Origin of the sequence: Aurantiacibacter zhengii, assembly GCF_003584125.1 — a bacterium.
GTDB lineage: Bacteria > Pseudomonadota > Alphaproteobacteria > Sphingomonadales > Sphingomonadaceae > Alteraurantiacibacter > Alteraurantiacibacter zhengii.
Window position 1 is genome coordinate 1 of the sequence record NZ_QXFL01000003.1, and the last position, 54832, is coordinate 54832.

56 protein-coding genes and 8 pseudogenes (1 of these 64 cut by a window edge) are annotated in these 54832 nt (G+C 63.3%); 33 read left to right on the forward strand and 31 right to left on the reverse strand.

Annotation, left to right across the window (positions count from 1 at the left end):
- Positions 1–152: 152 nt before the first annotated feature.
- Positions 153–1449 (forward strand): annotated as a pseudogene (locus D2V07_RS07015) (IS110 family RNA-guided transposase).
- A gap of 209 nt (positions 1450–1658) precedes the next feature.
- Here the strand turns inward: D2V07_RS07015 and D2V07_RS07020 are convergent.
- The 7 genes and pseudogenes from D2V07_RS07020 to D2V07_RS07050 all read right to left on the reverse strand — a co-directional run.
- Positions 1659–2329: pseudogene (locus D2V07_RS07020) on the reverse strand (DDE-type integrase/transposase/recombinase); the annotation flags it as partial.
- 46 nt (positions 2330–2375) lie between these two features.
- Positions 2376–3547 (reverse strand): IS3 family transposase gene (locus D2V07_RS07025; protein WP_119586170.1). Its coding sequence is split into 2 segments (ribosomal slippage): positions 2376–3283 and positions 3283–3547, totalling 1173 coding nucleotides; the frame shifts between segments, so codons are not numbered across the junction.
- A gap of 59 nt (positions 3548–3606) precedes the next feature.
- Positions 3607–3762 (reverse strand): annotated as a pseudogene (locus D2V07_RS07030) (transposase); the annotation flags it as partial.
- 64 nt (positions 3763–3826) lie between these two features.
- Positions 3827–4474, reverse strand: a pseudogene (locus D2V07_RS07035) (IS66 family transposase zinc-finger binding domain-containing protein); the annotation flags it as partial.
- Positions 4475–4549: 75 nt separating this feature from the next.
- Positions 4550–4897, reverse strand: coding sequence for an IS66 family insertion sequence element accessory protein TnpB (gene tnpB, locus D2V07_RS07040; RefSeq protein WP_119586174.1), 348 nt, complete (start codon positions 4895–4897; stop codon positions 4550–4552).
- Complete coding sequence (tnpA, locus tag D2V07_RS07045) at positions 4894–5253, reverse strand: IS66-like element accessory protein TnpA (protein WP_119586176.1); 360 nt, start codon at positions 5251–5253, stop codon at positions 4894–4896. The genes tnpB and tnpA overlap by 4 nt, the downstream gene beginning before the upstream one ends.
- A gap of 112 nt (positions 5254–5365) precedes the next feature.
- Positions 5366–6076 (reverse strand): annotated as a pseudogene (locus D2V07_RS07050) (IS110 family RNA-guided transposase); the annotation flags it as partial.
- A gap of 72 nt (positions 6077–6148) precedes the next feature.
- Here D2V07_RS07050 and D2V07_RS07055 point away from each other — a divergent pair.
- From D2V07_RS07055 to D2V07_RS07070, 4 genes and pseudogenes are all read left to right on the forward strand, one after another.
- Positions 6149–7502 (forward strand): annotated as a pseudogene (locus D2V07_RS07055) (IS3 family transposase); the annotation flags it as partial.
- Positions 7503–8010: 508 nt separating this feature from the next.
- A complete protein-coding gene (locus D2V07_RS07060) occupies positions 8011–10392 on the forward strand; it encodes a TonB-dependent receptor (protein ID WP_119586178.1) in 2382 nt (793 codons plus the stop codon).
- A gap of 176 nt (positions 10393–10568) precedes the next feature.
- On the forward strand, positions 10569–10910 hold the full coding sequence (locus D2V07_RS07065; protein ID WP_098106029.1) for a non-heme iron oxygenase ferredoxin subunit: 342 nt from the start codon (positions 10569–10571) through the stop codon (positions 10908–10910).
- A gap of 247 nt (positions 10911–11157) precedes the next feature.
- Positions 11158–11286, forward strand: a pseudogene (locus D2V07_RS07070) (transposase); the annotation flags it as partial.
- 7 nt (positions 11287–11293) lie between these two features.
- Here D2V07_RS07070 and D2V07_RS07075 read toward each other — a convergent pair.
- On the reverse strand, positions 11294–12436 hold the full coding sequence (locus tag D2V07_RS07075) for a tyrosine-type recombinase/integrase (protein WP_119586180.1): 1143 nt from the start codon (positions 12434–12436) through the stop codon (positions 11294–11296).
- 234 nt (positions 12437–12670) lie between these two features.
- Between D2V07_RS07075 and D2V07_RS07080 the strand changes: the two genes are divergently transcribed.
- From D2V07_RS07080 to D2V07_RS07145, 14 genes are all read left to right on the forward strand, one after another.
- Complete coding sequence (locus D2V07_RS07080; RefSeq protein ID WP_233548282.1) at positions 12671–13084, forward strand: hypothetical protein; 414 nt, start codon at positions 12671–12673, stop codon at positions 13082–13084.
- Positions 13085–13162: 78 nt separating this feature from the next.
- Positions 13163–13693 (forward strand): MmcB family DNA repair protein, encoded by a 531-nt coding sequence (locus D2V07_RS07085; protein ID WP_119586182.1) that lies wholly within the window; start codon positions 13163–13165, stop codon positions 13691–13693.
- A gap of 70 nt (positions 13694–13763) precedes the next feature.
- Positions 13764–14480, forward strand: coding sequence for a sterol desaturase family protein (locus tag D2V07_RS07090; RefSeq protein ID WP_119586184.1), 717 nt, complete (start codon positions 13764–13766; stop codon positions 14478–14480).
- A gap of 17 nt (positions 14481–14497) precedes the next feature.
- Entirely contained in the window at positions 14498–14914 is a 417-nt protein-coding gene (locus tag D2V07_RS07095; RefSeq protein WP_233548283.1) for a DUF2141 domain-containing protein, read from the forward strand.
- Between the two features lie 139 nt (positions 14915–15053).
- The gene (locus D2V07_RS07100; RefSeq protein WP_119586186.1) at positions 15054–16418 is read left to right on the forward strand and encodes a PAS domain-containing protein; all 1365 of its coding nucleotides are present in this window, start codon (positions 15054–15056) and stop codon (positions 16416–16418) included.
- A 71-nt stretch (positions 16419–16489) separates the two neighbouring features.
- On the forward strand, positions 16490–17635 hold the full coding sequence (locus tag D2V07_RS07105; RefSeq protein WP_119586705.1) for a phosphatase domain-containing protein: 1146 nt from the start codon (positions 16490–16492) through the stop codon (positions 17633–17635).
- Positions 17636–17685: 50 nt separating this feature from the next.
- Complete coding sequence (locus D2V07_RS07110) at positions 17686–19149, forward strand: M48 family metalloprotease (protein ID WP_119586188.1); 1464 nt, start codon at positions 17686–17688, stop codon at positions 19147–19149.
- An 11-nt stretch (positions 19150–19160) separates the two neighbouring features.
- Positions 19161–19853, forward strand: a complete 693-nt coding sequence (locus D2V07_RS07115) for a DsbA family protein (RefSeq protein WP_119586190.1) — start codon at positions 19161–19163, stop codon at positions 19851–19853.
- Between the two features lie 79 nt (positions 19854–19932).
- Positions 19933–21168 carry a sensor histidine kinase gene (locus D2V07_RS07120; RefSeq protein ID WP_119586192.1) on the forward strand — a complete coding sequence of 412 codons (1236 nt, stop codon included), beginning with the start codon at positions 19933–19935 and terminating at the stop codon, positions 21166–21168.
- Positions 21165–21959, forward strand: a complete 795-nt coding sequence (locus tag D2V07_RS07125) for a LytR/AlgR family response regulator transcription factor (RefSeq protein WP_119586194.1) — start codon at positions 21165–21167, stop codon at positions 21957–21959. The genes D2V07_RS07120 and D2V07_RS07125 overlap by 4 nt, the downstream gene beginning before the upstream one ends.
- 117 nt (positions 21960–22076) lie before the next feature.
- Positions 22077–22940, forward strand: a complete 864-nt coding sequence (gene nadC / locus D2V07_RS07130; protein ID WP_119586196.1) for a carboxylating nicotinate-nucleotide diphosphorylase — start codon at positions 22077–22079, stop codon at positions 22938–22940.
- Entirely contained in the window at positions 22937–23383 is a 447-nt protein-coding gene (locus D2V07_RS07135) for a hypothetical protein (protein WP_119586198.1), read from the forward strand. Before nadC ends, D2V07_RS07135 begins: the two co-directional genes overlap by 4 nt.
- Positions 23364–24092, forward strand: coding sequence for a ribonuclease T2 family protein (locus D2V07_RS07140; protein ID WP_119586200.1), 729 nt, complete (start codon positions 23364–23366; stop codon positions 24090–24092). The genes D2V07_RS07135 and D2V07_RS07140 overlap by 20 nt, the downstream gene beginning before the upstream one ends.
- A gap of 59 nt (positions 24093–24151) precedes the next feature.
- Positions 24152–24451, forward strand: a complete 300-nt coding sequence (locus D2V07_RS07145; protein WP_119586202.1) for a GIY-YIG nuclease family protein — start codon at positions 24152–24154, stop codon at positions 24449–24451.
- A gap of 44 nt (positions 24452–24495) precedes the next feature.
- Here D2V07_RS07145 and D2V07_RS07150 read toward each other — a convergent pair whose 3' ends face one another.
- Entirely contained in the window at positions 24496–24951 is a 456-nt protein-coding gene (locus tag D2V07_RS07150; RefSeq protein ID WP_119586204.1) for a nucleoside deaminase, read from the reverse strand.
- Between the two features lie 108 nt (positions 24952–25059).
- Between D2V07_RS07150 and rpmB the strand changes: the two genes are divergently transcribed.
- Positions 25060–25356 (forward strand): 50S ribosomal protein L28, encoded by a 297-nt coding sequence (gene rpmB / locus D2V07_RS07155; RefSeq protein WP_119586206.1) that lies wholly within the window; start codon positions 25060–25062, stop codon positions 25354–25356.
- Between the two features lie 41 nt (positions 25357–25397).
- Here the strand turns inward: rpmB and D2V07_RS07160 are convergent, their stop codons facing one another.
- From D2V07_RS07160 to xseA, 4 genes are all read right to left on the reverse strand, one after another.
- On the reverse strand, positions 25398–26399 hold the full coding sequence (locus D2V07_RS07160; protein WP_119586208.1) for an esterase-like activity of phytase family protein: 1002 nt from the start codon (positions 26397–26399) through the stop codon (positions 25398–25400).
- 19 nt (positions 26400–26418) lie between these two features.
- Positions 26419–27366, reverse strand: coding sequence for a M23 family metallopeptidase (locus D2V07_RS07165; RefSeq protein WP_233548284.1), 948 nt, complete (start codon positions 27364–27366; stop codon positions 26419–26421).
- Positions 27363–27566, reverse strand: a complete 204-nt coding sequence (locus D2V07_RS07170; RefSeq protein WP_119586209.1) for a DUF2093 domain-containing protein — start codon at positions 27564–27566, stop codon at positions 27363–27365. The genes D2V07_RS07165 and D2V07_RS07170 overlap by 4 nt, the downstream gene beginning before the upstream one ends.
- Before the next feature lie 62 nt (positions 27567–27628).
- The gene (gene xseA, locus D2V07_RS07175) at positions 27629–29080 is read right to left on the reverse strand and encodes an exodeoxyribonuclease VII large subunit (RefSeq protein ID WP_119586211.1); all 1452 of its coding nucleotides are present in this window, start codon (positions 29078–29080) and stop codon (positions 27629–27631) included.
- Here xseA and purD point away from each other — a divergent pair.
- Together purD and D2V07_RS07185 are read left to right on the forward strand one after the other, a co-directional pair.
- Positions 29079–30359, forward strand: a complete 1281-nt coding sequence (gene purD, locus D2V07_RS07180; RefSeq protein WP_119586213.1) for a phosphoribosylamine--glycine ligase — start codon at positions 29079–29081, stop codon at positions 30357–30359. The genes xseA and purD overlap by 2 nt on opposite strands.
- A gap of 155 nt (positions 30360–30514) precedes the next feature.
- Positions 30515–31987 carry a DUF1593 domain-containing protein gene (locus D2V07_RS07185; protein WP_233548285.1) on the forward strand — a complete coding sequence of 491 codons (1473 nt, stop codon included), beginning with the start codon at positions 30515–30517 and terminating at the stop codon, positions 31985–31987.
- 254 nt (positions 31988–32241) lie between these two features.
- Here D2V07_RS07185 and D2V07_RS07190 read toward each other — a convergent pair whose 3' ends face one another.
- Positions 32242–33237 carry an adenosine kinase gene (locus tag D2V07_RS07190; protein WP_119586215.1) on the reverse strand — a complete coding sequence of 332 codons (996 nt, stop codon included), beginning with the start codon at positions 33235–33237 and terminating at the stop codon, positions 32242–32244.
- 92 nt (positions 33238–33329) lie between these two features.
- On the opposite strand from D2V07_RS07190, the gene D2V07_RS07195 reads away from it, so the two are divergent.
- The 4 genes from D2V07_RS07195 (at position 33330) to D2V07_RS07210 (ending at position 35734) form a co-directional block, all read left to right on the forward strand.
- Positions 33330–34037, forward strand: coding sequence for an EI24 domain-containing protein (locus tag D2V07_RS07195; protein ID WP_119586217.1), 708 nt, complete (start codon positions 33330–33332; stop codon positions 34035–34037).
- A 13-nt stretch (positions 34038–34050) separates the two neighbouring features.
- Positions 34051–34488: a hypothetical protein gene (locus D2V07_RS07200; protein ID WP_119586219.1), complete on the forward strand. Its 438-nt coding sequence runs from the start codon at positions 34051–34053 to the stop codon at positions 34486–34488.
- Between the two features lie 78 nt (positions 34489–34566).
- Positions 34567–35508 carry a hypothetical protein gene (locus D2V07_RS07205; protein ID WP_119586221.1) on the forward strand — a complete coding sequence of 314 codons (942 nt, stop codon included), beginning with the start codon at positions 34567–34569 and terminating at the stop codon, positions 35506–35508.
- A gap of 7 nt (positions 35509–35515) precedes the next feature.
- Positions 35516–35734, forward strand: coding sequence for a hypothetical protein (locus D2V07_RS07210; RefSeq protein WP_119586223.1), 219 nt, complete (start codon positions 35516–35518; stop codon positions 35732–35734).
- On the opposite strand, the gene D2V07_RS07215 is transcribed toward D2V07_RS07210, so the two are convergent.
- The 11 genes from D2V07_RS07215 to D2V07_RS07265 form a co-directional block, all read right to left on the reverse strand.
- Positions 35724–36083, reverse strand: a complete 360-nt coding sequence (locus tag D2V07_RS07215) for a HesB/IscA family protein (RefSeq protein ID WP_119586225.1) — start codon at positions 36081–36083, stop codon at positions 35724–35726. The genes D2V07_RS07210 and D2V07_RS07215 overlap by 11 nt on opposite strands.
- Positions 36080–36580 (reverse strand): GNAT family N-acetyltransferase, encoded by a 501-nt coding sequence (locus D2V07_RS07220; RefSeq protein WP_233548286.1) that lies wholly within the window; start codon positions 36578–36580, stop codon positions 36080–36082. The genes D2V07_RS07215 and D2V07_RS07220 overlap by 4 nt, the downstream gene beginning before the upstream one ends.
- On the reverse strand, positions 36577–37080 hold the full coding sequence (locus D2V07_RS07225) for an SUF system Fe-S cluster assembly protein (RefSeq protein WP_119586708.1): 504 nt from the start codon (positions 37078–37080) through the stop codon (positions 36577–36579). The genes D2V07_RS07220 and D2V07_RS07225 overlap by 4 nt, the downstream gene beginning before the upstream one ends.
- A 17-nt stretch (positions 37081–37097) precedes the next feature.
- Positions 37098–38291, reverse strand: coding sequence for an aminotransferase class V-fold PLP-dependent enzyme (locus D2V07_RS07230; RefSeq protein WP_199698747.1), 1194 nt, complete (start codon positions 38289–38291; stop codon positions 37098–37100).
- Entirely contained in the window at positions 38288–39049 is a 762-nt protein-coding gene (locus D2V07_RS07235; protein ID WP_119586229.1) for a SufD family Fe-S cluster assembly protein, read from the reverse strand. The genes D2V07_RS07230 and D2V07_RS07235 overlap by 4 nt, the downstream gene beginning before the upstream one ends.
- Positions 39046–39792, reverse strand: coding sequence for a Fe-S cluster assembly ATPase SufC (sufC, locus tag D2V07_RS07240; RefSeq protein ID WP_119586710.1), 747 nt, complete (start codon positions 39790–39792; stop codon positions 39046–39048). Before sufC ends, D2V07_RS07235 begins: the two co-directional genes overlap by 4 nt.
- A 22-nt stretch (positions 39793–39814) precedes the next feature.
- Positions 39815–40045 carry a hypothetical protein gene (locus tag D2V07_RS07245; RefSeq protein ID WP_119586231.1) on the reverse strand — a complete coding sequence of 77 codons (231 nt, stop codon included), beginning with the start codon at positions 40043–40045 and terminating at the stop codon, positions 39815–39817.
- 3 nt (positions 40046–40048) lie between these two features.
- On the reverse strand, positions 40049–40597 hold the full coding sequence (locus D2V07_RS07250) for a DUF559 domain-containing protein (protein ID WP_119586233.1): 549 nt from the start codon (positions 40595–40597) through the stop codon (positions 40049–40051).
- Entirely contained in the window at positions 40594–42075 is a 1482-nt protein-coding gene (sufB, locus tag D2V07_RS07255) for a Fe-S cluster assembly protein SufB (protein ID WP_119586235.1), read from the reverse strand. The genes D2V07_RS07250 and sufB overlap by 4 nt, the downstream gene beginning before the upstream one ends.
- The gene (locus tag D2V07_RS07260; RefSeq protein ID WP_119586237.1) at positions 42072–42488 is read right to left on the reverse strand and encodes an SUF system Fe-S cluster assembly regulator; all 417 of its coding nucleotides are present in this window, start codon (positions 42486–42488) and stop codon (positions 42072–42074) included. Before D2V07_RS07260 ends, sufB begins: the two co-directional genes overlap by 4 nt.
- Before the next feature lie 106 nt (positions 42489–42594).
- Positions 42595–43482 carry a helix-turn-helix domain-containing protein gene (locus D2V07_RS07265; RefSeq protein ID WP_119586239.1) on the reverse strand — a complete coding sequence of 296 codons (888 nt, stop codon included), beginning with the start codon at positions 43480–43482 and terminating at the stop codon, positions 42595–42597.
- A gap of 325 nt (positions 43483–43807) precedes the next feature.
- On the opposite strand from D2V07_RS07265, the gene D2V07_RS07270 reads away from it, so the two are divergent.
- A complete protein-coding gene (locus D2V07_RS07270) occupies positions 43808–44845 on the forward strand; it encodes a quinone-dependent dihydroorotate dehydrogenase (protein WP_119586241.1) in 1038 nt (345 codons plus the stop codon).
- Here the strand turns inward: D2V07_RS07270 and D2V07_RS07275 are convergent.
- The gene (locus D2V07_RS07275; protein WP_119586243.1) at positions 44842–46566 is read right to left on the reverse strand and encodes a gamma-glutamyltransferase family protein; all 1725 of its coding nucleotides are present in this window, start codon (positions 46564–46566) and stop codon (positions 44842–44844) included. The two genes, D2V07_RS07270 and D2V07_RS07275, sit on opposite strands and share 4 nt — an antisense overlap.
- A 142-nt stretch (positions 46567–46708) precedes the next feature.
- Between D2V07_RS07275 and D2V07_RS07280 the strand changes: the two genes are divergently transcribed.
- The gene (locus D2V07_RS07280) at positions 46709–48505 is read left to right on the forward strand and encodes an AMP-dependent synthetase/ligase (RefSeq protein WP_119586245.1); all 1797 of its coding nucleotides are present in this window, start codon (positions 46709–46711) and stop codon (positions 48503–48505) included.
- 14 nt (positions 48506–48519) lie between these two features.
- On the opposite strand, the gene D2V07_RS07285 is transcribed toward D2V07_RS07280, so the two are convergent.
- The 3 genes from D2V07_RS07285 to D2V07_RS07295 form a co-directional block, all read right to left on the reverse strand.
- Positions 48520–49050, reverse strand: coding sequence for a hypothetical protein (locus D2V07_RS07285; protein WP_119586247.1), 531 nt, complete (start codon positions 49048–49050; stop codon positions 48520–48522).
- A 122-nt stretch (positions 49051–49172) separates the two neighbouring features.
- Entirely contained in the window at positions 49173–50159 is a 987-nt protein-coding gene (gene thiS / locus D2V07_RS07290) for a sulfur carrier protein ThiS (RefSeq protein ID WP_119586249.1), read from the reverse strand.
- A 22-nt stretch (positions 50160–50181) separates the two neighbouring features.
- Entirely contained in the window at positions 50182–50550 is a 369-nt protein-coding gene (locus tag D2V07_RS07295; RefSeq protein WP_233548287.1) for a MerC domain-containing protein, read from the reverse strand.
- 136 nt (positions 50551–50686) lie between these two features.
- Between D2V07_RS07295 and D2V07_RS07300 the strand changes: the two genes are divergently transcribed.
- From D2V07_RS07300 to rpsI, 5 genes are all read left to right on the forward strand, one after another.
- Entirely contained in the window at positions 50687–51745 is a 1059-nt protein-coding gene (locus D2V07_RS07300) for a COX15/CtaA family protein (protein WP_119586253.1), read from the forward strand.
- Complete coding sequence (gene cutA / locus D2V07_RS07305) at positions 51742–52089, forward strand: divalent-cation tolerance protein CutA (protein WP_119586255.1); 348 nt, start codon at positions 51742–51744, stop codon at positions 52087–52089. The genes D2V07_RS07300 and cutA overlap by 4 nt, the downstream gene beginning before the upstream one ends.
- Positions 52086–52817 carry a hypothetical protein gene (locus tag D2V07_RS07310; RefSeq protein WP_119586257.1) on the forward strand — a complete coding sequence of 244 codons (732 nt, stop codon included), beginning with the start codon at positions 52086–52088 and terminating at the stop codon, positions 52815–52817. The genes cutA and D2V07_RS07310 overlap by 4 nt, the downstream gene beginning before the upstream one ends.
- 176 nt (positions 52818–52993) lie before the next feature.
- Positions 52994–53473, forward strand: a complete 480-nt coding sequence (gene rplM, locus D2V07_RS07315) for a 50S ribosomal protein L13 (RefSeq protein ID WP_119586259.1) — start codon at positions 52994–52996, stop codon at positions 53471–53473.
- Entirely contained in the window at positions 53473–54003 is a 531-nt protein-coding gene (gene rpsI, locus D2V07_RS07320) for a 30S ribosomal protein S9 (protein WP_119586260.1), read from the forward strand. Before rplM ends, rpsI begins: the two co-directional genes overlap by 1 nt.
- 110 nt (positions 54004–54113) lie before the next feature.
- Here the strand turns inward: rpsI and D2V07_RS07325 are convergent, their stop codons facing one another.
- Both D2V07_RS07325 and D2V07_RS07330 read right to left on the reverse strand, forming a co-directional pair.
- Positions 54114–54494, reverse strand: coding sequence for a response regulator (locus D2V07_RS07325; protein ID WP_119586262.1), 381 nt, complete (start codon positions 54492–54494; stop codon positions 54114–54116).
- An 88-nt stretch (positions 54495–54582) separates the two neighbouring features.
- Positions 54583–54832: pseudogene (locus tag D2V07_RS07330) on the reverse strand (isoaspartyl peptidase/L-asparaginase family protein) (it continues 633 nt past the right edge of the window).

The window sequence follows — 54832 nt, forward strand, 5'->3', positions numbered from 1 at the left end:
TAGCACATTGGGAAGCTGCCTCTCGAAGGCAGCGCTCGCCTTGATGGAGACAAGGGCGCGTAGCGCCCGCAGGCTTCATCAAGGCGGTCATGACCGGTCATCAGGTCTCTAAAGTGAAGTTGTCGACTCAACACTTTGGAGACAGACCGACCATGACCAAGCTCAGTTCTACACCCGCCGATGCCGTGCTGGTAGCCATCGATATGTCCAAGCACCGCCAGGAGGTCCTCATCGAACGCCCGGAGGGCGGGCGGCGACGGCGTATGACAGTGATGGCGACGAAGACCGATTACGATCGCCTTGCGTCCGATCTGGCTGATATTGGCAGACCGATTGTGGTCGGCTTCGAGGCGACCGGTAACTATCACCGCACCTTGGCGCACCGCATGCTCACAGCAGGTTTCGAACTGCGCCTGATCTCGTCCGTAGCCCTGGCCCGGACCCGAGAGGCTCTACATAATGGCTGGGACAAGAACGACTCCAAGGACGCGCAGGTGATCTTGCATATGCTGCGGATTGGCGCCACCCAGCGCTACGTCGATCCGCTTGCCGCCGGGATTAACGATCTGCAGGAGATGTCGAAGACACACGAGGCCATCTCCAAAGCCAAGACCCAGACCTGGCACCGGATCCTGACCCATTACCTGCCCCTCTACTTCCCAGAGATCGAGCGCTTCGCCGGCAACAGCAGGTCTGATTGGTTTCTTGCCTTGCTCGAGCGGTTTCCGACGCCCGGGAGCATGACAGCGCTTGGCCAGGAAGCATTCACGCGCGAGGCGTGGTCACTGGTCGGTCGCAAGGTCTCCAAGGCTCGATTAATCAACGATATTTACGAGACCGCCTGCGCATCCGTCGCACTGCCGGTCGATGAGGATTCTGTGGCGATTGCCATGTTTCGCATGGTCATCGCGCAAGCGCGCAGTCTGATCCGCCAACGCGACGAGATCGAGCGAACCGCCCATGCCATGCTCAGCGAGAACCGTGACTACCAGCTGCTTCGTATGATCCCTGGCATCGGCCCGATCAACGCGCTGACCATCCTTGCCGAGGCCGGGGACCTTCGACGGTTTGCCCACCATCGCCAGTTCCTCAAGTTCTGCGGACTCGATCTGGCCACCTGCCAGTCCGGCACATTCCGCGGTCGGACCAAGCTTTCCAAATATGGTAATGCTCGGTTGCGCCGCACTTTCTGGATGGCCGCACAAGTCGCCGCTCGCCAACGCGACAACAGCTTTCGCGATAAGCTGGGTCGATACATGGAAGGACACGCCAGCGACCCTGATCGCCGCCGCAAGGCAATGACTGCACTCACCGCCAAGATGGCGCGCGTCGCGCACGCCGTCATCAAGACGGGAACCGAGTACCGCCCGTTCCTCGAACGGGCGGACACCAGATGGAAGGACCCCTCTCTGCTGTGCCGTGAGGGCGCAACTGCGACCCTGTAGATAATGTTCGGGCCTTCCATCTGGCATCCGCATCTCATTTTAAGGACGGTTAGGACCACGACCGATGCGGCCGCTGGATCCTGTGTTTGCTATGGCCGAGAGCGCATTCCTTGACGATGGAAGCCATCTGGATCAAAAAGACATTTGCGCCGGTCATGATCGGCGCAACGAGACCTGCTGGCCTTGTCCCACAGCTGCTTCCCGACCTAGGACGTTGTCGCTGACCACTGTGTACGGCTTGCCGCGCAGCCCGATCAGGCTGCTCAGCTCGCGGGCGACCCGCGCACCGGAGAGCGACGTATCGGCCACCAGCGCCAGGCACTCCCGCGTGTAGTCATCGACCACGCACAGGATGCGGAAGCGCCGACCACAGATCAGGCTGTCGGATACGAAGTCGAGGCTCCACCGCTGGTTCGGACCATCTGGCAGCACCATTGGCCTGCGCGTGCCCAGTGCCCGTTTGCGACCGCCACGCCGGCGCACCCGGAGCCCTTCCTCGCGATAGATGCGCAGCAGCTTCTTGTGGTTGGGCCGCATGCCTTCCCTCGCCAACAGGTAGCCCAGGCGGCGATAACCGAACCGGCGACGTTCCGCCGCCAGCTCGCGCAACCGTTGCCGCAGCGCCCCGTCATCCGGCCTCGTCGGCTCGTAACGGATCACCCTGCGGCTCACACCGACCAGACTGCACGCCCGACGCTCGCTCAGCCCGTGCTGCTCACGGGCGTGGGCGACGGCTTCCCGCTTGGCGCCGGGCGTTACCATTTTTTTGATGCCAGATCCTTCAGCACCACGTTATCGAGCATCGCCTCGGCCAGCAGTTTCTTCAGCCGACTGTTCTCCTGCTCGAGCGTCCGCAGCCGCCGGGCATCGGACTGAGGTGGTCCCGCCTATTTGGACAGGTTTGCGGCTAAGATAAGCTCATCCGTGTTGTCATGCCGCCATTGTGGTGATCAGATCATGGGGGGCATGCCCCCCATGATCTGAAGCGTCGATTTGCCCATATGCCTCGGCCGGGGTTTTGCCCGCAAGGCGTGAATGAGGCCGATGATGGTTGTAATAGGCAAACCACCGGCCCAGACCGGCGCGCAGTTCGGAACCCGTCTCGAAAGCGTGCAGGTAGACGCACTCGTACTTCACGGATCGCCACAGGCGTTCGATGAAGATGTTGTCCATCCAGCGCCCCTTGCCATCCATGCTGATTTTCACTTCGGCCGCCCGCAGCATGCCAGTGAAGGCCTGGCTGGTGAACTGGCTGCCCTGATCAGTGTTGAAGATGTCCGGCTTACCGTATCGGACCATAGCCTCTTCCAGCGCTTCGACGCAAAAGGCAGCATCCATGGTGTTGGACAATCGCCAGGCGAGCACCTTGCGGGTCGCCCAATCCATGATCGCGACCAGGTAGAGGAAGCCCCGACGCATCGGCAGGTACGTCACATCCGCGCACCACGCCTGGTTCGGCCGCGTGATCTCTAGATCGCGCAGTAGATAGGGATAAATCCGATGCTCCGGGTGCGGATCGCTGGTGCGCGGGCGCTGGTAGATCGCCACCAGCCCCATCTTCGCCATCAACCGCCGCACCCGGCGGCGTCCCACCGCGTGCCCGAGCCGTTGCAGGTGCCGCGCCATCTGCCGGCTGCCGTACCACGGGCAGTCCATGAACACCGCGTCGATCACCCGCATCAGCGCCAGCATCTCCTCGCTCTGGGGCACAGGGGTGTAGTAATACGACGACCGGCTGATCGACAGCAGGCGGCATTGCCTCGTGATCGACAGGCGTGGGTGAGCAGGCTCGATCATTGATCGCCTCTGGCCCGCGCTCATCGACCGGAGGCTTTCGCTAAAAAATCGCGTTCCACCAGCAACTGCCCGATCTTGGCGTGCAACTTCTCGATTTCCGCTTCGGCCTCCGCCTTCGACGCTTGCTCCCCACCGTCGAACAGGCCGGCCATTCCCTCCATCGCCTGGCGCTTCCACGCCCCGATCATCGTATGGTGGACCCCGTGCTTGGCGGCCAGTTCCGCCAGCGTCAATTCGCCACGGATCGCCTCCATCGCTACCTTCGCCTTGAACTCCGCGCTGTAGCGCTTTCTCGTCTTCTTCATTCCCGTCCGTTCCTCACGTCGCGATGAGCTTAGCACCCTGTCCAGATTTCCGGCACCACCTCAGACACCTCCAACCCGCCAAACTTCGACTTCCACTTGTAGAACGTGGCTGAGCTGATCCCGTGACGGCGACACACCTCCGCCGTCGGCATGCCAGCCTCCTGCTCCTTCAAAACCGCGATGATCTGCTCTTCGCTGAACCTGCTTCGCTTCATTCTCGTCCGACTCCTTCGCGTCGGACTCTACCAAAAACCGGTCACATTTCAGGGGAGCACGTCAAACGCCTTCGAGCGCGTAGCGATCGCGCTGCCGGTTCAATGGCTTATGCGAGCCGAACTTCTCGAACAGGAGCATGGCAAGAAAGCCCGGCCCGAACATACCGCGCGGCGTGACATGGAATGGTGCTGGAGGCTGGGAGATCTTCTCGCAGGCACGGCAGGCGAACTTCTCGCGAACCGTCTGGATCACCTTCCACTGACGCGGGATAACTTCGAGCGTCTCGGTGATGTCTTCGCCGAGCTTCGCCAAATGATCCGAGCCGCAACACGGGCAGCTTACAGGAGAGGGAATGACGACACGCTCGCGCGGCAGGTGCTCAGGGAGGCGACGCTGCGCCGGGCGCTTGCGGGTGAAGGCGCGGACTGTAGTTGAACGCGCGGCAAGCTCAGCCAGTGCTTCGTCTTCGCTGGCGCTCATCTCGGCTTCCTCGAAGCCCATCTCGAGTTGGCCAGCGAGCCGGATACTGCGCTCGGAGCGCTGGCCGAACAGCTCACGCCGCATCTTGGCGTTCTGCAGTTCGAGGAACGCATTGCGTGCTTCGAGATCGGAGTTGATCGCATTCACCCGGGCCGCTTCCGCCTCAGCTTGAGCGAGACGCAAAAGCGCTTCTTCAAGACTGGAAATCCGAGGCTGTTCGGGCGTCTCCATCGTGCTGAAATGACTAGCACAAATGGCTGGAATCGCGAAGCAATATTACCCCGCTTTGAGAGAATTTTGTACCCCTTATCCGGCCATCCGCGGACGCCAGGTGGCCTGCGGATTACGCCAGTCGATGCCCTCTAACAAACACGACAGGGCCGATGCCGAAATCGACACAACACCGTCCTTTGCCGAGGGCCAGATGAAGCGGCCACGCTCGAGCCGTTTGGCGTAAAGCGACATGCCGATCCCGTCGTGCCACAGGATCTTGCACAGCGATCCGGTCCGTCCCCGAAACAGGAATAGATCGCCGGCGACTACGTCCCTATGCAGACCATGCTGGACCTGCCGGGCAAGGCCCGGCATCCCCTTCCTCATATCCGTATGGTCCATCGCGATCCAGATCCGCGCATGGCCCGGTACCGGGATCATCCGCGCAATCCCTCCAGCGTCACCGAGACGAGCGAAGGCGGTGCATCGGCTGTGATACGCAAGTGACTACCGCCAATATCGATCTCGATCACCGCGGCGAGCGCGTCCGAATACGGCCGTGCCGGCGTGTCGTCGATGACCACCGAAGCGAAACCCTCTTCGGGCTCGAGCGCTGGAGCGGGATCGAGCAGTTCCTTGCGCCACCGGTAGAGCTGCGCCGGCGCAATGTCCGCCTCCCGCGCGATCTCCGAGACATTGGCACCGGGCTCCATCGTCGCTTCGATCAGATCCAGCTTCTCATCGTCGCTCCAGCGTCGACGACGTTCGACACCCGTAAGTACTGTCACTTCGTTCATCGCGCCTTACTGACCCCGGTACAAATAACGTTACTAATACCAGGCAGATATCTCAATCGTCCTACCGATCAGCGCAAGGTGGCTCTCTTCGGAGGGTTACGCAGAGAGGGCTCCGGATTGATTTGAAGTGTCGGCCATCGTCAATCGCGGCCACCAAGGAGGTCGCGACGATCGGTCCTACGCCAGGTAGCGTGGTCAGACGTTTGCAACGTTCGTCGGTGCGGCAGATCTTGACCAGCATGTCATCCAGAGCCGACACTCTGGCATCAAGGTCGCGATACTCCTCAACGAGTTGTCGAAACAGGGGCTCGGCCAAGTCCGAGAGTTCGGCGGTCTCAATGATTCTCTCGATCTGCAAGCGGAACCGGGACGCACCAGCGGGCATGACTATGCCATACTCAGCCAAAAGCCCACGCGTGTGGTTGATCAAAGCGGTCCGCTGGACGACCAGCCTGTCGCGCGTTCGATGCAGTGACTGAAGATCCTGCTGCTCGACACTCTTCAGTGGCACGAACCGCATGGTTGGTCTGGCAGCTGCTTCGAAAATGGCTTCGGCATCGACTGCGTCGTTCTTCGATCCCTTCACGAACGGCTTTGCAAAACGCGGATGGATGAGACGCACACCGTGCCCCAAAGACTCGAAGGTGCGACCCCAATGGTGCGAGCTAGCGCAAGCTTCCATCGCGACCAATTGTGGTCGTAATCTGGTCACCGCGCCGACAAGCTTGGCCCGTCCAACCTTGCGCGAAACCACTTCGCCATCGTCAGTTAGCCCATAGATGTGGAAGGACTGCTTGCCCAAATCGATCGCCAGCATGTGCATGTGACGAACTCCTCTGCCCAATTGTTGCTGCAATCTTCTTGGCCCGATTGCGGGAGGCGTCCATCCCATAAGATGAGACCCAAACCCTCCAATACAAAATCGCGCGCCAAGGCTCCTGCGGAAGCGGTGGTGAAGGACATCCGCCGTGCCACTCGGCGCCATTTCTCGGCCGAGGACAAGATCCGGATCGTGCTGGATGGGCTGCGCGGTGAAGACAGCATCGCCGAGTTGTGCCGCGAGGAAGGCATTGCCGAGAGCCTATATTACATCTGGTCGAAGAAGTTCATGGAAGCTGGCAAGCGCCGCCTGGCTGGCGACACTTCCCGTGCGGCGACGACAGACGAGATGAAGGATTTGCGCCGTGAGTCCCGCGATCTGAAGGAATGCGTCGCCGACCTGACGCTCGAGAACCGTCTGCTCAAAAAAAGCATGCTGGCGGATGGGGGAGGCCAAGAATGAGGTATCCCGCAACCGAAAAGCTCGAGATCACCAAGCTGGTCGAGCAATCGCACCTGCCAGCAAAGCGCACGCTGGATCAGCTCGGCATCCCGCGGCGGACCTTCTACCGCTGGAATGACCGATAGCGGACAAGCGGGCCGGAAGGGCTTGCCGATCGGCCATCGGCGCCGAGCCGGGTGTGTAACCGTATCCCGTCCGGGATCCAGGGCCAGATCGTCGAACTGACGCTGGAGCAGTCGGAGCTGAGCCCCCGCGAACTGGCGGTGCGCTTCACCGACGAGCAGCGCTACTTCGTGTCGGAGGCCACGGTTTACCGGCTATTGAAGGCCCACGACCTGATAACCAGCCCGGCCTATGTGGTGATCAAGGCGGCCGATCGCTTCCAGACCACCCGGCCCAATGAGATGTGGCAGACCGACTTCGACTACTTCAAGATCATCGGCTGGGGCTGGATGTATCTGTCGACGGTGCTCGACGATTACTCGCGCTACATCATCGCCTGGCGACTGTGCAGCACGATGCGGGCCGAGGAAGTCACCGACACGCTGGATATGGCTCTGGCCGCCTCGGCTGCGATAACGCGCATGTTCAGCACAGGCCGAGGCTGCTCTCGGACAATAGTCCGAGCTACATCGCGTGCGAACTGGCAGAATACATCGAAGCGCAAGCCATGAGCCACGTGCGCGGCGCTCCGTTCCATCCCCAGACTCAGGGCAAGATCGAGCGCTGGCACCAGACCCTGAAAAACCGCGTGCTGCTGGAGAACTACTTCCTACCTGGCGATCTGGAGGCGCAGATCGAGGCCTTCGTTGAGCATTACAATCACCAGCGCTACCATGAGAGCCTAAGCAACGTGACGCCCGCAGACGCCTACTTCGGCAGAGCTCCAGCCATCATCCAACAACGAGAAAGGATCAAACGCAACACCATCGCACATCGGCGCTTGCAGCACCGCAAGCTTGCCGCCCAACATCAACCCCAAGACAAGGCCGACGCTTCGCTAATTTACGCCGCGAGTGGTGCCAAATGTTCTGACGACTGACACCCAAGACCGGGATATGGTGGCGCGGACCAGCTAAAAGGTAGGAACCTTCGGCTCTCACGGATTACTCAATATCCAGGCCGTCAATACAGGCCATTGCTCCGATGAAGATGCTCGATCGAGCTAAGAGGTGAGCGAAATGACGGTCTTGCTTGATCGTGAATGGCCTCGTCCGCAATCGAATCACACCCCTCCCCAAAGAAATATGGATCGAATTCAAGGCGGTCTGATTGCATCATGGCCAACGTCTTGCTGCCAAAAAACTCCACCTGCGATCCACCCTAGGACCTCGGTGCGACATCTCATGATGCATCGCGTGTATGCGACGAACGGGAATCTTGACATATCGCGAAGCCCGGCTAATTAAGCGCTTGCTTAGCAGAAATGCGCCTGATTGTTTTGGTCAGTCACACGGAGCACCGGGAGGGAAAATATGATAAAGAAACAGCCTGCGAGAAAGGTAATTGGACGCTACTGGTTGCTGGCGGCCTGCGCGCCACTCGCAATGTTTCCGGCAACTGTCTTTGCCCAAGATGATGGGACAACCGAGACGGACGCCCTGGAGGCCGAGGATTCGACAGGTCTCGGTGTAATCGTCGTGACTGCCCAGAAAAGGGAGGAGTCGCTCCAGAGCATCCCAGTGGCCATATCCGCTGTCGCGGGCGAAGCGCTGGAAGCCGGGAGCATTACCAGCGTGACCGATCTCGCTCAGATAACACCCGGTCTAGCATTCAACACTTTCCAGCCTGGCCAGCCGGAGATTTCAATCCGTGGAATCGGAACGAAGGAAGATGGTGCAGGCGCATCGGATTCCACTTTGGTGATGGTTGATGGTGTTTATTTCGCTGCACGTAGCGCATCGAATGTCGATATATTCGATCTGGAGCGGGTAGAGATTCTACGTGGTCCGCAGGGTACTCTCTTCGGCAAGAATTCGATTGGCGGCGTTATCAATTACGTCACGCGCAAGCCTGATAGCACTTTCCGGGCGCGCCTGCGGCAGACCATCGGCAATTACGGCCAGTTTGACACTGCCGGACTTATCAATGTTCCGCTGGCGGATAATCTATTCACCAAATTTTCCTTCAGTCGCCGAACGTTCGATGGATATGACGATTGGATCATTCCCGAACAGGTGGTGGAGCAGTCAAGGGTGCCGGGGACGGTTGAGAGAATAGGTGGGAACAACCAGTTTTCTTGGCGCTGGCAGACCCGCTGGGAGTCGTCTGATACACTGGATGTCCTGCTATCGCTGGACGGCGTGGACGAAGAGCTTGGCAACATCAACCGACAGCCGGTCGGTTCTGCAGGACCGCTCCATGACTGTGGGTGCGCGTCAGATCCTGTTGCCGTGGATATTGCGCTGGGAGGAGCGGACTCCGTTCGCACATATCTCGGTGAGGATGACAATGGCGGGAGCCGCGAGGCTTTCGGTGCGATGATTGAGGTCAACAAGCAGCTTTCCATCGGCACCTTGACCTTCAATGGAGCCTACCGGGAATCCGATTATTTCTTCGAGCACGACGATACTGGTCTGCCTCCTTCTCCGGTCGTAGACCTCACCGGCTCCAATGGAAATCCGAACGATCTCCTGCTTGGCGATCCTTCGATTGGATTCACATTCGACAATACGGATATCATTTGGGAAGATTCCCAACAGTTTACCGGTGAACTGCGCCTTGCGTCGAACGACGGGCCCTTCAACTGGGTAGTCGGTGTCTTTGCTACGTCCGAAGAAATAAACCGTGCAGAAGGAATTCTGTTTACAGCGCTTGCGGATGCATCGCTTGAACCGAATTATGCAATTGCAAACATGCTTTTCGATGGTTGGGCAGTCGCGGGCTTTGCGCAGGGTAGTTACGAGATTACGCCTCGTTTAACTCTAACGGCCGGGGGGCGGTTCTCCTACGAAGAAAAGGAGATTGTAGCGTTTAACGACATGCCGCGATCCCCCTCACTACAACTTGTCCTCTCCCAGTTCGATCCGGCGAGTGGCAGCGACAATTGGGAGAACTTCTCTTGGAAGCTTGCTGTCGATTACGACATTGCAGACGACGTGATGCTGTATGGTACGGTGTCGACCGGTTTCAAGAGCGGTGGATATACTGGCTCCGCCACTACTGCCGCCGGGGCGACTACGCCGTTTGAACCTGAAGAGGCCACAAATTACGAGGTCGGTCTGAAGGGTGATTTCTTCGATAGCCACCTGCGTGTTAATCTGTCTGGCTTCTATGTGGATTACAAGGACCTTCAGGTTACGCGCTTCTTTCAGCCTCCCACATCGGGTGCGGGCGAATTTATCACCGAGAACGCTGCCAACGCTGAGATCCTTGGTCTGGAGGCGGAATTCACAGCCTTGCTAACCGATAACTTGGAGATCGGCGGGTTCTATTCTTATCTCGACGCTACGTTCGAGGACTTCTTTGGAACCCCTGATATCTCCGGAGGGGGTGATTTTTCTGGCAACGTCCTGCGTCAGGCCCCTGAGCATAGCGCAGGCGGGCACATACAGTATGAATTCGATCTCGGTGGTGAGCGCGGGTATCTGGTTGCCAATGCAAACGCACGATACCAGAGTCTCTCATATACGAATGTCGACAATAATCCGCTGGACGTGATCCCCGAGCACACCGTGGCAGACGCTTGGCTTGCTTGGCATTCCAACGATGACCGGTGGATGGTCCAGGCTTGGGTCAAAAATATCACGGACGAGGTCTATCGCACCCATGTCTTCACGCAACGTGGTAATCGGATAGCCTTCGGCACTTTCGCGCCGCCACGGACTTATGGTTTGACGGTTCAATTCGACTACTAAGTTGAGAATCAGGATTGACTGGAGACTCGAAGAGGGTTTTGCCGATAGGGGGCACCTTGCCCCCCCCCCGCTTTTAGACCGAGGTCGGATCCATAGTCTGTTCAGCTTCGTGCTGAAATGAGACCATGCGGCTTCCACTAGCGATGCGCTCACCGAGTTAAGATAAGGAAAAAAACGTGTACGTTGACGTATGCAGAAGTGACGACTTAGCGGATGGCGAGGTTCTGCGCTTCGAGCCTGACGGTTTAGACGAAGCCCTGGCAGTCTGTAAGTCCGATGGTGAATTTTTCGCGGTTTCAGATAAATGCTCTCACGGAAACTGGAGTTTGTCGGAAGGTTTTCTGGAGAACTGTCATATTGAATGTGTGCTGCATGGTTCAGCATTCGATCTCAAAACTGGTTGGCCGGATAAGCTACCGGCGACAAAGCCGGTGAAAGTGTTCGACACTAGGGTCAGAGACGGCGTGGTATCGGTCGATATTTCCTCGGGCAAGGTACGGGAGAAACCAGGCTCCTGAGCAAAATTCCTTGCTCGCTGTCACATGATTTAGATATACCGAGCTGGGCACTGGTTGAGTGCTCAATCTGATCATGCTTAATGATCGGCTGTCGGCAGCAGCATTGTGGAGATTTACAGCGCTACTCTGTCAATTCCGAAACGAACCTCGCAAGCTATTCGTTCATCAATGCCATGTCAGTCGTGACGTGCTCCTCTGAAATGTGACCGCAAATTGGTAGAGTCCGACGCGAAGGAGTCGGACGCAAATGAAGCGAAGCAGGTTTAGCGGAGAGCAGATCATCGCGGTTTTGAAGGAGCAGGAGGCGGGGATGCCGACGGCGGAGGTATGCCGCCGCCATGGGATCAGTTCGGCCACGTTCTACAAGTGGAAGTCTCATCCACTTACATTTGACCTAGGAACTCTGCCCACACAACCATCAAGTCGCGCCGCTTGTCGAAGAAGTCGGTGCGGCGATAGGCGGCTTCAACCTGGTTGCTAAGCTTGTGCGCCAGTGCCTTGTCCGCGACCTCCTTCGGGAAGTCGGTCTTCTCTGCTGCCCAATCGGTGAACGCGGAACGGAAGCCGTGGACGGTTGCACCCTTGATCCCCGCATCGCGCAGTAGCTTGGTCATTGTCATGTCGCTGATGGGTTTCTCGCCATTATTCGAGAACACGAGGCCATCGTCGCTCGTCCGCAGTTTCCAGCGCCGACGCAGAATCGAAACCGCTGCCTTAGAGAGCGGCACGACATGCGTTTCCTTTGCCTTCATGCGCTCGCCGGGGATAGTCCAGGTTGCCTTGTCGAAATCGATCTCGGTCCAGACGGCCTTGCGCGTCTCGCTCGACCGCACGGCGTTGTAGATCGTGAAACGCAGGGCATCGCGGCCCGTGGTGGGTGATGCGGCCGCCAACTCCTTCATGAACGCTGGAATGTCGGCATAGGGCATGGCCTTGAAGTGCTCGACCTTGTCGGTCTGGCGCGGTAATCCTTTGCGGACTGAGCGCAGCGCAGCCTCTTCTTCACGCCATCCCTTGATATGCGCGAAGTCGAGCACGGCACCGATGCGCTGCAAGATCTTGCGAGCAGTATCGGGGATTTCGAGCCAGATCGGCGTGAGCACCTCGACGACGTGGGTGCTGTCCACCTGATCGACGGGCTTCCTGCCGATCAGCGGGAAGACGTGGTTTTCCATGCTGGAAATCCAGTTGCGGTAGTTCTGGTTCTTCCAGCCGTCCTTCAACGCCTCGTAGCATTCGCGCGCTGCGGTTTCGAAGCTCGGCACCACTTTGCGCGACTTGCGTCGCTCGGCAACCGGATCGATCCCAGAGCGAACCTGGCGGCGCAATGCGGCTGCGGCGTCCCGCGCCTCGGTCAGCGTCACATCGAGCGCCGATCCCAATCCGTAATCGCGCCGCCTGCCGTTATGCTGCATCCGCAAGACCCAACTGCGGGAGCCGCTTTCCTTCACGAAAAGACACAAGCCACGGCCATCAACGTAGCGACCGGGCTTGGCGTTCTTCACCTTCAATGCTGTCAGTGCCATAGGTTATACACACCATAAAAATTGTTCCAACTTTCGACCCCACATGATGATCGAAATGCAGGCAATCGGGGGCGATCAACCGTGAACACGGTAGAAGACAAATCCCTGATTTTACAGAGTAGTTATGGACGTCCCGACACTGTCTGCGACAGAAGTTTTAGCAATGTCGGGTGCGCCAGTTTTTCCGCCTCGCGCTAACCGAATGGCAACCAGCGTTGATCTACGGCGCGCTGCATGAATGCGCCTTCGACCAATTTTCGTTTTTCGCCCGGGTTCAAGACCGGGACTGGCCGCACGACGGCCAGCGCCAGCAGCACGTCGATGCGCTGGGCCGCGCTTGGCGAGGCGGGACAGGTGGTGGCGATGCTTGCCGGGCTGGAGGCCGAACATCCCACCAGGGAAATCCGCAATTTCCCGGCGCTCATCCGCGATGCCGAGAAATGGCGGCGCGACCTTGCCGACCAGGGTTGCGCGGATCTGGCCGCAGTGATGGAACCCGGCATAGCCGCGCTGCTGGCGGTGAATGCGCGCGGGGCGGACTGCAAGCCCGCAGCCCTCGCCCTTTGGCGCGAATTCGCCGCAGCTCGCGCCGCCATGCTGGCGCTGTTACCGCCCGCCAGCAAGCTGGGGCCGCGCCGCAGCGCCTGACCCCTTCCGACGAGCCAGTCCCCGGCCGGGAATGCGACATCGCTTGACGATGTTCTTATTACGTTCCACTTTCCGGGCATGGCCGATTCGCTGATCCAACCGTTCGCATCCGACACCCGACACGAAGACACGCTCGATCCCGACGTGCTGCGCTCCCGCGCGGTTTGCCGCGGTATCGGTCGGTTGTTCGCGCGAAACAACGTCTGGGCGCTGCCCGAAATGCCGCTGCGCAATGGCAGACGGGCGGACCTGATGGGCATCGATGCCAAGGGCAAGATCGTGATCGTGGAAGTGAAGACCGCGCGCGGAGACCTGCTGGGCGATGGCAAGTGGCCAGACTATCTCGATTTCTGTGACAGGTTCTACTGGGGCCTGCCGCCGGAACTGGACCGTGCCTGCCTCGACGGCCCGGATTTCCGGCCGGAATGCTGCGGCGTGATCGTGGCCGACGAATACGACGCCGAGATCGTGCGCCCGGCCCCCAGCCATCCCCTGGCCGCGGCGCGTCGCCGGGTGGAAGTCGAACGCCTGTCGCGCACCGCGTTGCGCCGGTTGCAGGTGGCAAGGGATCCGCATTGCAACACCTGGGGCGCGGAACTGGCGGGCTGAGTGGGCATGCGTGTTACCTGCGTTATCCGGTGATGGAATAATCGCGCCGCTTGCGCCATAAGCGCGCCAGATGCTTCTCGCGATTACCCTTTCTGCCCTCGCCATGACGGCCATCGTCGCCGTGCGCTACCTGCTGACCAGCGGCGGCTTTGCCCTGGCGACGCGGGCGGTGCGGCCCGGCCTTTACGAAGGGCTGAACCCGCAGATCCGCAAGGAAATCGGCTGGTCGATGGCCTCGGCGGCGATCTACGGCATTCCTGCAGGCGTCGTCGCCTGGGGCTGGCAGGAACTGGGCTGGACGCGCATCTACACCGACGTGTCGGCCTATCCGCTGTGGTACCTGCCCGTATCGCTGTTCCTCTACATGTTCGCGCACGACACCTGGTTCTACTGGACCCACCGCTGGATGCACCGCCCCAAGTGGTTCCGCATTGCCCACGCCGTGCACCACGCCAGTCGCCCGCCCACCGCGTGGGCCGCGATGAGCTTTCACCCGATCGAGGCGATTACCGGGGCCGTGGTGATCCCCGTGCTGGTGTTTTTCATACCCGTCCACGTGGGCATCCTTGGCCTTGTCCTTGCGATAATGACGGTGATGGGCGTGACCAATCACATGGGTTGGGAGATGTTTCCTCGCTGGCTTGTTCATTCGCGCGTAGGGAATTGGCTGATAACAGCCAGCCATCACCAGCGGCACCATGACGAGTATCGCTGCAACTACGGCCTCTATTTCAGATTTTGGGATCGCTTGTGCAACACGGATCGCGGGCTGGCAAAGCCTTCCTAACCCTGGTTACCGCCGCCGTGCTGGCCGCGCCCGCCGCGCAGCTTTCGGCGCGCCCTTCCGGCACGCAGGTGGTGATCGAGGTCACCAACCTGCGCAGCGCCGACGGCGTGGTGCGCGCCTGCATGACCCGCGATTCGGCGCGTTTCCCGCGCTGCCAGGATGCGGCCCAGGGCTATCGTACGGTCGTCGCTGCCGGGCACGCGACGACGCTGCGGTTCAACAACGTGCAGCCGGGCACCTATGCCATCGCGCTGCTGCATGACGAGAACGACAACGGCAAGGCAGACCGCGTGCTGGGCATGATGCCGCGCGAGGGCTTCGGCTTTTCCAACGATGCGCCCGTCAACATGGGGCCGCCCAGCTTCGGGGATGCCGCCGTCCGGGTCGGATCCGGCGCAATGCACCAGACGATCCGCATGCGCTACATGTTGTAACCGGTTGCCTATGTAACGGGAGTAATTGCATTTCACCGTGCATCAACTTCCGAAAACGTCCGCGCAACTTCACGGAATTTTTACCAAAAATAGCCAAAGGTGTCTTTGTCACGAAGACACGAGAAAAGGCGATTTTGGCATGGATACTTTGCGCGGCAGCTTCGAAGCGCTCGACACGGCAGACCTCGGACCGGGGATCGATGCCATGGATTACGAGCAGGACGATTCGGTCGACTCCTCTCCGCCCCCCGCCATCGGCACGGACGAGCGGCGCATGCAGGTGCGCGCCTACAATTTCTGGGCGAGCCTGCTGGACAACCGCAATTTCCCCGCCATCGACGATCTCGATCCCCAGGCCCTGCCCGACTTCGGCCCCAACTCCGTGTTGCTGGACTTCTCGCGCGGACTGGAAAATCCCGAGGTCGCCTACCTCGGCGCGCGCCTGGCAGAGGAATGCGACGGCGACCTTTCCGAGATCAACCAGCTTTCCGATGTGCCCGCGCGTTCCTTGCTGAGCCGCATCACCGACCATTACATGCAGATCATCGCCAACCAGGCGCCGATTGGGTTCGAGGCGGAATTCATCAACCAGCGCGGCGCGACGATCCTTTATCGGGGTATCCTGCTGCCCTTCTCCAGCGATGATGAAAGCATCGACTTCATCTACGGCGTGATCAACTGGAAGGAGATGGCGAGCAGCAGCGTCGCGGACGAGCTGCTGCTGGAGATCGATCAGGCGCTGGAGCACGAGGGCGACGACGACGCCGCCGATGCCTGGGCCACCGAAGCGCGCCGTCCCGTTGTGGAAGAGATGGTCGACTGGGCAGACGGCCCGGCCACGCTCGACCTGCCGGAACACGATGCGGAACCCACTTCGCTCGCCCTGGACCCTGCGCAGATGCAGCTGGCCGACTGGCTGGCCGCCGCCCGCGAGATGGCGCACGCGGCGCAGAGCAGCGAGGAACGCACCCGCTCTTCGCTCTACGATGCTGTCTCGCGCGCTTACGATTTCGCCGTAGCCGCGCACGATGCGCCACACGAATTCGCCGAACTGCTGGCCGAGTCCGGACTGACGGTGCAGGAACGCGCGCCGATGACCCCGGTCGTCAAACTGGTTTTCGGCGTCGACTACGACAAGACGCGCCTTACCGAATATGCGGCCGTCCTCAGCTGGGCGCGGCGCACCGGCGTCGAACGCGGCGCGCTGGCCCACCATCTCAAGACCGCCGAGGGCGGGCTGAAAGGCATCATCTCCGCCGAACGCGCCTGGCGCCGGGAGCAGGATGGCAAGCCCGCCGCGCCCAAGGCGAAAGGTCCGAAGAAATCGGTGGTCCGCAAGCTGCGCGCCATGGAACCGTGCCGGTTCGAATCGCTTGCCGGTGATGGCGAGGAATTCGGCCTGGTGGTGATCCGCCGCACCGGGGATGGCGACGTGGTGATGCTGGGCGAAGTGCCCGCCAATGCCGCGCTGATCGAAAAGGCCGCGCACAGCCTTTTCGACTGATCCCCGCCCCCAGCCAAAGGCCGGGACGACATTCGTGGAACCTTGCGGCTGACACGGCTATTGGGGTGGGCATGCCCCTTTTTCCCACCCGGCCGCTCAACATCCAGCCCTATTTCGGCCATCGCAGCCGCTCGCGCCTAATCCTGTCCGCCCGCGCGCTGCGGATGAAGGAAGCGAATTTCGAACGGCAGAGCACGCTCGGCGCGATCGGCACCATGCTGGGCCAGTTCATCAGTCATGAAGTGGCGGGAATCGCGGTGACCCTGACCGTCCAGGGCAAGGACGGTGCGATCCTGTCGCACGAAATGGTCAGCGACGAGGAAGGCTTCGTCCATTTCGACGTGGCGCTGGAACCCGAATGGTCGCTGCCCGAACACCCGGCATGGGAAGTGGTCCATCTGCACTGGGAAGGTGCGGAGGGGCTGCAACAGGTCGATGCCCACGTTCTGGCGCCGGGTGCAGACGGCAGGCTGGCGGTCATTTCCGACATCGACGATACCATCATCGAAACAGGGATTACCGGTGGCATCGGCTCCGTGGCAAGAAACTGGGACCGCGTGTTCGCGCAGATGCCGCACCAGCGCACTGTCGTTCCCGGCGCGGCCACATTCTACAACGAGATCGGCGGTATGGAGGCCACTGGTGAGCGCGAGACCCCCAGCGAACGCCTGACCGCGACGAAGCGTCCGTTCTTCTATGTCTCTTCCAGCCCCTGGAACCTGTTCTCCTACCTCGTCGCCTTCCAGCGCATGCGCGGATTGCCGCTGGGGCCGATAAAGCTGCGCGACTGGGGCCTGAACCGCGAAACCTTCGGCAAGTCCAGCCACGGCAGTCACAAGGAGGCCGCCATTGCCGATATCCTCGCCATGTACCCGGAGATGAAATTCGCGCTGATCGGCGACGATACGCAGGGCGATTTTCCCGCCTTTGCGAATGCGGTCTCCCAGTTTCCCGGCCAGATCGCGGCGGTCTTCATGCGCACGGTGTCGAGCGAGGCCCTCGCGCCGGAAGAGGAACAGGCCATTGCCACCATCCGGGAAGCCGGCATCCCGCTGTGGATGGGAGAGGATTACGCGACCGGGCTGGAGTTTCTTGCCGCCAATGGCTTCACCCCCAGCGGCGAGACCCAGCAGATCGTCAAGACCGTGGACCGCGTACCCGACGCCGAAGCCGATACGGGCGCGGATACGGCAGGCGACCACACGCCAGCCGGGTAAATCTTCAGTTCCGGTTCATGGCGCGGTCCGCTAGGCTGCACCCTGAAACCATGGCTACTCTCAAGACCCTTGTCGCCCGGATGCTGGCCGTGCTGGCCCTCGTCGCCCTTACCGTGCAACCGGTGGCCGCCCAGGGCATCTCCGTGCTCCGCGATGCGGAGACCGAGAGGCTGCTGCAGGACATGGTCGATCCGCTGGCAGAGGCCGCGGGCCTTGGCGCGGGATCGGTGGAGATCGTCCTGCTGAACGACCCCTCGATCAACGCCTTCGTCGCGGGCGGACAGCGCATCTATGTCCATTCCGGGCTGATCAACGCCGCCGACAGTGCGAACGAGGTGCAGGGCGTCCTCGCCCACGAACTGGGCCATATCACTGGCGGCCATATCAACCGCTTCTCCGAAGGGGCGGGCAACGCCACGCGCATCACGCTGCTTTCCGCGCTGCTGGCTGTCGGCGCGGCGCTGGCTGGCGGCGGCGAAGCGGCGATGGGCGTGCTGGGTGCGGGACAACAGGCCGCCATGGGCAGTTTCCTGGCCTTCAGCCGCGTGCAGGAAGCCAGCGCCGATGCGGCAAGCGTGGAATATATCGAATGCGCCGGGATCGACGGCGCGGGGCTGATCACCTTCTTTGGCAAGCTGCAGAACATGGAATACCGCCGCCACATCCCGCAGGACGAGAGCGCTGGCTATTCGCGCACCCACCCGCTGACAGGCGACCGCATCGCCCGGCTGACCGATGCCATCAACCACGGCACCGGCGGCCCGCGCGCCGATCTTTACGCAGAGGTGCAGGAAGCGCCCTCCGTGGCGGGCGCGCAGGTGATCGAGCGGGAGCCGGGAACATGCGGCACCGCGCCCGCCGATACGACCGAGCTGGAGGAGCGTTTCCAGCGCGTGAAGGCGAAGCTGTATGGCTATCTTGCCCCGCCCGAACGGACGCTGACGGCCTTTCCCGAATACATGACCGGCGCGCCCGCGCGCTATGCCCGCGCCTATGCCTATCACCAGCAGGCAAAGGTGGAGGACGCGCTGGAAGAGGTCGACGCGCTGATCGCCGCCGATCCCGCCGATCCCTATTTCCTGGAACTGAGAGGCCAGATCCTGCTGGAATCGGGCCGCGTGCAGGAGTCCCTTCCGCCCCTGCGCGAGGCGACCACCCTCACCGGCTCCAACCCGCTGATCGCCAGCAGCCTTGGCCATGCCCTGATCGCCACCGAAGACCCTGCGAACCTTGACGAGGCGGAGAGCGTCCTGCGCGCCGCCGTGGGGCGCGACCACGAAAATCCCTTTGCCTGGTACCAGCTTGGCGTGGTCTACGGCCAGCGCGGCGATATCCCGCGCGCGCGCCTCGCCAGTGCCGAACAGCAGGTGATGCAGGGCAATTTCCAGTCCGCGCTGGTGAACGCGCAGGCAGCGGAAAGCGCCCTGCCCACCGGTTCCCCGGACTGGATCCGCGCGCAGGACGTGGCGCTGCAGGCGCGCGGCTTGCTTGAACGCCAGCGGGATCGCCAGTAACGCGTCTGGTCATGCGCTGGATCATCACCACCTGTATCGCCCTGGTCGCCGGTTTTGCCGGCGCAGCAGCGTGGGACTATGCCGGCCTTGGGCCCGACCGCACGCGCGAGACGCTGATGGCCAATCCCGAAATCCTGCCAGAGGCCATGCAGGAACTGCAGCGCCGCGACATGGTGGCGCGCATAGAGCCTTTGCGCGACGAACTGGAAGAACCCTTCCCCGGCGCGGTGCTGGGCAACCCCGACGGGGCAATCACCCTTGTCGAATTCAGCGATTATGCCTGCGGTTACTGCCGCCAGAGCCTGGACGACGTGAACCGGCTGATCGCCGCGAACCCCGATCTGCGCGTCGTCATCCGCGAATATCCCATTCTCTCGGCTGGCAGCGCGGATGCCGCCCGCATGGCGCTCGCCGCGGCGCAGCAGGGCCGCTACCAGCAGTTCCACGATGCCATGTTCGCCGCCGACGGTCTCTCGCCGGAGAATATCGAGCAGGCCGCGCGCGAGGCTGGCGTGGACGTTGAGCGGGCGCGGGCCGCCATCGACGCGGGCACTTACGAGGGGCAGTTGCAGAACAACGTGTTCCTAGCGCGCAACATGGGCGTTTCCGGCACGCCTGCCTGGGTGGTGGGCGACCAGGTCCTTTCCGGCGCGGTCGGGGTGGAAACGCTGGGCGCGGCAGTCGACGAGGCGCGCGATTCCTGAGGCAGCCCGCCTCGAACGGGAGACCGGCTCCGCCTCGCGCCAGCTACACGCCGGCGAAATCGATACTAGATTGGGCGGTATGAACATGCTGCCCATCAGCCCCCGGCCCTTCTTCGCCGACAAGAACAAGGCGTTCTGGCGGCTGCAGATGCTGGGCTGGGGCGGCGCCTTCGTGTTCCGCTCCGCCACGATCGTGGCCAGCAACCGTCCGTTCGATTTCGTCATCGTGGCGCTTATTGCCGCCATCACCGGCTTTGCGATCAGCAACGTGCTGAGCGTTATCTACTCCAACCTCATCAACCGCCGCCCGCTGATCACCTGGACGTCCACCGCCATCGTGCTGGCCATGGCCGTGACCATGTCGGCCTTCATCAACGCGTGGACGCTGAGCATCTACCAGGGCGGCAGCGAGGACGGGTTTGCCGGCCTGATGCTGACCGTGTTCTACCTCGACCTGCCCCTGCTGGGTGCGTGGTCCGCCCTGTATTACGCGATCAACTTCTTCCTGCAGGTGGAACAGCAGGCTGACCGGCTGGAACGGCTGGAAACGCAGGCGACCAGCGCGCAGCTGGCGATGCTGCGCTACCAGCTCAACCCGCACTTCCTGTTCAACACGCTCAATTCCATTTCCACCCTGGTGCTGCTGGGCGAGACGAAGCCCGCCAATGCCATGCTCACCCGCCTGTCGGGATTCCTGCGGCACACATTGGTCAACACGCCGGGCGGCAAGGTAACCGTGGCGCAGGAGGTAGAGACGCTGATGCTCTACCTCGATATCGAGCGGATGCGGTTCGAGGAGCGGCTGCGCACCAATTTCGAGATCGGCGAGCGCGCCTCGCAGGCGCAGATCCCCTCGTTCCTGCTCCAGCCGCTGATCGAGAACGCCATCAAGTACGGCGTTTCGGCGCAGGAGGAGGGCGCGCGCATCAGCCTTTCGGCGCACGTGATCGGCAACATGCTGCGCATGATCGTGTCGGACACCGGGCCGGGCCTGCAGGGAACGCAGCGCAATGCCGAATCGCTGGCGCAGACGCCCTCGTCCACCGGCGTGGGTCTGGCCAACATTCGCGACCGGCTGGCGCAGGCGTACGGCGAAAGCAGCCGGTTCGAGATTGAAACCCCGCCCGATGGCGGCTTTACCGTGATTATCGAGCTTCCCTTCGAACCGGCGAAGGCAGAAGATGACCCACGCGAGAAGGCGAAACTTACGCGCGCCTCGCGTGTTTCCAACACACCGGCTGCAACAGGGTCGAAGCAACCAACCGAAAGTGACGGAAACCCCGTCCCAGCCCCCCGAACCGGAGCCAATGCATGAGCATCCGTACAATCATCGTCGACGACGAAAAACTGGCCATCCAGGGCCTGCAACTGCGCCTGGAACCCTTCACCGATATCGAAGTGATCGAAACCTGCGCCAACGGGCGTGAAGCGATCCGCGCGATCAAGACCCAGAAACCCGACCTTGTCTTCCTCGACATCCAGATGCCGGGGTTCGACGGGTTCTCCGTCGTGAAAGGCGTGATGGACGTCGATCCGCCGCTGTTCGTCTTCGTCACCGCCTATCAGGAACACGCCATCCGTGCGTTCGAGGCGAATGCCGTGAACTACCTGATGAAGCCGGTGGACGAGGACAAGCTGGCCGACACCGTCGAACGCGTGCGCCAGCGCCTTGCCGAAATGCGCAGCGCCGAGGAGGCGGAGAAGCTGAAGGACGTGCTTGCCGAAGTCAGCCCCGACAGCCTCGACGCGATCTCCGACGAAGGCGATGCCACGGGCCGCTACGAAAAGATGATCAACGTGAAGGATCGCGGCCAGATCTTCCGCGTCGATGTCGACTCGATCGAGCATATCGAGGCGGCCGGCGACTACATGTGCATCTACACCGGCGACAACTCGCTGATCCTGCGCGAGACGATGAAGGACCTCGAGCGCCGCCTGGACCCGAAGAACTTCCAGCGCGTCCACCGCTCAACCATTGTGAACCTGGACCAGGTGCGACAGGTGAAACCGCACACCAACGGCGAATGCTTCCTGGTGCTGGACAGCGGCGCTGAGGTGAAGGTTTCGCGCAGTTACCGGGATGTGGTTGCGCGTTTCGTGCATTGATTTGTTTTTCGAACCCGCCTCCGCGGGTTCGTCCTCGCTAGGCGCGCAGCAAGCTGCGCCCGCTGCGGGCGGGCGTTCGCCCTTGCGGTCGCTGCGCGACCGATGCAGGGATTACAAATGACCGACTTCCAGATCGAAGGGTTCGACCTTCACGCATTCATCCACGCTACGCTTGCCGAAGACCTTGGCGAGGGGCTGTCCGGCGGCGGGGTGGACGTTACCGCCACTAGCGTCATTCCCGCCGATGCGCGGTTCCAAGGCGTGATGGACAGCCGCGACGCGATTACCGTCGCGGGCCTGCCGATCGCGGTCGCCTTTTTCCGCCACCTCGACCCCGAAATGCAGATCGACCTGCTGGTGGAGGAAGGCGCGCAGGTCTCCCCCGGAACGGACCTGATGCGCCTTTCCGGTAACGCCCGCGCCATGCTGACGGCGGAACGCAGCGCGCTCAACACCGTGCAGCACCTCTCCGGCATTGCCACGCTCGTGCGCGAATATGTCGATGCGATGGACAACCCGCATTGCACCCTGCTCGATACCCGCAAGACCCTTCCCGGCCTGCGCCATATCGAGAAATATGCCGTGCGCATGGGCGGTGGCAACAATCACCGCATGGGCCTGTGGGATGCGGCAATGATCAAGGACAACCACATCCTCGTGGCCGGCAACGTGGGCGAGGCGGTGCGCCGCGCGCGCGATGCCGGGGTGACGAACATCATCTGCGAAGTCGACCGGATCGACCAGATCGAGCCTGCCCTTGCCGCAGGCGCGGATCACCTGCTGCTCGACAACATGAGTCCCGAGACCCTACGCGCCGCCGTCGACATCATCGCCGGGCGCGCGAAAACGGAGGCCAGCGGCGGCATCACGCTGGAGACGATCAAGGCCAAGGCCGCGACAGGCGTCGATTACGTATCGGTGGGCCGCCTGACGCAAAGCGCACCCGCCGCCGATATCGGGCTGGATTTCACTGTAGAATGAGAAAGGTACGCGGGCCGCGTCCATGGCCTGTCTGCCTGTTCGCCGCGCTGTTCCTGCTGGCAGCGCTGCTACGGCTGGTCGTCAGCCTGATGGACCCCTTCGTCATGCTGATGGAAGTGGACCAGATGTGGCCCGGCCTTGCCTACACCCGCGATTCGGCCATCGTTCTTGCGAACGCGCAATTCACCATCGCCTGCATCCCCGTGGCGCTGGTGTGGTTTCGCGCCGCGCGCTTTGCCCGCTGGCTGGTGGCGGTGATGGTGGTGCTGAGGGTTGCGCTGGCGGCAACGATAGTGCGCGCAGTCACCGGGCAGGGCTGGGGCCTCGCCCTGCACGATCTTGCCCTGCTGATGTCGGTAATCGCCGCCGCGCTGCTGTTCACGCCAGCCGCGCATCGCTGGTTCGCCAAGGGAGAGGAGCGCGATGCCAAGACATTCGAATAGCTTCGCGCTTACCCTCGCGCTGCTCGCCCTGCCCGCCGCCGCGCCCACCCCTGTTCAGGCGCAGGCCTACCAGTGCCGCGTACCCAGCGGCCCGGTTTCCCTCCCCTCGGTGGAGCGCGACGGACCCGTGCGCGAGAGCCGCGTCACCGGCTATACCCTCGCACTCAGCTGGAGCCCGGAATTCTGCCGCTTCCGCGATGAGCAACCCCGCCACGCGCGCCAGTGCGGCGGGCAGGCCGGGCGTTTCGCCTTCGTAGTCCACGGCCTCTGGCCCGAAAGCGGCCCCGGTCGCTGGCCGCAGTGGTGCCCCGCCCCTCGCCAGCCGAGCGCAAGGGAGGTGCGCGCAAGCATGTGCATGACGCCGGACCTGCCGCTGCTCGCCCGCCAGTGGAAGAAACACGGCGCCTGCATGACCCGCAACCCGGACACCTACCTGCGCGTCACCCGCATCCTGTGGAACTCCCTGCGCTGGCCCGACTTCGACCGCCTCTCCCGCCGCGATGGCCTGACCGCAGGCATGGTCCGCGAGACCTTTGCCGAGGCAAACCCCCACTGGGACGCGGAGGACGTTGGCCTGGTCGTCAACGAACGCAGGTGGCTGCGCGAAATGCGCCTCTGCTACGATGCGGACTTCATGCCGACGGCTTGCGACCGGCAGCGGTTCGGGCCGGATGACGGGGAAGAGGTGCGAATCTGGCGGGGGCTTTAGTTCTTTCCAACGTCACCCCGGGCTTGACCCGGGGTCCCGCTTCCCTTTGAAGCCACTTGATGGATCGGGAAATGCATGGCGGCTGGCTCTACATCATGGCCGACCGCTATCGCGGCACGATGTACGTCGGCATGACGACGGACCTGCCAATCCGCATTACGAAGCATCGCGAGGGCAAGGGTTCGGAATTCTGCGCAAAGTACGGCCTGAGACTCCTGGTCTGGGCGGAGCAGGTCACACCGATTGACCTGTGCATCGCGCAGGAAAAGAGGATCAAGCGCTGGAAGCGGGAATGGAAATTCGCGCTGATCGAGAAGGCCAACCCGGACTGGGAAGATCTTTACGAGCGATTGGCTTGAACAGCGGGACCCCGGATCAAGTCCGAGGTGGCGGATCGAACTGGCTACCGCCGTTCCGCGAAAAACCCCCGCAGCAATTCCGCCGCCTCGCCCTCGCCCAGCCCGCTATAAACCTCCGGCCTGTGCAGGCATTGCACCTGCTGGAACACCCGCGCGCCATGCTCCACCGCGCCGCCCTTGGGGTCGCTCGCACCGTAGTAGAGCCGCCCGATTCGCGCATGGCTGATCGCGCCCGCGCACATCGGGCACGGCTCCAGCGTCACGTAGAGGTCGCATCCGGTCAGCCGTTCGTCGCCCAGCGCTGCTGCCGCCGCGCGAATCGCCACGATCTCTGCATGGGCGGTGGGATCGTGATGCGTGCGGGTGAGGTTGTGGCCCTCGCCCACCACCTTTCCATCCTTGACCACCACCGCGCCAACGGGCACTTCGCCCGCGGACGCCGCCTCCTGCGCCAGTTGCAGCGCGCGCTTCATCGGTTCGGGGGTGGACCATTTCGCCATGCCCTGCGCTACCGCGAAGCTTGACGAATCTCCACCCCCACTGTAAGCGCGCGCCTTTCCCAGCCTAAAAGCTGCACAAAGCAACCGTTTCAAACGAGAGAATTCGTCATGTCGCGCATCTGCGAACTTACCGGCAAGGGCCGCCAGGTCGGCCACAACGTCAGCCACGCCAACAACAAGACCAAGAAGGTCTTCCTGCCGAACCTGCAGAACGTCACGCTGATCAGCGAGAAGCTGGATCGCAGCTTCAAGTTCCGCGTGTCGACCCACGGCCTGCGTTCGGTGGAGCACAACGGCGGTCTCGATAACTGGCTGCTGAAGACCCGTGACGAGAAGCTGTCCAGCAACGCGCTGAAAGTAAAGCGCGAACTGAAGAAGGCGATGGCTTCCAGCGAAGCCGCCTGATCGGCACCAGCCAGCACTGAAAACGCGAAAAGCGCGCGAGGTTACGGTTCCCCGCGCGCTTTTTCGTGCGTGCTGCCAGGCGGCAGCGCTACCGCATCTTCCCGCCACGCCAGATGCACCAGCAAGGTGCGCTGGAACGATGCCAGGTTGTCGTCCGCGATTAGCCACAAGTGAACCGCACCATCCCCGGCGTCTCCTGCCAGCGCCAGCCCCTCGTAATTCTCGCTCGGCACGATGGTATCGAGGTCGATCAGCAAATCGATGTCGAGCGACCCGCCGTCAGCGATGGTCGCGGGATCGGCGATGGCCAGGGCGCTTTCGAACGGCGGGATGCCCCAGGCGATCTGCCGCAGCAGTATCAGCACCCGGCCATCGGGCAGGGCTGCCATGTCGGTCGAGCTATAGCCGCCGGGCACGGCGAAGGTGAAGCGTGTCGGGGCGATCTTCCCCACGGGGTCGGAGGGGTAAAGCAGCCCGGTGCGCCGGCCTTCCGGAAGGACCAGAAACCGGCCATCCGGCAGCCTGGCCATTGCCTCGGCGCCCGCGTTCATGTCCCAGCCTTGCCATTCCGAAGGTGCGCGCGCGGCTTCGTATTCGCCATCCGCCGAGAAGCGGATAAGCGAATGGAACTGCTCGATGCCCAGCCAGTAGTCGCCCGTTGCCGGATCGCCCGTGGCCGATTCAATATCAGGCTTCCGGTTGCTCAATCCACCGCGGTCGATAGTCTGGTATAGTGGTGCCCTCGTCGCGGTGTGGCCGGGGGCGGTAAAGGTCAGGTGCTTGCCCCTGTCGGAAAAGGCCCTGACAGCGCCATCGTCCGTGACAAGAATCGCTGAAAATCCGCCGAAGTCGGCCCGGCGGCTGTCCAGTTCCCATACCCCGATTCGGACGAACCCGCTTGCCTGTCCTGGCAGGTCGATCCCTGTCAGCGGCGTGATGGAAAGCTCGATGGCGTCGTAATCGGGGATCGGCGTGCGAAAGAAAACGCCGGGCGACAGCATCAGCGCGAGGAACAGCGCCCGTGCAAGCTTTCGTCTGTTCACGCCCCCTGCCCCGCGATCGCTAGGGCATGGGGCCGGTGAACAGGATCGGGTCGAGGCGCGTCAGGTGCCATTTCAGGCTCCAGTGCAGGTGCGGACCTGTCGCCCGTCCCGAGGAACCGATGCGGCCAAGCACCTGGCCCTGTTCCACCCTGTCGCCCTCTTCCACGGCAATGTCCGACAGGTGCAGGAAGGCGCTGTTCAGCCCCGCACCGTGGTCGATGATGAGGAGGTTACCCTCTAGGCTGAAATCGCGCACCGCCAGCGTCACCACGCCCGCGGCCGGAGCCACGAAGGGATCGCCGCTGCCGCCTGTGGCGATATCGATGCCCGAATGGTAGCTGCCCGGCTCTCCGCGGTAGATGCGCTGCGAGCCGAACTGGCCGGATATCCGTCCGGTCAGCGGCCAGATGAAATCCTGCTTCCAGCCGTCGGTATCCGAATCGGCCGTACGAGCATCCCAGATGGCATCCAGCTCGGGCTGGCGGCGGCGCATGAAGCTCTCGCTCGCGCCGCCCGCGCGGCGGGCCACGTTGACGCGCTCGATATCCCAGTCGCGGGGCGAAATAGTAAGGGGACTGCGCACTTCGCGCCCGTTCTCCAGCGTGGCGACCAGCACATCCTGCGATCCGGCATCCCGGTCGAACGCGGCGAAGAAATTACCTTCCTCGTCCAGCGTCAGTTCGGTGTCGCCCAGCCGCGCGCTGGCCGTGCCGCCCGGCGCCTGACCGCGAATCCATCCACCCTGCGTCAGTTCGCCATCGAACAGGAAAGTAGAGGGGCCGGTCGGGGCCGGCGTAGGCGTGGGGGTCGGCGCAGGCGTAGGCGTCGCCACGGGCTGCACCACTTCTGCCGGGATGGTGCCCGCGGGCGGCGCGGCGCGCTGTTCATTGGCGGGGGGCACCACGGTGCATGCGGCCATGGCCGCGCACAGGGCAGGGATTACAATGGAATAGCGGCCTTGCGTCACAGGTCCTCAAGCGCGCGGCGGGTGGAAAGTTCCGCGCTGGCATAGGCCTCCTGCCGGTCCACGCTCCAATAACGCAGTTCCTCCAGCGGAACGGGTACGCCGCTCATCGCGCAGACCACGAAGTGTCCGGGTTTGACGACGCGGAACGCATTGGGGCCGTACATCAGGGTGGCGGCTTTATCGGAAGATGACATCAACATGGGTGCCTATGTAGTGCGCGCGGTCTGACTGCGCAATTTACGAGTTCTACAGCAGTTTCGGCCTACAACAGCTTGGGTTGGCCGCTTTCGGGAATGTCCTTCGGTCGCCGCACCGCCTTTTTCGGAGCAGCGCCGGGCACGACCTGCAAGGTGCCGTCGGCGAATTCCAGCGTCAGCAGCGCCTGCCCGGCCGCCACGTCCCGCGATTTCACCACCGGATGCCCTTCGGCACTCACCAGCGCATAGCCGCGCTGCAACGGAGCCTTGGGGTCGAGCTGCAGCCGCAGCCGCTCCAGCGCGGCGAGGCGTTCGCGCTTTTCGGCGACGGGCCGGGTGACCAGGGCGGGCGAAAGGCGCGCCGCACCCAGCCGCTGGCGTGCGTCGCGAAGGTTGCCGCGCAGGATCGCGGGCGAAAGGCGCAGGTCGGCCAGCTTCTCGCGACCCTTCGCAGCACGGTCCACCAGCCCGCGGCGCAGGCGTTCGCCCAGTTCATCCAGCCGCTGAGCGTGGGGTTGCAGCAATTGCTCCAGCCTCGGCAGCCGGTCCGCCCGCGCGACAAATCGTTCGCGGCCAAGCTGCACCGGGCGGAGCGCGCACTTGCGCTGGCGCAGGGCGAGGTCGTCGATGGTGGCGAGCAAGTCGCGCAGCACGGGCACGGCGATTTCGGCCGCGGCGGTGGGCGTGGGGGCGCGGCGGTCTGCGGCATAGTCGCACAGGGTCGTGTCGGTCTCGTGCCCCACGGCGCTGATCGTGGGGATCGGCGATTCGGCCACGGCGCGCACGACGATCTCCTCGTTGAAGCTCCACAGGTCCTCGATGGAGCCGCCGCCGCGCGCAACGATCAGCAGGTCGGGACGCGGAACAGGCCCATCCGGTTCAAGCGCACCGAAGCCGCGAACCGCATCGGCGACCTGCCGCGCCGCTCCGTCGCCCTGCACCAGCACGGGCCACACGATCACGCAGGTGGGGAAGCGGTCTTCCAGCCGGTGCAGGATGTCGCGAATCACCGCGCCGGTGGGCGAGGTGACAACGCCGATGGTGCGCGGGGCGAACGGCAGCGCGCGCTTGCGTTCGGGCGCGAAAAGCCCTTCCGCCTCAAGCCGGGCCTTGGTCTTTTCCAGCAGCGCCAGCAGCGCGCCCTCGCCCGCGATCTCCATCCGCTCGATCACGATCTGGTACTTGCTGCGTCCCGGGTAGGTCGTCAGCTTGCCGGTCGCGACCACCTCGATCCCGTCCTCGGGCTGGAACGCCAGGCGCGGCACTGCGCTGCGCCACATGACTCCGTCCAGCACCGCCTTCTCGTCCTTCAGCGCGAGATAGACGTGGCCCGACGCCGCCCGCTTCACGCCCGACAGTTCGCCGCGCAGCCGCACATAGCCGAACCGGTCCTCCACCGTGCGCTTCAGCGCCTGCGAAATCTCGGTGATCGTCAGCGGTGCGGAATTGTCGCCCGCCTCGCTGGTCGCTAGGAGCCGGTCGTCCGAAGAATCGTCGTAGGGAGTGTTGGCGGCCATGAATATCCTTGTGCTGGGTGGAGGCGGCCGTGAACATGCCCTGTGCTGGAAGCTGGCGCAATCCGCAGCAATCGCGAAAGACGGTGGCAAACTCTACGCAGCTCCCGGAAACCCCGGCATCGCCGAATGCGCGGAACTGGTGACACTGGACGAGAAGGACCACGGCGCGGTCGTGTCCTTCTGCGAGGAAAACGCCATCGGCCTGGTCGTGATCGGCCCCGAGGCACCGCTGGTGGATGGTTTGGCGGACTCCCTGCGCGCCGCGAACGTGGCCGTGTTCGGCCCGTCGAAAGCCGCGGCGCAGCTGGAAGGCAGCAAGAACTTCACCAAGGCCCTGTGCGACAAGGCGGGCATTCCCACGGCGGGCTATGTCCATTGTACTTCGCTTGAACAGGCGAAGGCCGCACTCGCCACCTTCTCCCCGCCATTCGTCCTGAAAGCCGATGGTCTTGCCGCAGGCAAGGGCGTGGTGATCGCGGAGAACGAGGAACACGCGCACGAGGCGCTGGAGGACATGTTCGGCGGCGCTTTCGGCGATGCCGGCGCGGAAGTGGTGATCGAGGAGTTCATGGAAGGCGAGGAAGCCAGCTTCTTCGCCCTGACCGATGGCGAGACCGTGATCCCCTTCGGCACCGCGCAGGATCACAAGCGCGTGGGCGATGGCGACACCGGCCCCAACACCGGCGGCATGGGCGCCTACAGCCCGGCGCGCGTGCTGACAGAGGCGCTGCTGGCCGAAACGATGGAGCGCATCGTCTTCCCCACCGTGCGCCAGATGGCAAAGGACGGCACCCCCTACGTCGGCGTGCTCTACGCCGGGCTGATGCTGACCGACGAGGGACCGAAACTGGTCGAATACAACGCCCGCTTCGGTGACCCGGAATGCCAGGTGCTGATGATGCGGCTGGAAAGCGACCTCGCCCAGTACATGCTCGCCTGCGCCAGCGGCTCGCTCGCCGCGCTGCCGGAACCCACCTTTGCCGACGATACCGCGATGACCGTGGTAATGGCGGCGAAGGGCTATCCCGGCACCCCGGAGAAGGGCGGCGCGATTGTATTGGGCGATACCGAGAGCGAGGCTGCGAAGGTCTTCCACGCGGGCACTTCGCTTAAGAACGGTTCGTTGGTAGCGAATGGAGGCCGGGTGCTGAACGTCACCGCCACGGGTGCGGATACCCGCGCCGCGCAGGATGCAGCCTATGCTGCGGTGGGCAAGGTGGACTTCCCCAGTGGCTTCTACCGCAAGGACATCGGCTGGCGCGAGATTGCGCGGACCTAGCGGCGGGAGGGAAAGGGAGCCTTCGACCGCTCGCAAGGGTAGCCAGGGCGATTGCGGCTCCTGAATCGAAAGCTGACCGACACCGCTCTTCGAAGCGATTGACATCGCATTACCCTCCCCGAATAGTGATAGCGCTATCATTGGAGAGATAAGCGATGCGCCTCTGGTTTCGCCCGGCCATGATGGCCATCATGTCGCTGGCCATTCCCACGGCCGCCAATTGTCAGGTCGAGTCCCGCATTCCGGTTGGCGAACTTGCGAAGCCCCGGCTTCTGGTCCTTACCGACATCGAGGCGGATCCGGATGACACGCAATCCCTGATCCGGCTTCTGCTCTATTCCAACGAGATCGAAATCGAGGGTCTGGTCGCGACCACCTCGGTGCATCAGAAGAACAGGGTAGCTCCCGAATCCATCCAGCGGATTATCGCGCAGTATGCCAGGGTTCGCGATAACCTTGCGCTTCATGATCCCGCTTTTCCGCCTGCGGCCACCCTTGAAGGGCTCGTCGGGTCAGGCCAGCCCGTCTACGGTATGGCGGGCGTCGGCCGGGGCAGGTCCACCGATGGTTCGCGCCGCATCATCGCCGCGCTGGAAGAACCGGATCCGCGCCCCCTCTGGGTGGCCGGCTGGGGCGGTCCGAATACGCTTGCCCAGGCGCTTTACGACATTCGCGAGACCCGAAGTGCTGAAGAGGCGGAGCGGCTCATCGCGAAGCTGCGCGTCTACACCATCTCGGACCAGGACGACAGCGGACCCTGGATGCGAGAGGAATTCCCCGAGCTTTTCTATATCGTCAGTCCCGGCGGATACGGTGCTTCAACATGGACGGCGATGAGTTCCGTCATCGACGGGATCGACAACTCCGCCATTTCCAACGCTTGGTTCGCCCAGCACATTCAGCAGGGACACGGGCCCCTTGGCGCGGCCTATCCCGATACGGCCTACGGGGTGGAAGGCGATACGCCTTCGTTCCTGGGGCTGATCCCGAACGGCCTGAATACGCCGGATCGGCCGGACTGGGGTGGTTGGGGCGGTCGCTACGAACTGCGCACGCCAGACCGCTCCACCACCGATCCCGATGGCTTCAACGGCGGCGTTCCTGTTCCCCAGGAGACGCGGCCGATCTGGACCAACGCGGTGGACAGCTACCAGCCATATGTCGCTAGGCCTTACGGACGTGCGATCGCGCCGATGGACCGGACGTTCACGGGGTTTCGGGAAACGCTCTGGCGCTGGCGCGACGAGTTTCAGAACGACTTCGCTGCCCGCATGGACTGGACGGTGGAAGCGCCCCAGGATGCCAACCATCCACCCATTGTCCGCCTTGCCCATCCTGACCGGATTACGGTGCATTCCGGCGACGTCGTCGCTCTGGACGCACGCGGCACCACAGATCCCGACGGAGACAGCCTCAGCTATCACTGGTTCCAGTATCCGGAAGCGGGGACATACCCGGAAGCCGTGGAAATGTGGGGCGCCGAAAATCTCTATGCGAGGGGATTCAGCGCTCCTGTTGTCGACGAAAGGTCCGAGGTTCATTTCATCCTGAAAGTTACCGACAAGGGTTCGCCTCCGCTCACACGTTATCGCCGGGTTGTCGTAACGGTTCTGCCCGCTGGCACGTGAGCCATCTCTTCGCCAGGCGATGCCACGTCAGACCCGTCAAAAGGCGACAGCGAAAGCCATTGCCGAACGACGCCGGTGAATAGACGCGCCCTTTCCTACAGCGGGTGCGACTGCCACAGCCGCGCCCGCTCTTTCTCGCCGTCAGCTCCCTTCCAGTCCGCGCCCGTCCGCACGCGCGCGAGAGGCACGCCTATGGAAGCAGGCAAAACCCCGCGCCCCGCATGTATTTCATCAACTGAAGTCGGGTGGCCCGCTCAGCCGAGCTTTTCGGCCATCAGCTTGGCGAGGTCCGTTTCCGGCCGCGCGCCGTAGTGGCTGATGATTTCCGCCGCCGCGATAGCGCCGCGCTTCAGGCAGCGGTTCGGTTCCTCGCCGCGCACCAGGCCGAACAGGAAGCCTGCGGCAAACAGGTCGCCCGCGCCGGTGGTGTCGACCACCTTGTCGATCGGCTCTGCCGCGACCTTGTAGAACTCGCCGCCGGTGGCGCAGACCGCGCCCTTCTCGCTGCGGGTCACGACCAGCGTGGGCACCTTGTCCTTCAGCGCGTCGATCCCGGCGTCGAAATCCTCCTCGCCCGTCAGCGCGCCCAGTTCCACCTCGTTGGCGAACAGGATGTCGATCATGCCATCGTCGATCAGCGCGCGGAAATCGTCGCCGTAGCGATCGATCACGAAAGCGTCCGACAGGGTGAAGGCCACCTTGCGGCCCGCATCCTTGGCGGTCTTGATCGCAGAGCGCATCGCCCGGCGCGGTTCTTCCGGATCCCACAGGTATCCTTCGAGGTAGAGGATGTCCGCCCCGCCGATGGCTTCCTCGTTCAGCGCGTCTGCCGGAAGGAACTGGGTCGCCCCCAGGAACGTGTTCATCGTGCGTTGGCCGTCGGGCGTTACGAAGATCAGGCAGCGCGCGGTCGGCGGCTCGCCTTCGCGGGCAGGCACGTCGAAATCGATGCCCACGGCGCGGATATCGTGGGCAAATACGTTGCCGAGCTGGTCGTCCGCCACCTGCCCCACGAAAGCGCACTGTGCGCCCATTCCCGAAAGGCCCGCCAGCGTGTTGGCTGCGGAACCGCCGGAAATCTCCTTCGCCGGCCCCATGGCATCGTACAATTCCTTCGCCTGATCGGCATCGACCAGCGTCATGCCGCCCTTCTTCATGCCCAGCTCTTCAACCAGTTCGTCCGAAGCGGGAGCCATCACATCGACAATGGCATTACCGATGGCGATTACGTCGTAACGGGGGGCGGACATGAATTCTCCTGATAGTCTTGCGGCGCGTTTTCCGGCGTGGGGGCACCAAGCGGCGTTGACTTGGCCGATACGCCGGGCAATCGCAAGCGTCGATGGGTTCACTTGCAACTTCTCTTGCGCTTGGTCTGCGACAGATCGCCGACGGGGCGGTGTTGCGCATCCTGCTGAAGAGTATCGCCGTTACCATTGCGGTGTTCGTGCTGGTGGCCGCCTGCGGCTGGTTCCTGCTGGACTGGCTGCTCACCGCAGGCGGGCTGGAGGATACGCTGTTCACGGGCGCTGGGGCCGTGCGCGGGGCGCTTTCGGCGGTGTTGGCGATAGTCGGGCTGTGGCTGACCTGGCGCATCGTCGCGATGGCGGTGATCCAGTTCTATGCCGACGAAGTGGTGCAGGCTGTGGAAGCACGCTACTATCCCCGGGAAGCGCAAACGGCGCGCGACCTGCTGCCCGGAAAGCAGGTTCGCAATGCACTGTCGGCAGCGGGAAGGGCACTGCTGGCGAACCTGATCGCCCTGCCTTTTGCGCTGGTGCTGCTGTTCACCGGGGTCGGGACTTTCGTCCTGTTCCTGCTGGTGAATGCAGTGTTGCTGGGGCGCGAATTGCAGGACATGGTGTGGCTGCGCCATTCGCACGATGCGAAGGACAGCGCGCCCGTCAGCAAGACACAACGGTTTTTACTCGGGGGAGTTATCGCCGCGATGCTGGCAGTTCCCTTTGTCAATTTCCTCGCGCCGGTGCTTGGGGCGGCATCGGCAACCCACCTCGTCCACCGCGGTTCGCGGCGGAAAGCAATTTCCTAGAAAGACGCCTGTTATGCGCCTGAGCGCCGCCCTTCTCCTGGTTGCCACCCTGTCCGCCTGTGTCTCCGCACCGCGGCAGCAGCAGGCACCGCCTCCGCCACCCAGCACGGTAGACCCGCGACAGGTTCCGCCGACAGAATCCGTGCCGCCTCCGCCGGCTACTGCGGGTTTCCGTATGCCCGAAGTGCTGGAAGGCCCCGGTCTTGCAGGTATCATCCGCCAGCCAGCCTCCGCCCTGGTGGGCCGCTTCGGCCAGCCGCGACTGGACACGCCCGAAGGCGATATGCGCAAGCTGCAGTTCCGCAGCGAGGCGTGCGTGCTCGATGTCTATCTCTATCCGCTGGCACCGGGCGGGGAGCCGGTGGCGACGTGGCTTGAAGCGCGCCGCGCGAGCGACGGTGCGGCAGTGGATCGCCTCGCGTGTATCCAGGCCTTGTCGCGAGCGCGTTAAACGGGGAAACGTCCGCCCGGTAACCCGAATTTAAGGCTGTTGCGGCATGACCCCTGGTGCACAGGAGGATCTGCCCCCATGAGTCTTGAATTCGCCGAAATCGCCCGGCACGCCGCTGCCGACCGCTCGATCAGTTCAGAAGAAGTGCTGGCGCTGCGCCGGGCTGGCTGGGCTGACGGCCGCATGACGCGCGAAGAAGCCGAGATGGTCTTTGCGACCGAGCACGCCATCGACAATCCTTCCCGCGAGTGGTCCGACTTCTTCGTCGAAGCGGTCCGCAATTACGTTCTCGAGGGCAGCGAGCCGCGTGGTTTTGCCAGCGCCGAGGAGGGCGCATGGCTGATCGCGCAGGTGGAGGCAGACGGCAAGGTCTGCTCCATGACCGAACTGGAACTGCTCACATCGATTATCGAACGCGCCCAGAACGTGCCCGAGACACTGAAGACCTACGTGCTCGACGTCATGGTGCGCGAAGTGCTGGAAGGCACCGGCCCCACCCGCTGCGGTGGCGAACTGTCCGACAGCCACGTCAGCCAGGCCGAATGCCGCATCCTTCGCCGCGTGATCTTCGGCCAGGCGAGCGACCGCCCGGCAGCCGTCAGCCGCCGCGAAGCCGAAGTGATGTTCCGCATCAAGGATGCCGTGGCCGGGCAGGAAAATGCGCCCGAATTCAAGCGCCTGTTCGTGCAGGCGGTGGGCAATTACCTGATGGGCTTTGCCGCCGATACGGCACAGGTCAGCCGCGAACGGATGCTCGAACTGGAAGCCTTTGTCGGCGACAACAAGGGGAGCGTGGGACGGTTCATGGGCAAAATGGCTAGGTCCGCTCCCAATGCGTTCGGTGTGGTGTTCGGACGGCGCTCTCCTGCCGAGAGCCGCGAGGAACTCGTGGCGCAGGATGCCGCAGTAACCGCGTTCGAGCAGGAATGGCTCGATGACCAGATCGCCAGGAGCGGCGAAATCGACGAGTACGATCAGGCGCTGCTGGAGTTCATTGCCGAGGAAGCCGGCCAAGCTTGAAAACGTAGTGCGAAATCGGCGCGACGTGCTGGTTACGCTCGATCCGGAGGAGGGAACCGAGGCTTACGACCGCCTGGTGCGCGAACGCAGAGTAAGGCACATTGCTCGCCGCCTTGCTGTGCTGGCGGTGATCGGGCTCCTCGCCTGGGGCGTGCATCACCTTGCAGATCTAGGCCGGGAACTGGAACACCGCGCCGGGATCAGCGGGTCTGAAATCAGACCATGAAGCTTTCACCGCAGCCGCAGGCACCCTTGGCGTTGGGATTTTCGAAGGTGAAACCGGCGATGAAATCGTCTTCCACCCAGTCCATCGTGCTGCCGATCAGGTAAAGCACGCTGGCGCCATCGATGTAGAAGGTACCGCCGGGCGTTTCGATCTTCTCGTCGAACGCGACTTCCTCGCTGACATAGTCGACCGAGTAGGCGAGGCCCGAGCAGCCACGGCGCGGGGTCGAAAGCTTCACGCCGATCGCGTCGGAGGGAGCGCGCGCCATCAGGTCGGCCACGCGCTGTTCTGCGGCGGGGGTGAGGATCACTGCGGCCTTGGGGGCGGGGCGGGCTTTCGTTTCGGTCATATCAGTTTCTTCTGCCAGAACATGGCTTTGCCGGCGGCGGGGTCGAGCTCGTAGTCACCGTAGCCGCACTTCGCGTAAAGCGCCTTGGCGGTCTCGTTACCGCTCAACACTTCCAATGTGATCTTGCACGCGCCTCGCTTCAAGGCCTCTGCCTCCACCGCTTCCATCAGCGCCCTGCCGATCCCGTGGCCGCGATGCCCCGGCAAGACGGCCATATCGTGGATATTCACCAGCGGCGCGGCTGCAAAGGTGGAGAAGCCGGTGATGCAATTGGCAAGGCCCACCGGAACATCGTCGAGCCGGGCAATCAGGCTGAAGGCACCGGGAAACGACGCCAGCGCATCCACGAGGGTGTCCCGCACTGTGTCGGACAAATGCTCCCCGCCGCCCATCGGATCACGGGCATAGGCATCCAGCAAGGCCACCAGCGCCGCACCGTCTGCCGGGTCGGCATAGTCGGCCAGGGAGACCGTTAGGGTTGGCGCCGCAAGGCTCACAGCATCCCCAGTTCGAGGCGGGCCTCGTCGCTCATCTTGGAGGGATCCCAGGGCGGATCCCAGGTTACGACAACCTCGGCATCGCGCACGCCGGGAAGGCCCATCACGCGCATCTCGATTTCGTTGGGCATGGTTTCCGCGACAGGACAGTGCGGTGTGGTGAGCGTCATGGTGACCTTTACGTCAGCATCTTCCGCGACCTCGACGTTGTAGATCAGTCCAAGGTCATAGATGTTTACCGGGATTTCCGGGTCATAAATGTCCTTCAGCGCATCGATCACCGACTGGTGCAGTTCGCCGCCGGGTTCACCGGGGGCCACGCCCTCGGGTTTCTTCTGCAGGAAGCCTTCGAGGTAATCGCGCTTGCGCTCCAGCTTCTCGCCGGCCGTTTCCTCTTCTAGGATCGGCGCATCGGAAACGCGGGCACGCGGCGGCTTCTCGGCCACGTTCTCCGTGGGCGAGGGCGCCGCGACGAAATCCTTTTCTTCGTTCTGGGTCATGTTGTCCTGATTTGCCATCAGCCGAAAATCCTTTTGGTGCGTTCGATGCCGCGTATCAGCGCGGCGACGTCTTCCTCGTCGGAGTAGATCCCGAAGCTGGCGCGCGCGGTTGCGGATATGCCCAGCTTCTCCATCAGCGGCTGCGCGCAGTGGTGGCCTGCGCGGATTGCCACGTTCTCTTCATCCAATATGGTGCCCAGATCGTGCGGGTGAACCCCGTCCATCATGAAACTGACGATCCCGGCGCTGTCGTCGGGCCCGTAGAGCGTGACATCGTTCATGCCGCGCAGGGCCTCGCGGGTCTGGCGCACCAGTTCCGCCTCGTAAACGTGGATGGCTTCCAGGCCGATGCCGGAAACGTAATCGCAGGCCGCCGCAAAGCCGATGGCCTCAACGATCGCGGGGGTCCCTGCCTCGAACCGCTGCGGGGCGGGGGCATAGGTGGTGTTTGCGAAACCGACCTTGTCGATCATCGCCCCGCCGCCCTGCCAGGGGGGCATTGCGGCAAGCAGGCCAGCCCGGCCCCACAGCGCACCGATACCGGTCGGGCCGTAGAGCTTGTGCGAGGAGAAGGCGTAGAAATCGCAGTCGAGCGCGGCGACATCCACCGGCACGCGGGGCACGGCCTGGCATCCGTCGAGCAGCAGCTTCGCACCCACGGCGTGGGCAAGGTCTGCAGCGCGCTTCGCGTCCACCACGCTCCCCAGCACGTTGGAGACGTGCGCAAAGGCGACCATCGTGTGTTCGGTCGTCAGCAGTTCCTCGGCAGCGTCAAGGTCGATCTGGCCGTCTTCGGTGATCGGGCAGACGTCAACCTGCCAACCAGCCAGTTGCCACGGCACGATGTTGGAATGATGTTCCAGTTCCGACAGCAGCACGCGGCCCTTTTCAGGGTAGCTGTAGGCCAGCAGGTTGATCGCCTCGGTCGCGCCGCGGGTGAAGACGATCTCGTCCTCCTGCCCGCCGATGAACTGCGCCACCCGGCGCCGCGCAGCCTCGTAACCCAACGTCATCTCGGCAGAGCGCGAATAGACGCCGCGATGTACCGTCGCATAGTCCGCGCCCAGGGCACGGGCCACCGTATCGATCACCACCTGCGGCTTTTGCGCGGTGGCGGCGGAATCGAGGTAGTGCCACGGCTGGCCATCCGCCGTGACCATACCGGGAAAATCGGCCTTGCGCGATTGGAGGGCAGCGTCGGTCAGGCTCATGCGATCATCGCTTCGGCATCGTCCAGGACGGCCAGCGCGGTGTCTAGCAGGCGTTCGGCCTCGCTCTCGTCCTCCAGCGCGGCAAGCGCATCGGCGATGAAGGCGCGGACCAGCAGCTTCTTGGCGAGATCGGGGGCGATGCCCCGGCTCGCCATGTAATAGCGGGCCATCTCGTCCATCTGCCCGATGGCGGCGCCGTGGGCGCACTTCACGTCGTCGGCAAAGATCTCGAGTTCAGGCTTGGCATTGGCGGCCGCGCCCTTTTCCAGCACCAGCGCCTTGAAATCCTGCGCCGCATCGGTGCGCTGGCCGCCCCGGCCCACGTTGATCGCGCCGAGGAAGTTGCCGGTTGCCTCGCCCCAGTGGACGGCGCGGACGACCTGGTTGGATGTCGCCTCGGGCTCATCGTGGGTGGTGCGGGTTACGAATTCGCGCACGGCATCGCCGCCGCCGATGGTCACGCCGCCGAATTCGAAATGCGCACCGGTTTCGAGGCGCGTGATTACTTCCATGCGGGTGTAATCGCCGCCCAGGTTGACTGCGAACAATTCCAGCCGCGCACCTTCGCCCACCTTGGCGCGGATGCGTGTGAGGGAGGGCTCGGCAGCGTCCAGCACGAAGCACTCGCGATGGGTTTCACCGGGGGCAACATCGATATCGCGCCAAGCCTCGAACGTATCGGGAGACAGCGCGGCGAGCGCCTTGGCGTCCGCATAGCGCCATTCCTCGTCCTTCAGTGTCGGGTTCTGCTGGCTCATGCCGCCATCACCTCGTCGTAGCCTTCCGCTTCAAGCTGCTTCGCAAGGTCGGCACCGCCGGTCTTCACGATCTTCCCGGCGGAAAGGATGTGCACGAAGTCCGGCTCCACGTAGTCGAGCAGGCGCTGGTAGTGGGTGATCAGCAGCACGGCCTTGTCGCTCTTGCGCATGATGGCGTTGATGCCCTCGCCCACCACTTTCAGCGCGTCGATGTCGAGGCCGCTGTCGGTCTCGTCCAGCACGGCGAAAGCGGGATCGAGGATGCCCATCTGCACCATTTCGTTGCGCTTCTTCTCGCCGCCGGAAAAGCCGACGTTCACGTTGCGCTTCAGCATCTCCATGTCGAGCTTCAGCAGCCCGGCCTTTTCCTTGGCGAGCTTCAGGAATTCGCCGCCCGACAGTGGTTCTTCGCCGCGCGCCTTGCGCTGCGAATTCAGCGCCTCGCGCAGGAATTGCACGTTGGATACGCCGGGAATCTCGACCGGATACTGGAAGCCCAGGAACATGCCGAGAGCGGCGCGTTCGTGCGGTTCCATGTCCAGCAGGTCCTTGCCATTAAAAGTCACGGTTCCTTGCGTGACTTCGTAGCCCGGACGCCCGCCCAGCACATAGGCCAGCGTGGACTTGCCAGCGCCGTTCGGCCCCATGATGGCGTGGATCTCGCCCGCGTTCACTTCGAGCGAGAGGCCCTTTAGGATTTCCTTGCCGTCAATCTCGGCGTGGAGGTTTTCAATTTTCAGCATCGTCATTTTCCTGTCTGTCGAACTAAATCGCGACCTTGGCCGCGCCGTCGATAAATCCCTTGTCTGCCCGGTGCGGTCCGTTCGCCGCCTGCCAGAAATAGTCCAGCGCCGGGTCGGCCGAACCGGCCAGCATGATGTCGTCGGGCATGTCGCCCTCGAAGGTCCACACGTCGGCCTTGGTCCAGCAGACCAGCGTGCCGGTCATGCCCTGGCCCTTTGCCAGCGCGACGAGTCTGTCGATGGCCGCACTCATGGCTCACCTCTTGCCGCCGCGATCGTTACGGGGCGGGCCGTTGCCATCGCGGTCGTAGCGCGGGCGGGTCTGCCGAGGGTTATCTGCTTCGTGGCGGCGGCGCGCGTCGCCCCTGTCGGCTATGCGCTGGCGCATGCCGGCAGTGATGCGCTTGAGCACATCATCCATGTTTTCGAGGATGTCGGTAGCCTTCAGGTGCATCACCTTCACGCCGACCGCATCCAGCGACTTGTCGCGGCGACGGTTGAGCGCAGGGTCGTCGCCTTCCTCGTCGATCACGATGGCCATGCCGAGGTTGTGGCAATTGAAGTCGACAATCGCGCTGCCCACCACGGCGAACCGCTTGAAGGTGTAGCGCCCAAGATCGGCCCTGGAGAACCGCTCGGCCAGCGCCTTGTGCGCTTCGGAGGCTTCGCGGCGCATCTTGCGCGCTTGATCGTGCAGGTTGTCGAGCCGCTTGTCGGAAATTTCCCAGCCGCGCCCACGCTTCTTGATCGCGGGGGCTTCGGCGTCCGAGGTGTCGCGCAGGTTGAGGGTTTTGCGTTCGGTCACCCCACACTCCCTTCCAGCGAAATGGCCAGCAGCTTCTGCGCTTCGACGGCGAATTCCATAGGCAGCTCTTTCAGCACTTCCTTGGCGAAGCCGTTGACGATCAGGGCGACGGCCTCTTCCTCGTCCAGGCCGCGCTGCATCGCGTAGAACAGCTGGTCGTCGCTGATCTTGCTGGTGGTGGCCTCGTGCTCGATCTGGGCGCTGGGGTTCTTCACCTCGATATAGGGCACGGTGTGCGCGCCGCACTGGTCGCCCAGCAGCAGGCTGTCGCACTCGGTACGGTTGCGCACGTTGTCGGCATTGGCCGCCACGCGCACGAGGCCGCGATAGGTGTTGTTCGACTTTCCTGCGCTGATGCCCTTGGAAATGATCGTGGAGCGCGAGCCCTTGCCGTTGTGAACCATCTTGGTTCCCGTGTCGGCCTGCTGGTGGTTATTCGTAACCGCCACCGAGTAGAACTCGCCCACGCTGTTCTCGCCGTTCAGCACGCAGGACGGGTACTTCCAAGTCACCGCAGAGCCGGTTTCCACCTGCGTCCACGAAATCTTGCTCCGGTCGCCCTGGCAAAGGCCGCGCTTGGTGACGAAGTTGTAGATCCCGCCCACGCCTTCGGAATTGCCGGGATACCAGTTCTGCACGGTCGAATACTTGATCTCGGCATCTTCCATCGCGACCAGTTCCACTACTGCGGCGTGCAGCTGGTTCTCGTCGCGCATGGGCGCGGTGCAGCCTTCCAGGTAGCTGACATAGCTGCCCTTCTCGGCAACGATCAGCGTGCGTTCGAACTGGCCGGTGTTCTCGGCATTGATGCGGAAATAGGTGGAAAGCTCCATCGGGCAGCGCACGCCCTCGGGCACGTAGACGAACGTCCCGTCTGAGAAGACCGCCGCGTTGAGGCAGGCGAAATAATTGTCACGCTGCGGCACCACCTTGCCGAGCCACTTCTTTACCAGTTCCGGGTGCTTCTTCAGCGCTTCGGAAATCGAAAGGAAGATGACGCCCGCCGATTCCAGTTCCTTGCGGAACGTGGTCGCGACGCTGACCGAATCGAACACCGCATCCACGGCCACCTTGCGCGCGCCCTTCACCCCGGCGAGCACTTCCTGCTCCGCAATCGGGATGCCCAGCTTGTCGTAGACCGACTTGATCTCGGGATCGAGCTCGTCGAGCGATTCGAGCTGCTCCTTCTTCTTCGGAGCGGCGTAGTAATAGGCATCCTGGTAGTCGATTTCCGGATAGCCGAGCTTGGCCCAGTTCGGCTCTTCCATCTCCTGCCAGATGCGGAAGGCTTTCAGCCGCCAATCGAGCATCCATTCCGGCTCGCCCTTCTTGCCCGAGATGAAGCGGACGGTGTCTTCGGTAAGACCCTTCTCCGCGAATTCTGTCTCGATATCGGAGGACCAGCCGTGCTCGTACTCGGCAGCCTTGTCAGCCGCCTCGCGCGCTTCACGATCCTTGACTTCGATCTCTTCAGTCATGCCATTTCTTCCGTTCTTGCCAACTGCACCAGCGAGATATTCGCCAGCGCGCCGCGCAGAGCATTGTTCACTATCGGCCAGTGCGGCTGCACCGCGCAGCTGCCCTCCAGCGCGCAATCGTGCCGTCCTTCATCGACGCAGGAAGTGAGCGCGATCGGCCCCTCCATCGCCTCCACGATGTCGGCCAAGCTGATCGCCGCTGCCGGGCGCGCCAGTTGCAAACCGCCGCCTGCGCCCCTTGCCGACCGCAACAGGCCCGCTGCCGTCAGCTTGCTGACCACTTTCTGCACCGTGGGCGCAGGAAGACCGGTTTCCTCGGCCAGTTCCGCCGCAGACGTGCGCCCGCCCCCGCAATGACGCGCGGCCTGGCTCATCGTGACGACGGCATAATCTGCAAGATTCGATAGGCGCATAGTTTAATCGGACCAATTCGTTCCGATTGGTCACCTATGCGCAAATCTGGCGGAATCAAGCCATTTCCGACTGTTGCGAGTCGTTAGCAATTCGTCGCGATGGGGCTCATCCGAGTTCGCGCAGGTTCTTCCCGTCGATCAGCTCACGCAGGTACGGCGATTCGTCGTCGGCCAATCTTGCGGGTGTTCGTCCGACGAATTCCCGGATCTCGTGGATCATGTGCGGCTGGTCGTAAAAGGCATCCTGGATGAGTGCAGCCTGCTCATCCGAAAGATCGGGCTGCGAGAGGGCGGCAGCGGCACGCAGGGCGCGATACTTGCGACGAAGGGCAACGGGCGACACGCCGAAGTACTGCTGCACCAGCCGCTGCGTCTGCCGGCGGGAAAAGCGGCTGGCGGCGTACAGATCCTCCACATCGGGAAGGAGGCTGCCGGAAAGCCAGGCCCCTGTCGTCTTCATCAAGTCAAGGTGGGGCGGTCGCGGCAGCCTGACATGTGCGAGGATCAATCGCGCCAGTTCCTCCACCATGTCCGCCGCAGTAACCGAGCCGTCGCGGTACCCTGCACACAATTCCCCGCTCCGCTCCGCGATTTCGGCGGGGAGCCAGTCGGCTGCATCATATAGCCTGTTTGCGTGCTCCTGCGCATGCAGCCCCGTAAGAGCTGCCCATCCCAGCGGAGAAAGCGCGGCGCCAACCGCGTGAAAGGGGCCCTCCACCTCGATATGCAGGGCACAGGCCAGCGGGGTCAGCAGGTTCACTTCATGCGAATCGTCATAGCCGCCATCGGGCAGGCTGATGCGCCCCTTGCCATGCGGAAACAGTGACAGCTGGCCGACCGCAGCGGGCTGGATGTCCCGCACCAGCGCATCATCGCAACGAAAATGATAGAAGGTGGTGACGAACGCCGCGACATCGCCCTGGGGTGCGATATAGTCGATGTCGAACCGGTTTGGCGGGGTCAGCTCCCCGCTTTCGAACCTGCCCCGTTTCATCACCACAACCCCTGCAACCCCGCGACTGACGTGAAGGTATACAGCTAGTCAAGGATCGGGGGTAGCCACCAAAAAAAGGGCGGCCATTGCCGCGATGGCAGGCCGCCCTGTTTGAGTGGAGAACCCGATGCAAAGATTGCGTCGAGCCCTTCGGGTCGCGGGTGGTGAACTAACGGATTCTTGCGCGTCAGGCTTGTAAGAAGACGACAATTAAACGATTTTTGCCTCTGCCCCAACCAATTGTGCCGGCACCGCACTGGCGAACCGTCCTCGCCAGTCCAGAGGCTATTGCGCGCAACCCCGAGATGCTGCCAAGGGCATCGTCATGCTATATTCGCTGATCCGCCCTGCCCTGTTCAAGCTCGATGCAGAGCGTGCCCACGGTTTTGCCATCAAGGCGCTGAAGGCCATGCCCGCGGGCAAGGCGGAGCCGCTGGGCGGTCCGCTGGAGACGATGATTGCGGGGATTCGTTTTCCCAACCCCGTCGGCATGGCAGCGGGCTTCGACAAGGATGCCGAGGTCGCCGATGCGCTGCTGGGCCTTGGCTTCGGCTTCGTGGAGGTTGGCTCTGTCACCCCCCTGCCGCAAGCGGGCAATCCAAAACCGCGCCTGTTCCGGCTGGAGGAAGACCGCGCCGTCATCAACCGCATGGGCTTCAACAACGGCGGCGCGGAGGCTGCGGGGGTCCGGGTCGCCTCCCGCGGCGACAGGCCCGGCGTACTGGGCATCAACATCGGTGCAAACAAGGACAGTGCGGACAGGATTGCCGACTATGCCGCGATGACGCGGATCATGGCGCCTTACGCCACCTACCTTGCCGTCAATATCTCCAGCCCAAACACCCCCGGCCTTCGCGCCCTGCAGGATGAAGGTGCGCTGGTAGAACTGCTGGATGGTGTGCTGGAGGCGCGCCGTGGCAAGGGGCCGCCGGTGTTCCTCAAGGTCGCACCCGACTTGCAGACAGCCGATGTGGAGGCCATCACCCGGATCGCGATGGACAAAGGGCTGGACGCGCTGATCGTGGCCAACACGACTATCTCCCGCCCCGATCTCGCCTCTGCACACAAGGATGAGACCGGCGGCCTCTCGGGCGCTCCGCTAAAACCGCTCGCGCTGGACACGCTGCGCTCATTCCGCAAGGCTTCGGGCGGAGCCATTCCGCTGATCGGCGTTGGCGGTATTGCCACGGCGCAGGACGCTTGGGAGCGCATTCGCGCAGGGGCCAGCCTGGTGCAACTCTACAGCGCGATGACCTATCACGGACCGGGTATTGCGAAGCAGATCAACAAGGGGCTGGAAAAGCTGATGCGCCGGGATGGTTTCGCCAGCATTGCCGAAGCCGTGGGCAGCGAAGCGGCCTAGGGCTCGCCCACCAGCACCACGCCTTCGCGGCGCGGATCGTAACCGCCGTCGACGCGGCCATCGCGTATCAGCACGGCGTGGACCCCGGAATCCTCTCCCTGGCCGGGTTCGAGATCGATCCCCCGCTCGGCCAGCCCCGCGACGATGGCAGGGTCGAAGGCGCTCACTTCGCCGCCGATACGGTTACCGCGCGCAACAAGGTTGGGCAGCGCCAGTGCCTGCTGCATCGGCAGCCCCCAGTCGACGGCACCGACGAGCGTCTTGCCGACATAGGCAGGGATCGAGTTGCCTCCGGCAGAGCCGATAGCCCCGGCGAACCTACCGTCTGCATCGAGCAGGATCAGCGGCACCATGGAGGAGCGCGGCCGCTTGCCCGGAGCCACGGCATTGGGGGCTTCGTCGCCGCCCGGCTGCAAGGGATTGAAGGCGAAATCGGTCAACTGGTTGTTGAGGAAAAACCCGTCGACCATGCGGCCGGTGCCGAAAATGGATTCCACCGTGGTGGTGATCGACAGTACGTTGCCGTGCCGGTCGCGCACGATGAAATGCGAAGTTCCAGCGGGTTCGTGGGTCAGGTCTTCCATTGCGAGATCCGCCCCTTGCGGCCGGCCCGGCTCGACATTCTCGGCGGCGGCGGGGCCGATCAGTGCGGCACGGGCATCGAGGTATACCGGATCGAGCAGGCCCTCCACCGGTACGTCCACGAAATCGCCATCGCCGAAATAGGCGTCGCGGTCGGCATACATCAGGCGGCTGGCCTCGGCGAACAGATACCATGAGCGCGGATCCTGCGGCCCCAGCGAGGCGATCTCGGTGCGCTCCAGCAATGCCAGCAGTTCCAGCATGGCCGCGCCACTGGACGGCGGCGGCGGCGCGCAGACGCGGTACACGCGCCATGCGTTGCACACCGGCTCCCGCTTTATCGGACGATAGTTCGCAAGGTCCGCCATGGTCATCGTGCCACCGCGCGGCGCGGCGCGGGTCCGCTGGACGATCTGCGCTGCCGTGCTGCCTTCGTAGAGTGCCGATATGCCGTTGGCAGAGAGGCGGCGGAGGAAATCGGCGTAGGCCGGGTTTCGCAACCGGTCACCCTCCTGCATCCGCGTACCGTCGGGGCGGGCGAAATAGGCGGCGGCATCGGGCTGCGACAGTTGCGGGAAATCGCGCGACAGGAACCGCCCCAGCCGCGGTGTGATCACGAACCCCTCCTCGGCAGTGCGGATCGCATCGTCGAACAGGCCGTCCCAGGCCAGCGCGCCGTGTTCGTCGTGCAACATGGCGAGGGCCGCGACCGCGCCGGGAACTCCGGTGGCGCGACCGCTCACCACAGCCTCGCGATAGCCCAGCGGCTCTCCGTCCGTGTCGAGGAACATCGTGCGGCTGGCCTGCGCAGGCGCGGTTTCGCGCCCGTCGTAGATGATGACCTCGCCCGTCACGGCGTCGTAGTAGTTGAGGAACGCGCCGCCCCCCATGCCCGAACTTTGCGGCTCCACCAGCGAGAGCATGGACTGGACCGCCAGCGCCGCGTCGGCCGCGTTGCCGCCGTTTTCCAGCAACGCCATTCCCGCCTCTGCGGCCAGCGGGTTTGCCGCGATCACGAAAGGCGCGACTTCGCTTTGCTCGGCGAAAGATGTTCCGGCTGTTTCGGCGGGGCCGGGGACAGTAGTGCAGGAAGCGAGGGCGAGAGCGGCGGCAGCGGCGCAAAGGCGGATAAGCGACATGCCGCAAGGCTTTAGAGGCGCGTGGCCGGGCTGGCAATGAAGCAGGCTTGCCCCCCGCGCCCGCGCCGCCTAACTCCGCTGTTCATGCCATAAGCCGCGCCGGAACCATAACGATGGTCGGCAGCAAGGGAGAGCCGAGCGAATGCAACTCGCAGATATCGACCACGCCAGCAGTCTTGTCGCGCTGTTTTTGCAACGGGCCGACGAGCGCGGCGACAAGCCATTCCTGACGGCCAAGATCGATGGCACCTGGACCTCGATGTCGTACGCCGAGGCCGCCGAGAAGGTGTGCCTGATGGCGGAAAACCTTCGCAAGCTGGGCCTGCGCGATGGCGACCGGGTGGTAATCGTGGCGGAAAACCGCCCGGAATGGTGCATTGCCGATCTCGCCATCATGGCGGCGGGCTGCATCACCACGCCTGCCTACACCACCAATACGGAGCGCGATCACGCCCATATTCTCGACGATTCGGGCGCCAGCGCAGTGGTTCTGGGCAATGCGAAACTCGCGAAACCGCTATTCCGCGCGATCATGAAGACCGGGCGCGGGAAGAAGGTGATCGCGGTTGATCCGATTTCCTCGGCACAGAGCGGCAGTATCGAACTGACCAGCTGGGGTGATGTAACCAGCGGTGACGCAGTGCAGGCGCGCGAAGCGGTGGAGTCGCGCATCGCGGGCTTCAAGCGCGAGGACATGGCTTGCATCATCTACACCAGCGGCACCAGCGGCGCGCCGCGCGGTGTGATGCTGCACCACGGGGCCATCCTGCACAACGTGGCCGCCGCCGCGCACGTGATCGAGGGCGATTTCGGTTGGGAGGAGGAACGCTTCCTGTCCTTCCTGCCGCTGAGCCATGCCTTCGAACACACGGCCGGCTTCTACCTGCCCTTGGGGCTGGGGGCCGACATCTGGTTTTCCGAAGGGCTCGACAAGCTGTCCAGCAACCTCGAGGAAGCGCGTCCCACCATTATGGTGGTCGTGCCTCGCCTGTTCGAAGTGCTGCGCACCAAGATGATGAAGGCGATCGAGAAGCAGGGGAAGCTCGCCAACTTCCTGCTTGGCCGGGCGCTGGTGCTGGGCGAGAAACAGGTGAAAGGCCGCACCGGCGTGATGAGCGCGATAGACGAGGCGCTACTCTCGGCCACCCTGCGCCCGAAGATCAAGGAACGCTTTGGCGGACGGGTGAAGGCCCTCGTTTCCGGCGGCGCGCCGCTCAACCCCGAAGTCGGCGGGTTCTTCCAGGCTATGGGGCTCACCATGCTACAGGGTTACGGCCAGACGGAGAGCGCTCCGGTGATCGCCTGCAACTATCCCAGCGCCGGCATCAAGCTCGACACCGTGGGTCCGCCGCTGCGCGGCGTGGAAGTGAAGATCGCCGAGGATGGCGAGATCCTCGTGCGCGGCGAACTGGTGATGAAGGGTTACTGGCAACGGCCCGACGATACTGAGAACACCCTGCGCGATGGCTGGCTCCATACCGGTGATGTGGGGCATATCGACAAGAAGGGCCGGATCAAGATAACCGACCGCAAGAAGGACATCATCGTCAACGACAAGGGCGACAATGTCGCCCCGCAGAAACTGGAGGGTATGCTCACCCTGCAGCCCGAGATCAGCCAGGCAATGGTTTCCGGCGACAAGAAGCCGTACATGGTCGCGCTGATCGTGCCCGATGCCGAATGGGCGGTGCAATGGTCGCGCGACAACGGCCAGCAGTTCGACATGGCCGCGCTACAGGACCTGCCCGCCTTCCGTGCTGCCATCAAGACAGCGATAGACCGGACGAACGAGGATCTCTCGGTGATCGAGAAGGTGCGCAAGTTCGTGCTGGCGGACGAACCTTTCACCGTGGACAACGACATGATGACGCCCACGATGAAGATCCGCCGCATGCAGATCCGCGAAAATTACCAGGATCGGCTCGACGCGCTTTATTGATGGGGCGCCCGGGGTCAGGCGGCCTCGACCTCGATTCTTTCCGGGAAGAACGCCGGTTCCTTGCGCGACCAGGCGGGCGCCGTGGCGGCTGCCTCGCTCAGGCTTTGCAACAGCATGCGGCGGCGTTCGGGGCGGATTTGTGGCAGTGCGGCCGCAGCGCAGAACGCTGCAGGAAGGAACGGCCGCACTGCAGCGCCAAGCAGGCGCTCATAGAGAAAACGGTAGGCGGAGAAGCTGTCCAGCCGCTCCATCGCAAGATCTTGCGCCGAAATGCGCAGCAGCGTGCCCATCAACCCTTCAATCCCGTCGAAGGTGTCACCGCCCGGAATCATCGCCCGCAGGTGCTTCAGTTCGCGATAGGCAAGGTACTGGCCGCGGATGGCGCGCTTGTCGTCGGCGCAAACACTCCACGTCTTGAAGGCATCGCACCGGCTCAGCGCAATATCGAGCGAGCGTTCGATGAATTCCTGCTCGTATTCGGCGAAACCGGCGAACTCGCGCATTTCGGCGATGGTGAGGGAGAACGTCTTCGATTCGTGACCCATGATCAGCCTTTCCTTGCGGTGTCAGGGAAAGGTGTGCGCGCGTATGGTTAATATAATGTGAGATGTCCGACGGATTAGCACCAGGCGCGTAGTTGTTCGTGCGGCAAGAGCACCAGGGCCAGCTATATCAATCCGGCCAGGGGCGAGCTTGGATCGGCATATTTGCGCCGCCCCATGCGGCCTGCAAGATAAGCCTCACGCCCGGCCTCCACGGCCAGCTTCATCGCGCGGGCCATGCGGATCGGGTCCTTGGCCTCGGCGATGGCGGTGTTCATCAGAACGCCGTCGCAGCCCAGTTCCATGGCGACCGCGGCATCGGAGGCGGTGCCGACACCCGCATCCACCAATACCGGGACGCTGGCACCTTCCACAATCAGGCGGATCGTCACCCGGTTCTGGATGCCCAGCCCCGAGCCGATCGGCGCACCAAGGGGCATGATGGCGACGGCCCCTGCGTCCTCCAATTGCTTCGCGGCGATGGGGTCGTCGGTGCAGTAGACCATCGGCTTGAAGCCTTCGTTCGCCAGGACTTCGCAGGCGCGGATGGTTTCGACCATGTTGGGATAGAGCGTCTTCGCTTCACCCAGCACTTCCAGTTTCACCAGGTCCCAGCCGCCCGCCTCGCGAGCCAGCCGCAGGGTGCGGATTGCGTCTTCGGCGGTGAAACATCCCGCAGTGTTGGGCAGGTAGGTCACCTTCTTCGGGTCGATATGGTCCATCAGCACCGGCTGGCTGGGGTCCGAAATGTTGACCCGGCGCACGGCGACAGTCACGATCTCGGCCCCTGCCGCCTCGACCGCCGCGGCGTTCTGCGCGAAATCCTTGTACTTGCCCGTACCCACGATCAGGCGGCTGGTGAAGCGGTGCCCCGCCACTTCCCAGCTGTCGTCCTGAGCGCCGGAGCCGCCGCCGACGAAGTGCACGATTTCCAGCTGGTCACCGTCGGAAAGGGCAGTCTGCTCCAGCGAAGAGCGGGGAGCGATTTCGCCATTGTGCTCGACGGCCACCTTCTCGGGCATGAGCCCCAGTTCGCGCACGAGCGCGGCAATGGTGGTGGCCTGTGTGCGACGGGTGTCGCCGTTGACTGTAAGGGAGATTGGCTGGGTCATCACCCACGCCACATAGAGCCTGTCAGGCGTGGCGCAAGTTGAGGATGTGGCCTGCTGCCACCAGCGTAACCCCGATCATGGTCAGCACCGCCTCCTCGAAACCGTGGCCTACGGCCAGCGCGCCGCCCATGAAGGTGAGGCCGGTCATCGCCACCACGAAGGGTCCGGCCCGGCGATGGCGCAAGGCGCCAACGCCGATAGCCACGCCCGCGATGATCGTGGCCAGCAACAGCCCCCAGCGATGGAGGTCGGGATCGAGCAGGAACGTGCCGCCAAACCCCAGACCGGCAACCAGCACGAGCCCGAGAACGCAGTGCACGAGGCACAGCGCGGACAGCATGACGCCGGCACGGTCTAGTCGACCGCGAATCCAGGGGTTGATCGAGCCCATGCGCAACCATCTATGTAACGTCATAACATTGCGCAAGGGGTGAGCGACGATTCCCTGTCACATTTTGTGCCGCTGTGCGAAGCCTGCACCAAGGCCCCGCTTGCGAATCCCTGCGCAAAGTTGCAAATCGCGCCCCATGGTCGCCGCCTCAGCAACTTCCGCAAGTTCCGTTACCGCCGCTTCACCGCGCCCGCTGGCGCTGGCGCGCTGGCTGTTCGCGGTGGCGACGCTCGTACTGGTGATGGTTGTCGTGGGCGGTATCACCAGGCTGACCGAGAGCGGGCTGTCGATCACGCACTGGAGCCCGGTCAGCGGCGCCCTGCCCCCGCTCAGCGAAGCGGACTGGCAGGCAGAGTTCGACCTCTACAAGCAGACCGGCGAATACCGGAACGTCAGCGGCCCGGCAGGGATGGACCTGGCCGCGTTCAAGTTCATCTTCTTCTGGGAATGGTTCCACCGCCTGCTTGGCCGTGTGATCGGACTGGCCTTTGCCTTGCCGCTAGCCTGGTTCTGGCTGCGCGGCGCGATACCGGCTGGATACAAACCGCGCCTGCTGGCACTTCTCGCTCTGGGCGGGCTGCAGGGGGCGTTCGGCTGGTTCATGGTTCGCTCCGGCCTCGGCACGGAGATGACCGACGTTTCGCACTTCTGGCTTTCGATCCATCTGCTGACAGCTTTCTTCACGCTCGGCGGTCTGGTGTGGACGGCGCTCGACCTGCGCCAGCTCGATAGACAGGGGCACGGAACGCCAGCGCGGTTCACTGGCCTCGCCCTCGCTGTCGCGGTGATCCTGTTCCTGCAACTGCTCATGGGAGCATGGGTGGCCGGCCTCAACGCAGGGCTTGCCTCCGACACCTGGCCGCTGATGCAGGATCGCCTGGTGCCCGAGATCGATTGGTCGAACGGCGTGGTCTGGACCTTCACGCACGATCCGTTCTGGCTCCACTTCGTCCATCGCTGGTGGGCGTGGGTCGCGGTGGCGGCACTGGTGATCATGGCGCGGCAGGTGAAGCCGCTGGACCGGCGCGCCTCGATCGCGATCCACTCCGCATTCGGCGTGCAGATCCTGCTGGGTATCGCCACGGTCATGACGGGCGTGGCGCTGTGGCTGGCCGTGGCACACCAGTTGGTCGGTGCGCTGCTGGTGGGTGCCTTCGCCTGGGGCGCGCACGTACTGGGCAGGCAGGCGCGATGAGTTCGCAGCATACCTTTGGGGCTGCGCTGATCTGGAGTCCGTTCGGGGATGCCGAGCAAGCGCGGGAGGTGGCCAGCACGCTGCTGGAGGAAGGCCTCGTAGGCTGTGCAAACATCCTGCCGCAAATGCTTTCGGTCTTCCGCCATGAAGGGCAGGTGCAGTCGTCTGCCGAGGTGGGCGTACTGTTCAAGACGAACGGTGCCTTGCTGGAAGCCGCGACGCAGCGTCTCGCCCAGTTGCATCCTTACGATACGCCCGCAATCTGCGGCTGGATGGCGGATTCCGCGCCGGAGGCGACCCGGGAATGGCTGGCCGAACTGTCGCCGGGCGGGGAACGGCAATGAGCAGGACCGACAGGCGCAGTGCGATGCTTCTGGCATTTGTAGCGGGCGTCGCTCCTGCACTGTGTGCAAACAGGGCCCTCGCCGCCCCACTGAGTGGCCTGATCGCTCCTCCCGACGGACCGATGCGCTATTCCCGAACGGTCGTGCGCCAACTGGCAGACGGTAGGGAATTTTCTGCCACGCGCGATTTCGCGGTGGCCTTTCGCCGGTTCGACGGCGGGTTCATGCTGAGCGGACAACAGACCGATGTACGGATCGAGGCGCCCGCCGCCTTGGAACAGTTCGTGCGAATCGAGCGAGAGCGCGACGAGAGCGGCTTGTTTCCCATCGCACTCGATGCGTTCGGCCAGATCCTCTCGACCCAAATAGCGCAGCCTGCCGGTCCTGATCTTCGACGCGCTGTCGGGGAGGCTCTTGCCCAGATCTCCAGCGACCATGCCAGCGCGGATGAGCGTGAACAGCTTGCGCGATATCTTTCGGCCCTGCAGATAGCTGGCAACCACGTGATCGCCTACCTGCCGACAGACCTGTTTGCCCCGGCATCCCTGTCCCGCCGCGACGAGCAGCGCGTTGATCTGCCCGGGGGTCTGCAGGGGACCGTGGAATCGGTTTTCGAATGCGAACGCGATGCAAGTACCGGCCTGATGCGCGCTGCCGCTCGCCGCATAGTGACGCTGGTTGAAGGCACGAGCCGCACGGTCCGCGAACACTGGAGCCTGACCCGCTGAGACGCCGCAATATTGCCGACGGTATTATTTTACCTCCACGCTATGCCCCGGATTTGCTTGACTTGCGGCGGGTAAAGCGACAAATGCCGCGCCTTCGCTGCCCTGGCAGATGGTGATTCTTCACCGCCTTCAGGTCAGCGGCGAATTTTCGCACTGATTTTTGAGGACATCCAGCCATGAAGGCTCTGACGAAGACCACCCGGTCGATCAAGCCGGCCGAGGTCGAAAAGAAGTGGCACATCATCGACGCCGAAGGTCTCGTCGTCGGTCGCCTCGCTTCGATCATCGCCAACATTCTGCGCGGCAAGCACAAGCCGATCTACACCCCTCACGTCGACTGCGGTGACCACGTCATCGTGATCAACGCCGACAAGGTGAAGTTCACCGGCAACAAGGCCGCGAAGAAGATCTACTACAAGCACACCGGCTATGCCGGCGGCCTGAAGGAAGTTACCGCCGACAAGGTTCTGGCCGGTCGCTATCCCGAACGCGTGCTGGAAAAGGCCGTTGAGCGCATGATCCCCACGGGTCCGCTCGGCCGTGCGCAGATGAAGGCGCTGCACCTCTACAACGGCACCGAGCACCCGCATGACGGCCAGAAGCCCGAAGTGCTCGACGTTGCCTCGATGAACCGCAAGAACAAGGTGTCCGCATAATGGCTACCGAAGACAACAACACCGCCAGCGATCTCGCTGACCTGAAGGACGTCGTCGGCGATGCTCCCGAAGCAGATGCCGATACCGGGAACGCCGAACCCAAGGCTCCGACCGCGCCCCTGCGCGAACAGGAACTCGACGCCCAGGGCCGTGCCTACGCCACCGGTCGCCGCAAGGATGCCACCGCCCGCGTGTGGATCAAGCCCGGTACCGGCAAGGTGACCGTGAACGGCAAGGACCAGGAAGTGTACTTCGCCCGTCCGACGCTGCGTCTCGTGATCAACCAGCCGTTCACGATCTCTGACCGTGAAGGCCAGTATGACGTGGTTGCCACCTGTTCCGGCGGCGGCCTCTCCGGCCAGGCCGGCGCGGTGAAGCACGGCATCAGCCAGGCGCTGAGCAAGTTCGAGCCCGCGCTGCGCGGCACGATCAAGGCAGCCGGTTTCCTCACCCGCGACAGCCGCGTGGTGGAACGCAAGAAGTACGGCCGCGCAAAGGCACGCCGCAGCTTCCAGTTCAGCAAGCGCTAAGTCTCCGGGCGCTACCGCGCCTATCAAGAGTTTCCTCGACGGAGGAAAATACGAAGGGCGGCCCCCACGAAGGGTCGCCCTTTTCGCGTCTATCGATGGGTTTCGAAGTCCTAGTGGACTTTCTGGCCTTCCAGCAGTGCATCGACTTCGCCCAGCAGGCTCTCGATGCTCAGCGGCTTGGCCAGATAGCCGCCTGCCCCTGCGCGGCGGATCCCTTCCTCGTCGCGCTTGCCGGCATAGGCGGTGATCGCGAGGATCGGGATGTGCTGCGTCTGCGGATTGCGCTTGATTTCCCGGATCAGCTTGCGGCCACTGACGTGGGGCAGATGAATATCCATGGTGATGATATCGGGCGTGAAGCTGTCGACAGCGTCCAGCACGCGTGCACCATCGTCCACGAGCATCAGCTCATAGCCGCGCTGCCTGAAGACGGCCTCGTAGAACATGCGGTTCAACAGGTCGTCCTCGACGATGAGGACCTTTGTCGCCATGACGGAACTTTACGCGGTGAACTGCCAATTCGTGCCTATTGCTGCGACAAAATGGCCGGAAATAAGGACGAGTTGACGGGTTTGATGGTTATTCGTCTCCGTAAATGCCTACCGATACGTGCGAATCCCTGGCCGCCACTCCGCGATACATGCCCGGCGTATTGAAGGAATAGGCCCAATCCCCGTCTGCCCCCACGACGATGACGCCGCCGCTGCCGCCCATCTCCAGCGTTTCCGCCTGCACGAAGTCCGCTGCCTCCTGCGGACTCTCGCCAAGGAAGCGGATACGCGCGCAAATTTCGTGCGCCACGCCCTCGCGAATGTAATACTCGCCCGCA

Excerpts from the sequence above, each read along its gene's own strand:
- tnpB (WP_119586174.1), bottom strand. The coding sequence starts at position 4,897 with ATGATCCCGGTACCGGGCCATGCGCGGATCTGGATCGCGATGGACCAT.
- tnpA (WP_119586176.1), bottom strand. The coding sequence starts at position 5,253 with ATGAACGAAGTGACAGTACTTACGGGTGTCGAACGTCGTCGACGCTGG.
- D2V07_RS07060 (WP_119586178.1), top strand. The coding sequence starts at position 8,011 with ATGATAAAGAAACAGCCTGCGAGAAAGGTAATTGGACGCTACTGGTTG.
- D2V07_RS07075 (WP_119586180.1), bottom strand. The coding sequence starts at position 12,436 with ATGGCACTGACAGCATTGAAGGTGAAGAACGCCAAGCCCGGTCGCTAC.
- D2V07_RS07080 (WP_233548282.1), top strand. The coding sequence starts at position 12,671 with ATGAATGCGCCTTCGACCAATTTTCGTTTTTCGCCCGGGTTCAAGACC.
- D2V07_RS07085 (WP_119586182.1), top strand. The coding sequence starts at position 13,163 with ATGGCCGATTCGCTGATCCAACCGTTCGCATCCGACACCCGACACGAA.
- D2V07_RS07090 (WP_119586184.1), top strand. The coding sequence starts at position 13,764 with ATGCTTCTCGCGATTACCCTTTCTGCCCTCGCCATGACGGCCATCGTC.
- D2V07_RS07100 (WP_119586186.1), top strand. The coding sequence starts at position 15,054 with ATGGATACTTTGCGCGGCAGCTTCGAAGCGCTCGACACGGCAGACCTC.
- D2V07_RS07105 (WP_119586705.1), top strand. The coding sequence starts at position 16,490 with ATGCCCCTTTTTCCCACCCGGCCGCTCAACATCCAGCCCTATTTCGGC.
- D2V07_RS07110 (WP_119586188.1), top strand. The coding sequence starts at position 17,686 with ATGGCTACTCTCAAGACCCTTGTCGCCCGGATGCTGGCCGTGCTGGCC.
- D2V07_RS07115 (WP_119586190.1), top strand. The coding sequence starts at position 19,161 with ATGCGCTGGATCATCACCACCTGTATCGCCCTGGTCGCCGGTTTTGCC.
- D2V07_RS07120 (WP_119586192.1), top strand. The coding sequence starts at position 19,933 with ATGAACATGCTGCCCATCAGCCCCCGGCCCTTCTTCGCCGACAAGAAC.
- D2V07_RS07125 (WP_119586194.1), top strand. The coding sequence starts at position 21,165 with ATGAGCATCCGTACAATCATCGTCGACGACGAAAAACTGGCCATCCAG.
- nadC (WP_119586196.1), top strand. The coding sequence starts at position 22,077 with ATGACCGACTTCCAGATCGAAGGGTTCGACCTTCACGCATTCATCCAC.
- D2V07_RS07135 (WP_119586198.1), top strand. The coding sequence starts at position 22,937 with ATGAGAAAGGTACGCGGGCCGCGTCCATGGCCTGTCTGCCTGTTCGCC.
- D2V07_RS07140 (WP_119586200.1), top strand. The coding sequence starts at position 23,364 with ATGCCAAGACATTCGAATAGCTTCGCGCTTACCCTCGCGCTGCTCGCC.
- D2V07_RS07145 (WP_119586202.1), top strand. The coding sequence starts at position 24,152 with ATGGATCGGGAAATGCATGGCGGCTGGCTCTACATCATGGCCGACCGC.
- D2V07_RS07150 (WP_119586204.1), bottom strand. The coding sequence starts at position 24,951 with ATGGCGAAATGGTCCACCCCCGAACCGATGAAGCGCGCGCTGCAACTG.
- rpmB (WP_119586206.1), top strand. The coding sequence starts at position 25,060 with ATGTCGCGCATCTGCGAACTTACCGGCAAGGGCCGCCAGGTCGGCCAC.
- D2V07_RS07170 (WP_119586209.1), bottom strand. The coding sequence starts at position 27,566 with ATGTTGATGTCATCTTCCGATAAAGCCGCCACCCTGATGTACGGCCCC.
- purD (WP_119586213.1), top strand. The coding sequence starts at position 29,079 with ATGAATATCCTTGTGCTGGGTGGAGGCGGCCGTGAACATGCCCTGTGC.
- xseA (WP_119586211.1), bottom strand. The coding sequence starts at position 29,080 with ATGGCCGCCAACACTCCCTACGACGATTCTTCGGACGACCGGCTCCTA.
- D2V07_RS07185 (WP_233548285.1), top strand. The coding sequence starts at position 30,515 with ATGCGCCTCTGGTTTCGCCCGGCCATGATGGCCATCATGTCGCTGGCC.
- D2V07_RS07190 (WP_119586215.1), bottom strand. The coding sequence starts at position 33,237 with ATGTCCGCCCCCCGTTACGACGTAATCGCCATCGGTAATGCCATTGTC.
- D2V07_RS07195 (WP_119586217.1), top strand. The coding sequence starts at position 33,330 with ATGGGTTCACTTGCAACTTCTCTTGCGCTTGGTCTGCGACAGATCGCC.
- D2V07_RS07200 (WP_119586219.1), top strand. The coding sequence starts at position 34,051 with ATGCGCCTGAGCGCCGCCCTTCTCCTGGTTGCCACCCTGTCCGCCTGT.
- D2V07_RS07205 (WP_119586221.1), top strand. The coding sequence starts at position 34,567 with ATGAGTCTTGAATTCGCCGAAATCGCCCGGCACGCCGCTGCCGACCGC.
- D2V07_RS07215 (WP_119586225.1), bottom strand. The coding sequence starts at position 36,083 with ATGACCGAAACGAAAGCCCGCCCCGCCCCCAAGGCCGCAGTGATCCTC.
- D2V07_RS07225 (WP_119586708.1), bottom strand. The coding sequence starts at position 37,080 with ATGACCCAGAACGAAGAAAAGGATTTCGTCGCGGCGCCCTCGCCCACG.
- D2V07_RS07230 (WP_199698747.1), bottom strand. The coding sequence starts at position 38,291 with ATGAGCCTGACCGACGCTGCCCTCCAATCGCGCAAGGCCGATTTTCCC.
- D2V07_RS07235 (WP_119586229.1), bottom strand. The coding sequence starts at position 39,049 with ATGAGCCAGCAGAACCCGACACTGAAGGACGAGGAATGGCGCTATGCG.
- sufC (WP_119586710.1), bottom strand. The coding sequence starts at position 39,792 with ATGCTGAAAATTGAAAACCTCCACGCCGAGATTGACGGCAAGGAAATC.
- D2V07_RS07245 (WP_119586231.1), bottom strand. The coding sequence starts at position 40,045 with ATGAGTGCGGCCATCGACAGACTCGTCGCGCTGGCAAAGGGCCAGGGC.
- sufB (WP_119586235.1), bottom strand. The coding sequence starts at position 42,075 with ATGACTGAAGAGATCGAAGTCAAGGATCGTGAAGCGCGCGAGGCGGCT.
- D2V07_RS07260 (WP_119586237.1), bottom strand. The coding sequence starts at position 42,488 with ATGCGCCTATCGAATCTTGCAGATTATGCCGTCGTCACGATGAGCCAG.
- D2V07_RS07265 (WP_119586239.1), bottom strand. The coding sequence starts at position 43,482 with ATGAAACGGGGCAGGTTCGAAAGCGGGGAGCTGACCCCGCCAAACCGG.
- D2V07_RS07270 (WP_119586241.1), top strand. The coding sequence starts at position 43,808 with ATGCTATATTCGCTGATCCGCCCTGCCCTGTTCAAGCTCGATGCAGAG.
- D2V07_RS07275 (WP_119586243.1), bottom strand. The coding sequence starts at position 46,566 with ATGTCGCTTATCCGCCTTTGCGCCGCTGCCGCCGCTCTCGCCCTCGCT.
- D2V07_RS07280 (WP_119586245.1), top strand. The coding sequence starts at position 46,709 with ATGCAACTCGCAGATATCGACCACGCCAGCAGTCTTGTCGCGCTGTTT.
- D2V07_RS07285 (WP_119586247.1), bottom strand. The coding sequence starts at position 49,050 with ATGGGTCACGAATCGAAGACGTTCTCCCTCACCATCGCCGAAATGCGC.
- thiS (WP_119586249.1), bottom strand. The coding sequence starts at position 50,159 with ATGACCCAGCCAATCTCCCTTACAGTCAACGGCGACACCCGTCGCACA.
- D2V07_RS07295 (WP_233548287.1), bottom strand. The coding sequence starts at position 50,550 with ATGGGCTCGATCAACCCCTGGATTCGCGGTCGACTAGACCGTGCCGGC.
- D2V07_RS07300 (WP_119586253.1), top strand. The coding sequence starts at position 50,687 with ATGGTCGCCGCCTCAGCAACTTCCGCAAGTTCCGTTACCGCCGCTTCA.
- cutA (WP_119586255.1), top strand. The coding sequence starts at position 51,742 with ATGAGTTCGCAGCATACCTTTGGGGCTGCGCTGATCTGGAGTCCGTTC.
- D2V07_RS07310 (WP_119586257.1), top strand. The coding sequence starts at position 52,086 with ATGAGCAGGACCGACAGGCGCAGTGCGATGCTTCTGGCATTTGTAGCG.
- rplM (WP_119586259.1), top strand. The coding sequence starts at position 52,994 with ATGAAGGCTCTGACGAAGACCACCCGGTCGATCAAGCCGGCCGAGGTC.
- rpsI (WP_119586260.1), top strand. The coding sequence starts at position 53,473 with ATGGCTACCGAAGACAACAACACCGCCAGCGATCTCGCTGACCTGAAG.
- D2V07_RS07325 (WP_119586262.1), bottom strand. The coding sequence starts at position 54,494 with ATGGCGACAAAGGTCCTCATCGTCGAGGACGACCTGTTGAACCGCATG.